Origin of the sequence: Sphingorhabdus lacus (assembly GCF_009768975.1) — a bacterium.
In the GTDB taxonomy this organism is placed as follows: Bacteria; Pseudomonadota; Alphaproteobacteria; order Sphingomonadales; family Sphingomonadaceae; genus Sphingorhabdus_B; species Sphingorhabdus_B lacus.
This window is the reverse complement of the sequence record NZ_CP035733.1, coordinates 2,853,483-2,911,153: the sequence shown is the minus strand read 5'-3', so window position 1 is coordinate 2,911,153 and position 57,671 is coordinate 2,853,483. Positions and strand designations below refer to the sequence as shown.

The 57,671-nt window shown below is 56.3% G+C and carries 55 protein-coding genes (2 of these 55 cut by a window edge); 31 read left to right on the top strand and 24 right to left on the bottom strand.

All coding sequences use genetic code 11. The features are described from left to right. On the bottom strand, positions 1–945 hold the 5' portion of the coding sequence (ispG, locus tag EUU25_RS13700) for a flavodoxin-dependent (E)-4-hydroxy-3-methylbut-2-enyl-diphosphate synthase (RefSeq protein ID WP_158901867.1). It extends 195 nt beyond the left edge of the window; 945 of the gene's 1,140 nt are visible here — the first part of the coding sequence; it begins with the start codon at positions 943–945; its stop codon lies off the left edge, out of view. Positions 946–1,053: 108 nt separating this feature from the next. Between ispG and EUU25_RS13695 the strand changes: the two genes are divergently transcribed. The 3 genes from EUU25_RS13695 to EUU25_RS13685 are packed head-to-tail and all read left to right on the top strand — an operon-like array spanning position 1,054 to position 3,547. Continuing rightward, the gene (locus EUU25_RS13695; protein WP_158901865.1) at positions 1,054–1,605 is read left to right on the top strand and encodes a phosphatase PAP2 family protein; all 552 of its coding nucleotides are present in this window, start codon (positions 1,054–1,056) and stop codon (positions 1,603–1,605) included. Positions 1,606–1,632: 27 nt separating this feature from the next. Then, positions 1,633–2,664 (top strand): isoaspartyl peptidase/L-asparaginase family protein, encoded by a 1,032-nt coding sequence (locus tag EUU25_RS13690; RefSeq protein ID WP_158903431.1) that lies wholly within the window; start codon positions 1,633–1,635, stop codon positions 2,662–2,664. A 46-nt stretch (positions 2,665–2,710) separates the two neighbouring features. Next, on the top strand, positions 2,711–3,547 hold the full coding sequence (locus EUU25_RS13685; protein ID WP_158901863.1) for a S1/P1 nuclease: 837 nt from the start codon (positions 2,711–2,713) through the stop codon (positions 3,545–3,547). A gap of 9 nt (positions 3,548–3,556) precedes the next feature. Here EUU25_RS13685 and EUU25_RS13680 read toward each other — a convergent pair whose 3' ends face one another. Beyond that, entirely contained in the window at positions 3,557–4,810 is a 1,254-nt protein-coding gene (locus tag EUU25_RS13680; protein WP_158901861.1) for a hypothetical protein, read from the bottom strand. A gap of 159 nt (positions 4,811–4,969) precedes the next feature. Between EUU25_RS13680 and EUU25_RS13675 the strand changes: the two genes are divergently transcribed. Further along, the gene (locus tag EUU25_RS13675; protein ID WP_158901859.1) at positions 4,970–6,490 is read left to right on the top strand and encodes an acyl-CoA carboxylase subunit beta; all 1,521 of its coding nucleotides are present in this window, start codon (positions 4,970–4,972) and stop codon (positions 6,488–6,490) included. A 17-nt stretch (positions 6,491–6,507) separates the two neighbouring features. On the opposite strand, the gene EUU25_RS13670 is transcribed toward EUU25_RS13675, so the two are convergent. From EUU25_RS13670 to EUU25_RS13655, 4 genes are all read right to left on the bottom strand, one after another. Next, the gene (locus tag EUU25_RS13670; protein WP_158901857.1) at positions 6,508–6,762 is read right to left on the bottom strand and encodes a hypothetical protein; all 255 of its coding nucleotides are present in this window, start codon (positions 6,760–6,762) and stop codon (positions 6,508–6,510) included. A gap of 63 nt (positions 6,763–6,825) precedes the next feature. Then, a complete protein-coding gene (locus tag EUU25_RS13665; RefSeq protein ID WP_158901855.1) occupies positions 6,826–7,035 on the bottom strand; it encodes a type II toxin-antitoxin system antitoxin in 210 nt (69 codons plus the stop codon). A 10-nt stretch (positions 7,036–7,045) separates the two neighbouring features. Then, on the bottom strand, positions 7,046–7,951 hold the full coding sequence (locus tag EUU25_RS13660; protein ID WP_158901853.1) for an SPFH domain-containing protein: 906 nt from the start codon (positions 7,949–7,951) through the stop codon (positions 7,046–7,048). Between the two features lie 76 nt (positions 7,952–8,027). Continuing rightward, positions 8,028–9,119 (bottom strand): helix-turn-helix transcriptional regulator, encoded by a 1,092-nt coding sequence (locus EUU25_RS13655; protein ID WP_187351276.1) that lies wholly within the window; start codon positions 9,117–9,119, stop codon positions 8,028–8,030. Positions 9,120–9,208: 89 nt separating this feature from the next. Here EUU25_RS13655 and cysD point away from each other — a divergent pair, with 89 nt between their 5' ends. The 13 genes from cysD (at position 9,209) to EUU25_RS13590 (ending at position 21,533) form a co-directional block, all read left to right on the top strand. Next, complete coding sequence (cysD, locus tag EUU25_RS13650; protein WP_158901851.1) at positions 9,209–10,123, top strand: sulfate adenylyltransferase subunit CysD; 915 nt, start codon at positions 9,209–9,211, stop codon at positions 10,121–10,123. Continuing rightward, the gene (gene cysN, locus EUU25_RS13645) at positions 10,123–12,039 is read left to right on the top strand and encodes a sulfate adenylyltransferase subunit CysN (protein ID WP_158901849.1); all 1,917 of its coding nucleotides are present in this window, start codon (positions 10,123–10,125) and stop codon (positions 12,037–12,039) included. Before cysD ends, cysN begins: the two co-directional genes overlap by 1 nt. Positions 12,040–12,047: 8 nt before the next feature. Next, positions 12,048–12,779, top strand: a complete 732-nt coding sequence (locus EUU25_RS13640; protein WP_158901847.1) for a 3'(2'),5'-bisphosphate nucleotidase CysQ — start codon at positions 12,048–12,050, stop codon at positions 12,777–12,779. Positions 12,780–12,820: 41 nt separating this feature from the next. Then, positions 12,821–13,522 (top strand): Crp/Fnr family transcriptional regulator, encoded by a 702-nt coding sequence (locus EUU25_RS13635; protein ID WP_158901845.1) that lies wholly within the window; start codon positions 12,821–12,823, stop codon positions 13,520–13,522. Between the two features lie 100 nt (positions 13,523–13,622). Beyond that, positions 13,623–15,281 (top strand): cytochrome-c oxidase, cbb3-type subunit I, encoded by a 1,659-nt coding sequence (gene ccoN, locus EUU25_RS13630; protein WP_158901843.1) that lies wholly within the window; start codon positions 13,623–13,625, stop codon positions 15,279–15,281. 12 nt (positions 15,282–15,293) lie between these two features. Beyond that, a complete protein-coding gene (gene ccoO, locus EUU25_RS13625) occupies positions 15,294–16,040 on the top strand; it encodes a cytochrome-c oxidase, cbb3-type subunit II (RefSeq protein WP_158901841.1) in 747 nt (248 codons plus the stop codon). Next, positions 16,037–16,195 carry a cbb3-type cytochrome oxidase subunit 3 gene (locus EUU25_RS13620; RefSeq protein ID WP_158901839.1) on the top strand — a complete coding sequence of 53 codons (159 nt, stop codon included), beginning with the start codon at positions 16,037–16,039 and terminating at the stop codon, positions 16,193–16,195. Before ccoO ends, EUU25_RS13620 begins: the two co-directional genes overlap by 4 nt. Next, entirely contained in the window at positions 16,188–17,120 is a 933-nt protein-coding gene (ccoP, locus tag EUU25_RS13615; protein ID WP_158901837.1) for a cytochrome-c oxidase, cbb3-type subunit III, read from the top strand. Before EUU25_RS13620 ends, ccoP begins: the two co-directional genes overlap by 8 nt. Next, positions 17,107–18,564 carry a cytochrome c oxidase accessory protein CcoG gene (gene ccoG, locus EUU25_RS13610; RefSeq protein WP_158901835.1) on the top strand — a complete coding sequence of 486 codons (1,458 nt, stop codon included), beginning with the start codon at positions 17,107–17,109 and terminating at the stop codon, positions 18,562–18,564. The genes ccoP and ccoG overlap by 14 nt, the downstream gene beginning before the upstream one ends. Continuing rightward, on the top strand, positions 18,561–19,028 hold the full coding sequence (locus EUU25_RS13605; RefSeq protein ID WP_158901833.1) for a FixH family protein: 468 nt from the start codon (positions 18,561–18,563) through the stop codon (positions 19,026–19,028). The genes ccoG and EUU25_RS13605 overlap by 4 nt, the downstream gene beginning before the upstream one ends. After that, complete coding sequence (locus tag EUU25_RS13600) at positions 19,019–21,154, top strand: heavy metal translocating P-type ATPase (RefSeq protein ID WP_425505219.1); 2,136 nt, start codon at positions 19,019–19,021, stop codon at positions 21,152–21,154. The genes EUU25_RS13605 and EUU25_RS13600 overlap by 10 nt, the downstream gene beginning before the upstream one ends. Then, positions 21,151–21,300 (top strand): cbb3-type cytochrome oxidase assembly protein CcoS, encoded by a 150-nt coding sequence (ccoS, locus tag EUU25_RS13595; RefSeq protein ID WP_158901829.1) that lies wholly within the window; start codon positions 21,151–21,153, stop codon positions 21,298–21,300. The genes EUU25_RS13600 and ccoS overlap by 4 nt, the downstream gene beginning before the upstream one ends. Then, complete coding sequence (locus tag EUU25_RS13590) at positions 21,297–21,533, top strand: hypothetical protein (RefSeq protein WP_158901827.1); 237 nt, start codon at positions 21,297–21,299, stop codon at positions 21,531–21,533. Before ccoS ends, EUU25_RS13590 begins: the two co-directional genes overlap by 4 nt. Before the next feature lie 82 nt (positions 21,534–21,615). Here the strand turns inward: EUU25_RS13590 and EUU25_RS13585 are convergent, their stop codons facing one another. Then, on the bottom strand, positions 21,616–22,281 hold the full coding sequence (locus EUU25_RS13585) for an OmpW/AlkL family protein (RefSeq protein WP_158901825.1): 666 nt from the start codon (positions 22,279–22,281) through the stop codon (positions 21,616–21,618). Positions 22,282–22,393: 112 nt separating this feature from the next. Here EUU25_RS13585 and hemN point away from each other — a divergent pair, with 112 nt between their 5' ends. Further along, positions 22,394–23,710: an oxygen-independent coproporphyrinogen III oxidase gene (hemN, locus tag EUU25_RS13580; protein ID WP_158901823.1), complete on the top strand. Its 1,317-nt coding sequence runs from the start codon at positions 22,394–22,396 to the stop codon at positions 23,708–23,710. Here hemN and EUU25_RS13575 read toward each other — a convergent pair. Both EUU25_RS13575 and EUU25_RS13570 read right to left on the bottom strand, forming a co-directional pair. Beyond that, entirely contained in the window at positions 23,707–25,008 is a 1,302-nt protein-coding gene (locus EUU25_RS13575) for a UDP-glucose dehydrogenase family protein (RefSeq protein ID WP_158901821.1), read from the bottom strand. The genes hemN and EUU25_RS13575 overlap by 4 nt on opposite strands. A gap of 237 nt (positions 25,009–25,245) precedes the next feature. After that, complete coding sequence (locus EUU25_RS13570; RefSeq protein WP_158901819.1) at positions 25,246–26,460, bottom strand: S8 family serine peptidase; 1,215 nt, start codon at positions 26,458–26,460, stop codon at positions 25,246–25,248. A 464-nt stretch (positions 26,461–26,924) separates the two neighbouring features. Here EUU25_RS13570 and EUU25_RS13565 point away from each other — a divergent pair, with 464 nt between their 5' ends. Genes EUU25_RS13565 through EUU25_RS13545 form a run of 5 tightly spaced genes read left to right on the top strand, consistent with a single transcriptional unit; the run spans position 26,925 to position 32,491 of the window. Next, positions 26,925–29,243 carry a GumC family protein gene (locus EUU25_RS13565; RefSeq protein WP_158901817.1) on the top strand — a complete coding sequence of 773 codons (2,319 nt, stop codon included), beginning with the start codon at positions 26,925–26,927 and terminating at the stop codon, positions 29,241–29,243. A 59-nt stretch (positions 29,244–29,302) separates the two neighbouring features. Then, entirely contained in the window at positions 29,303–30,025 is a 723-nt protein-coding gene (locus EUU25_RS13560; RefSeq protein ID WP_158901815.1) for a metallophosphoesterase family protein, read from the top strand. Beyond that, a complete protein-coding gene (locus tag EUU25_RS13555; protein WP_246162740.1) occupies positions 30,022–31,014 on the top strand; it encodes an ATP-grasp domain-containing protein in 993 nt (330 codons plus the stop codon). Before EUU25_RS13560 ends, EUU25_RS13555 begins: the two co-directional genes overlap by 4 nt. Further along, a complete protein-coding gene (locus EUU25_RS13550; protein ID WP_158901813.1) occupies positions 31,011–31,925 on the top strand; it encodes an NAD-dependent epimerase/dehydratase family protein in 915 nt (304 codons plus the stop codon). The genes EUU25_RS13555 and EUU25_RS13550 overlap by 4 nt, the downstream gene beginning before the upstream one ends. After that, on the top strand, positions 31,922–32,491 hold the full coding sequence (locus tag EUU25_RS13545) for a sugar transferase (protein ID WP_158901811.1): 570 nt from the start codon (positions 31,922–31,924) through the stop codon (positions 32,489–32,491). Before EUU25_RS13550 ends, EUU25_RS13545 begins: the two co-directional genes overlap by 4 nt. A gap of 86 nt (positions 32,492–32,577) precedes the next feature. On the opposite strand, the gene EUU25_RS13540 is transcribed toward EUU25_RS13545, so the two are convergent. After that, positions 32,578–33,303 carry a LuxR C-terminal-related transcriptional regulator gene (locus EUU25_RS13540; protein ID WP_158901809.1) on the bottom strand — a complete coding sequence of 242 codons (726 nt, stop codon included), beginning with the start codon at positions 33,301–33,303 and terminating at the stop codon, positions 32,578–32,580. Positions 33,304–34,104: 801 nt separating this feature from the next. Here EUU25_RS13540 and EUU25_RS13535 point away from each other — a divergent pair. Then, positions 34,105–35,676, top strand: a complete 1,572-nt coding sequence (locus EUU25_RS13535; protein WP_158901807.1) for a hypothetical protein — start codon at positions 34,105–34,107, stop codon at positions 35,674–35,676. 48 nt (positions 35,677–35,724) lie between these two features. Here EUU25_RS13535 and EUU25_RS13530 read toward each other — a convergent pair whose 3' ends face one another. After that, complete coding sequence (locus EUU25_RS13530) at positions 35,725–37,014, bottom strand: hypothetical protein (protein WP_158901805.1); 1,290 nt, start codon at positions 37,012–37,014, stop codon at positions 35,725–35,727. A 92-nt stretch (positions 37,015–37,106) separates the two neighbouring features. Between EUU25_RS13530 and EUU25_RS13525 the strand changes: the two genes are divergently transcribed. Beyond that, positions 37,107–37,442 carry a hypothetical protein gene (locus tag EUU25_RS13525; RefSeq protein WP_158901803.1) on the top strand — a complete coding sequence of 112 codons (336 nt, stop codon included), beginning with the start codon at positions 37,107–37,109 and terminating at the stop codon, positions 37,440–37,442. A gap of 297 nt (positions 37,443–37,739) precedes the next feature. On the opposite strand, the gene virB11 is transcribed toward EUU25_RS13525, so the two are convergent. From virB11 to EUU25_RS13485, 8 genes are read right to left on the bottom strand one after another with little or no spacing between them, the layout of a single operon-like run. Next, a complete protein-coding gene (gene virB11, locus EUU25_RS13520; RefSeq protein ID WP_158901801.1) occupies positions 37,740–38,729 on the bottom strand; it encodes a P-type DNA transfer ATPase VirB11 in 990 nt (329 codons plus the stop codon). Further along, positions 38,726–39,874, bottom strand: coding sequence for a TrbI/VirB10 family protein (locus EUU25_RS13515; RefSeq protein ID WP_246162738.1), 1,149 nt, complete (start codon positions 39,872–39,874; stop codon positions 38,726–38,728). Before EUU25_RS13515 ends, virB11 begins: the two co-directional genes overlap by 4 nt. Then, on the bottom strand, positions 39,871–40,641 hold the full coding sequence (locus EUU25_RS13510) for a TrbG/VirB9 family P-type conjugative transfer protein (protein ID WP_158901799.1): 771 nt from the start codon (positions 40,639–40,641) through the stop codon (positions 39,871–39,873). The genes EUU25_RS13515 and EUU25_RS13510 overlap by 4 nt, the downstream gene beginning before the upstream one ends. Continuing rightward, positions 40,638–41,852: a TrbL/VirB6 family protein gene (locus EUU25_RS13505; protein WP_158901797.1), complete on the bottom strand. Its 1,215-nt coding sequence runs from the start codon at positions 41,850–41,852 to the stop codon at positions 40,638–40,640. The genes EUU25_RS13510 and EUU25_RS13505 overlap by 4 nt, the downstream gene beginning before the upstream one ends. Beyond that, positions 41,849–44,266, bottom strand: coding sequence for a VirB4 family type IV secretion/conjugal transfer ATPase (locus EUU25_RS13500; protein ID WP_158901795.1), 2,418 nt, complete (start codon positions 44,264–44,266; stop codon positions 41,849–41,851). The genes EUU25_RS13505 and EUU25_RS13500 overlap by 4 nt, the downstream gene beginning before the upstream one ends. Before the next feature lie 10 nt (positions 44,267–44,276). Next, positions 44,277–44,558, bottom strand: a complete 282-nt coding sequence (locus EUU25_RS13495; RefSeq protein WP_143777037.1) for a VirB3 family type IV secretion system protein — start codon at positions 44,556–44,558, stop codon at positions 44,277–44,279. Between the two features lie 3 nt (positions 44,559–44,561). Then, positions 44,562–44,867 (bottom strand): TrbC/VirB2 family type IV secretion system protein, encoded by a 306-nt coding sequence (locus tag EUU25_RS13490; protein ID WP_158901793.1) that lies wholly within the window; start codon positions 44,865–44,867, stop codon positions 44,562–44,564. Positions 44,868–44,871: 4 nt separating this feature from the next. Continuing rightward, the gene (locus EUU25_RS13485; protein ID WP_158901791.1) at positions 44,872–45,243 is read right to left on the bottom strand and encodes a lytic transglycosylase domain-containing protein; all 372 of its coding nucleotides are present in this window, start codon (positions 45,241–45,243) and stop codon (positions 44,872–44,874) included. Positions 45,244–45,648: 405 nt separating this feature from the next. Between EUU25_RS13485 and EUU25_RS13480 the strand changes: the two genes are divergently transcribed. Both EUU25_RS13480 and EUU25_RS13475 read left to right on the top strand, forming a co-directional pair. Next, on the top strand, positions 45,649–47,004 hold the full coding sequence (locus EUU25_RS13480; RefSeq protein ID WP_158901789.1) for a pectate lyase family protein: 1,356 nt from the start codon (positions 45,649–45,651) through the stop codon (positions 47,002–47,004). 23 nt (positions 47,005–47,027) lie between these two features. Then, positions 47,028–48,173, top strand: coding sequence for a glycosyltransferase family 4 protein (locus EUU25_RS13475; protein ID WP_158901787.1), 1,146 nt, complete (start codon positions 47,028–47,030; stop codon positions 48,171–48,173). 17 nt (positions 48,174–48,190) lie between these two features. Here the strand turns inward: EUU25_RS13475 and EUU25_RS13470 are convergent, their stop codons facing one another. The 5 genes from EUU25_RS13470 to EUU25_RS13450 all read right to left on the bottom strand — a co-directional run bounded on the left by EUU25_RS13470 (position 48,191) and on the right by EUU25_RS13450 (position 54,263). Further along, complete coding sequence (locus tag EUU25_RS13470) at positions 48,191–49,417, bottom strand: outer membrane beta-barrel protein (protein ID WP_158901785.1); 1,227 nt, start codon at positions 49,415–49,417, stop codon at positions 48,191–48,193. Beyond that, complete coding sequence (locus EUU25_RS13465; RefSeq protein WP_158901783.1) at positions 49,417–49,992, bottom strand: polysaccharide biosynthesis/export family protein; 576 nt, start codon at positions 49,990–49,992, stop codon at positions 49,417–49,419. Before EUU25_RS13465 ends, EUU25_RS13470 begins: the two co-directional genes overlap by 1 nt. 62 nt (positions 49,993–50,054) lie before the next feature. Next, on the bottom strand, positions 50,055–50,957 hold the full coding sequence (locus EUU25_RS13460) for a sulfotransferase family protein (protein ID WP_158901781.1): 903 nt from the start codon (positions 50,955–50,957) through the stop codon (positions 50,055–50,057). Further along, positions 50,954–52,171 carry a DegT/DnrJ/EryC1/StrS family aminotransferase gene (locus EUU25_RS13455; protein WP_158901779.1) on the bottom strand — a complete coding sequence of 406 codons (1,218 nt, stop codon included), beginning with the start codon at positions 52,169–52,171 and terminating at the stop codon, positions 50,954–50,956. Before EUU25_RS13455 ends, EUU25_RS13460 begins: the two co-directional genes overlap by 4 nt. A gap of 22 nt (positions 52,172–52,193) precedes the next feature. Next, positions 52,194–54,263, bottom strand: coding sequence for a UDP-N-acetylglucosamine 4,6-dehydratase family protein (locus EUU25_RS13450; protein WP_158901776.1), 2,070 nt, complete (start codon positions 54,261–54,263; stop codon positions 52,194–52,196). 424 nt (positions 54,264–54,687) lie between these two features. On the opposite strand from EUU25_RS13450, the gene EUU25_RS13445 reads away from it, so the two are divergent. The 4 genes in view from EUU25_RS13445 to EUU25_RS13430 are tightly spaced (at most 46 nt apart) and all read left to right on the top strand, a layout consistent with a single transcriptional unit that may run on beyond the window. Continuing rightward, positions 54,688–55,863, top strand: coding sequence for a glycosyltransferase family 4 protein (locus EUU25_RS13445; protein WP_158901774.1), 1,176 nt, complete (start codon positions 54,688–54,690; stop codon positions 55,861–55,863). Then, a complete protein-coding gene (locus EUU25_RS13440) occupies positions 55,860–56,777 on the top strand; it encodes a methionyl-tRNA formyltransferase (protein WP_158901772.1) in 918 nt (305 codons plus the stop codon). Before EUU25_RS13445 ends, EUU25_RS13440 begins: the two co-directional genes overlap by 4 nt. Continuing rightward, positions 56,770–57,459, top strand: coding sequence for a PIG-L deacetylase family protein (locus EUU25_RS13435; protein ID WP_158901770.1), 690 nt, complete (start codon positions 56,770–56,772; stop codon positions 57,457–57,459). The genes EUU25_RS13440 and EUU25_RS13435 overlap by 8 nt, the downstream gene beginning before the upstream one ends. Positions 57,460–57,505: 46 nt before the next feature. Next, on the top strand, positions 57,506–57,671 hold the 5' portion of the coding sequence (locus EUU25_RS13430) for an O-antigen ligase family protein (protein ID WP_158901768.1). Its footprint extends 1,193 nt past the window's final position; only the first 166 of its 1,359 coding nucleotides appear in the window; the start codon lies at positions 57,506–57,508; the stop codon falls past the right edge of the window.

The following is a 57,671-nucleotide window of genomic DNA, read 5'->3' as shown; positions in this document are numbered from 1 at the left end:
TTCACCCGGACCATTAACGACACAACCCAAGACCGAAAGGCTCATCGGTGTCTTGATATGGCCGAGTGCATCTTCTAATTTCTGTACTGTGCGGATCACGTCGAAGCCCTGCCGCGCACAGCTTGGGCAGCTCACAACCCGCACGCCACGTGTCCGCAGGCCAAGTGCTTTCAAAATTTCGTAGCCGACGCGCACTTCCTCTTCGGGTTCCGCCGACAAGCTGACACGGATGGTATCCCCAATTCCGGCCCACAACAAATTGCCCAGACCAATGGAGGATTTAACCGTCCCGCCAATCAGGCCGCCGGCTTCGGTAATCCCCAGATGCAACGGACAGTCGACGGCCTCGGCAAGACCCATATAGGCGGCCACTGCCAGAAACACGTCCGATGCCTTTACAGCGACCTTATATTGGTGAAAGTCCCGGTCTTGCAGCAATTTGATATGGTCGAGCGCGCTTTCGATCAGCGCTTCAGGACAAGGCTCACCATATTTTTCCAGCAGGTCTTTTTCCAGACTGCCTGCATTTACCCCGATGCGGATGGCGCAACCATTCGCCTTGGCCGCATTTACAACCTCGTTTACCCGCTCGGCCGAGCCGATATTTCCAGGGTTGATACGCAGGCAGGCCGCACCTGCGTCCGCTGCCTCAAGGGCGCGCTTATAATGGAAATGGATATCGGCAACGATGGGAACATGCGCGGCACGCACAATCTGCTTCAGCGCCGCGGTGCTTTCGACATCCGGGCAGGACACGCGAATAATATCGGCACCTGCATCTTCGCAACGACGGATCTGGTCAATCGTCGCGGCAGCATCGCTGGTCAGCGTGTTGGTCATGGTCTGTACGGTGATGGGAGCATCCCCGCCGACGGGTACATTGCCGACCATGATCTGGCGGGACGAGCGGCGCGCAATATCGCGCCAGGGGCGTATCGAAGACATGGCTTTGCCTATACTAGCCCCATCACAGCAACGCAATCAGGCTTCTCTGGCTTATGCGGAAATGCGTCACTATAACAATCCACGGGGTCTTAATTGCGGAGCTTAAATATGAAATATTCTCGTACTGCCGCGGTGATTCTGGTTGCGACCACCATCGCTCTTCCCGCCGCTGCGCAAGCGAAGGACGAAGATGCATGGGCAACGGCCAGTGATGTTGGTGCCTATGGTCTGACGGCCGTTGCACTGGGCCTTCCGCTTATAAAGGGCGACGAACAGGGCGCTTTACAAGCCGCAGGTTCAATCGGCGCTGCCCTGCTGGTCACGACCGGACTTAAGGAAACCTTTCCGGAACTGCGTCCCGACGGCAGCGACCGCAAAAGCTTTCCATCCGGACATACCAGCCGTGCCTTTGCCGCGGCGGCGACAATCTACAACCGTGAAGGTCCCGCTGCCGGTATACCTGCAATGGCCGTCGCAAGTTTCGTAGGGGTTGCCCGTGTTCAAGCGGACAAGCATTTCTGGCACGATGTGCTGGTTGGTGCAGGGATCGGCATGGCTTCGGGATTTCTGATTACCCGGCAGCGCAGCGAAAAACAGGCGATGATTGTCCCGTGGGGCGATACCAAAAGTGCCGGTGTCAGCGTAGCTATGCGCTTTTGAATCCGTGCCCATGGAAAAGGACAAATGATGCGTGCTTTTTTCAGTTCAATATGGTTGCTGTTGATACTATCTGTCGGCGCACCGCTCGCGGCCCATCCCGGTACGCACACCCATGATCTAAAGGACAAAAAAGTGGCTGACAAAAGCTGGACCCTCGTAATTCATGGCGGCGCGGGCAGCATGACCCGCGGCAAATTAGCTCCCGAACAGGACAGTGCCGCGCGCGCGGGCCTCGCCAAAGCGTTGGAAGAAGGTTCGGCTGTCCTGGAAAAGGGTGGCAGTGCGATGGACGCCGTGAGCGCCGCGATCATGGTGCTGGAGGATGACGAGCATTTCAACGCGGGTCGCGGCGCGGTTTTCACCTATAAGGGCGTGAATGAACTCGACGCGTCCATCATGGACGGCAAGACACTGGGCGCTGGCGCCGTAACCGGTGCACGCTATACCAAAAATCCGATCCTGCTCGCACGCGCCGTGATGGAGAAAAGTCCGCATGTGATGTTGAGCAATGAGGGGGCTGATGAATTCAGCCGCGAACAAGGCTTGGAACAGGTGAACCCGGACTATTTCGCGACACCCGAACGCTGGCGCCAGTTGGAAGAGCTGAAGGCGAAGAAATTGGGCTGGTATGATGTCGATTTGAAATATGGAACGGTTGGGGCCGTTGCCGTCGATAGCGAGGGTAATGTGGCCGCCGGGACCTCGACCGGTGGCCTGACCGGCAAGCGCTGGGGACGTATCGGTGATAGTCCGGTCATCGGCGCGGGCAATTATGCCGACAACCGCGCTTGCGGCGTTTCCGCCACGGGGGCCGGCGAATTTTTTATCCGGCTGGGCGTCGCGCATGAAATCTGCGCGCGGATGCGGATGTTAGGTGAAGATGCGAAGACCGCTTCGGATCATGTCATCAAGGAACTTGGTTTATTGGGCGGAACCGGGGGCGTCATCGTCACCGCACCTGATGGAACCGCAACTTTCGCCTTTAACACGCCCGGCATGTATCGCGGGAAGGCGACGAGCAAAGGTGAAAAAGTCGTCGCGATATATGGGGATGAATGAAGGATAGCGCTTCCCTTTTCGGACGAGCACCGCTTTAGCAGCGCATATGAACCGCCTTCTCGCTGCACTATTTGCCCTGATCATTCCTCTCGCCCCAGCACAGGCCTATTGGGAATATGGGCATGAAACTGTGGCCCAAATCGCCGAAACCAATATGCCGGCAAAAACCCGTGGCGCAGTGCAGCGCCTGCTGCGTGCCGCGCCTTTATTAGGGACGCCCCAATGTCCCTTGCGCAATATGAAAGATGTGAGCGTTTGGGCAGACTGTATCAAGGGTGACCGGATGCGGTGGGGCTATACCAACAGCTGGCATTACCAGAATGTCGATATCTGCAAGCCGTTCGACCTCAAAAGTGCATGTGCGGATGGCAACTGCGTTTCGGCGCAGATCGACCGCAATGTTGCTCTTCTCAAGAAGCGGACGTTACCTGCCCATATTCGTTTGGAGGCGTTGGCTTTTCTTGTTCATTTTGTCGGCGATTTACACCAGCCGTTGCATGCCGGGGACCATGAGGATCGGGGCGGCAATGACCTGAAGGCCAGCTATGGCATCATGCCAGGCTATAATCTCCATACGGTGTGGGATGGCTTGCTCGCCGACCGCGCGCTGTCTGCCGCACCCTCCATCGTCCGGCTTTTTCCTGCCGATGAAAAGGCAGCGATGGCGGCGGGCACAACGCGGGACTGGAGCATGGAAAATTGGGCTGTATCGCGCGACATAGCTTATCGGCGGGCGGTCGATGGCGACCCTTGCGGTCCAAAGCCGCAGGGACCGGTCACAATAGACGAAGCCGATGTGACCGCATCGCGCGCCGCGTTGCGCTTGCAAGTCGAACGGGGTGGATTACGTCTGGCAAGGTTGCTTGAAGAAGCTCTGTCCTGACCCATGCGGTCACGGACGCCAGTCCTCAAAATGAGTGGCAGGTTTTGCATCACGTGTGGTGACCAGATAGTCGAACCCGTTCACGATGAATCGCGCCATCTCCGGCAAGTCGCGCTTCTGTTTTCCCGATAGGCGAAGGCGGATCGCCGTCATAGGAATGACCACATGACCCGTTGGTGGCAGGGCATCTACCGATAGCCCCGCCGCGGTCAACAGCGCACCAACGCCTTCGTCCTCATATGGCTTGACCGCTGTCACTCGGTTTTCCGACGGGGCAATGGACCGGACAGACCCTGCAATCGGAATGAAGACGATGTGGAGCGACTTTTTCCCATTTGCAGCGGCAAGACCCGGCAATAGCGATCCCAGATCGTAAATTCCGACCGGCGTGGTTCCGCGACCTAGATGATAGGCGCCCATTTTCAAAAGAACCTTGGGCGCGCGACCTGCCTTTCGATAATTTTCCAGAAAATATCCCTGCATCAAGGCGCTGCGGGACTCGTTTGATGCCGCATAGGAACCACTGTTGTTCAATTGGTATATCTTGGCACTGACCGCAAGCGCTTCGATCAGTTTGAGCGCCTCAGGGTCGTTGGCAAAGGTCTTGGACAGTTCGGCAAAATCCTCTGTGTTCGCCTTTGCCAGCCAGGCATTGTCGAATTCGAGTTTGGAAAGCGCAATCCGGTCGGCTTCCGTAATGCCCATCAATTTGCTGCGTGCGGCCTTGTCGTGCGTTCGGGTGGCAAGCCCTTCCAAGAGGATCATCGGCGCGCCCATAAATTCCTGATCAATGCCCCACAGGCGCGATGTGCCATCGGCGTCGAAAAATCCGGCGGCAAGAGTTGCGTCTTCGACATTGCTGGTAAAAGGCATGGCAAGGCCTTTGCCCCTCAACCCGGCGGCTACAATTTTGAGTCCGGCCAATGTGCTGTTGCCCGAAAAGTGGCGGTGCAGCCAGTCGGCGCTAAGAGGTCCTATTTCCGCCGCATGATATACCGGCATGCCCAAACGCTGCATGTCAGCGGCCAATGCCTTTGCCAGCATCGGCGAATCGGCAAAGCCATGGTCTTCGCCCAAAGCCACAAATTGGGCGTCGACGAGTTCGGCCTTTATCCGTTCGCCACCCGGTCCGGAAACGCCGCTTTGCGCAAAAGACAGAGGTAAGACCTCCACCGTAGGAATTGCCGCATCCGGCTCTGTCGCCGATAAAGGAGCTATCCCAAGGAGCAGCGCGCCTATCACACCTAGTGCGCTCTTTATCACATTATCTCTCCTCTCTGTATCGAGTTGTGTATTATACATATAATACAGCAGATCACAACATGGATAAAAAAGCTGTGCCGTGAAGGCGAAAGCGGTTTAACTGGCATCTGATTCATCAGGCTGGGCGGGCCGCAAATCGTCCGTTGCGAAGGACACCGCATGAGCTGGGAAAAAGAAGTCGAAGATATCCGCCGTCGGGAGGCATTGGCCGAGAATATGGGCGGCATGGAGAAGGTGGCGCGCCAGCATGGGCAGGGGAAGCTCGACGCGCGCGAACGGATCCGGCGGCTGCTCGATACCGACAGCTTTCGCGAGATCGGCAAGATTGCCGGACGGGGCAGCTATGATGATACAGGCGAACTGACCGACTTTGCCGCCTCCAACTTCATCTTCGGACGAGGGCGGATAGACGGACGGCCTGTAGTCGCAACCGCCGACGACTTCACTGTCCGCGGCGGGGCGGCGGATGCGGCATTGCACCGCAAATTCGTGCAGGCAGAAAAAATGGCGCACGAGATGCGCCTGCCCCTGATCCGTATGATCGACGGAACCGGAGGTGGAGGGTCGGTCAAAAGCCTCGAGGATATGGGTTTCACCTATGTGCCCGTCACGCCGGGGTGGGAGGATATTGTCACCAATCTGGAAACCGTTCCTGTCGTCGCGCTGGCGCTTGGTCCCACAGCCGGCATGGGCGCCGCGCGCACGGTTGCGAGCCATTATTCCATCATGGTCAAAGGCCTGTCCCAGTTGTTCGCCGCCGGACCGGTGGTCGCAGCCCAGATCGGCGAAGCGCTGTCGAAGGAGGAGTTGGGCGGCTCTGAGATCCATACCCGCAATGGGGTCGTCGACGAGGAAGTGGCGAGCGAGGATGAAGCCTTCGCTGTTGCCCGCCGATTTCTATCCTATCTGCCGCCGTCAGTCGATCGGCTAGCCGAGCGGACGGTCAGCTCCGACCCGGTAGAACGGCGCGAAGAGAAATTGCTATCTATCGTCCCGCGCGATGAAAAGCAGGTCTATTCCATGCGGGCCGTCATGACCGCAGTGTTCGATCAGCACAGCGTCTTTGAAATGGGCAAACGTTGGGGCCGCGCGGCGATTACCGCTTTTGCCCGGCTGGACGGATGGCCGGTCGCCGTGCTCGCATCCGATCCGACATATCTTGGCGGCTCTTGGGAGGCGCTGACGAGCCAGAAGGTGAAGCGCTTCGTCGAACTCGCTGAACGGTTTCGCCTGCCGGTTGTCCATCTGGTCGACAATCCCGGTTTCATGATCGGGCTGGAGGCGGAGCGGACAGGCACGATCCGCTACGGCGTTGAAGCAATGAACGCGGTCTACAAGGCGAGGATACCCTGGACATCGGTCATCATCCGCCGCGCCTATGGTATTGCAGGGAGCGCGATGTCGAACGGGGAGCGTTTCCAGTACCGCTTTGCCTGGCCATCAGGCGATTGGGGAAGCCTACCCATCGCGGGCGGACTGGAGGCGGCGTATAAGTCCGAAATAGCCGCCTCTGCGGACCCTGCCGCCAAGCTTGCGGAGATCAAGGCGCGGCTGGACGCTGTGACGTCCCCCTTCCGCACCGCGGAGAAATTCAATGTCGAGGATATCATCGATCCACGCGACACCCGGCCCCTATTGTGCGAATTTGCCGATTTGGCATGGCGACGATTAGGGGCATGATGACCTAAATCGCGAGGTCAATCCTTGCCATTACGCCATTTCCAGCCACCCTCGGTGCGGGCGGCATATATTGGCATTGGTCCAAGCGCGACCACCAGGACCAAAGGTAACATGACAAGCGGACGTTCCGCCAGAAATAGCGAAATACCCAATAAGACCGCCATATGGGAAAGCAGCAAAACCCATCCCTGCCATTTGAACGGAAGCCCCGCACCGTAACCAAAACGCTTGGCCCGGAACCATGGGCCTTCTTCCATGAAATGATGCAGCATTTTCTTCAGCCTTTCATCCAAATCTGTCTTCTTGGGTGCAAATTGCCACCCGCCAGACCCAAGCTAGCTTGAGCCCGCTTCCTTCGGCGGACGCCCGCGCTTGGGCGCTTCGCTAACCCCGACCTTGACCCCGCGCCGGGCCAGCGCCTCTCGCAGAAGCACCTCTATTTCGGCGTTGGCGCTCCGGAAATCGGCCGCCGCCGTCCGCTCGACCGCCGCGAAAAGCGCGGGGTCGATGCGAAGCGGAAAGGCCTTTTTCGGAGGAGCGCCCAAGCCGTTATCCTTAGCTGTACAGCGTGCCGGTATTTACGACCGGCTGCGTGTCGCGTTCACCGCACAGCACGACCATCAGGTTGGACACCATCGCTGCCCGCCGCTCATCATCCAGTTCGACCACATTTTTGGCCGACAGCATTTCCAGCGCCATTTCGACCATGCCGACTGCACCTTCGACCAAAGTCTTGCGCGCGGCCACGACGGCTTCGGCCTGTTGACGGCGCAACATGGCCCCGGCGATTTCTTGCGCATAAGCAAGATGTGTGAAGCCGCACTCGTCGACGGTAATACCCGCCACCGCCAGCCGCGCCATCAACTCGGCGCGCAGTTCGGCTCCGACCTGATCATGATTGCCGCGCAAGGTGACCTCCTGGTGGGTGAAATCATCATAAGGGTAACGCGCGCCTATGGTCCGCACCGCAGCTTCGATCTGCGCCAGAACGAAAGCTTTATAATCATCAACATCGAACAGCGCCTGCGCCGTGTCGGTCACACGCCAGACAACTTGCGCCGCCATCTCGATCGGGTTGCCGCGCAGATCATTGACCTTGATCTTCTCCGAAATCAGGTTGTTTGCGCGCAGCGAGATTTTCGCCTTACCCATCCATGGCCAGACCCAGCGGAGACCTTCATTACGGTCGGTCCCTTTATAGGCACCGAACAAGGTAATCGCGACGCCTTGGTTAGGCTGGATCATGTAAAAGCCAGCCGAAAGCAGGAAGAACAGGAATAGCGACCCTATGAGCCCCATGAAGTCGGTCGCTGCCGCGTTGTCACCGCCTTCAATGACCCCGACCAGGGACCAAATGCCATAACCCAGAAAGGCGAGCATCAGCAAAAGAGCGAGATAGCCGCTAAATCCGCCTGCGCGCGCTTCGCGGCTAGCGTTCAAAGTTGTAACCGGTTCCGTCATTAAAACCTCCCATTAAATATGATATCATATTTATATCATTTCACAGGAGTCGCAAGCAAAATCGGAATCCAGTTATTCAACTGATTGCGAGGACACTGGTCAGAATGATCCGCACCAATTCTGCATGGCCCCGCGCTCCAGTTTTGGCATATATTTTTTTCGAATAGTTGCGCGCCGTTTCGACCGTAAGGCCCAGCGCGTCGGCTGCCTCGGATATGCTGGTCGCTTGGGCCAGCATCCAAGCGAGCCGCGCTTCGCTTGGCAAAAGTCCGAACAGATCGACAAGCTGGTCGCATCGATCAGCCTGTGAGCGGCGGTCTCCGCTGATATAGACAATCGCAACAGGCGTCCTGCTGCCGGCAAAGTTGGGACTTTGATGTGGTGTGACCAGCATTTCGACCCATGGGTCCTTGCTGAGATTAAATGCCTGTGGCCGGGCATCACTATTGGCGGCGAAACTTTTCACCAATGCAGTCAGAGCCCGGTCTATGGCAGGAGAAGCGGGAACCAGCCGGTCATAACGGCCGCGGCGGAGAGCGCCGCCCCATTGAAACAGCTGATCCAGATTGTCGGTCGCATCTATGATATGACATCCGGCATCCAGCGACAGCCATCCCATCTTCAGCCGGTCAAAAGCCTGGCCCGTGATGGAAGAGCGGAATCGTTCACGTTCAAGTGCCGCATGGCTGCGCAGGGCAATTTGCAGATGTGGTGCCAGGGCAGTCAGCAATGCGCTGGTTGCTGAACCGATATTTTTTCCGCCCGAACACAAGAGCCACAGGTCCAGTCCACCGGGCTCCGTGACCCGGATGGCACGCAGTTGTTTGAAAGGTTCTGGGTTGTTGGCAAGCGGGGGGATATCAACCCGCCTTGTTTCAGCAAGTTCCAGCAACTCGTCCTGCGCATAGACGCGATTGGGGCGCATCGACCGAAACGCAATGACATCCCCGATTCGCCGGCCTCCTTCCGGCAACATGCTTTCTTCGAGCACTATCGCGTTACCCGCCGACAGTTCGATGATGCGCTCCTCGTCGGAAGGCTGAAAGAGCAGTTTGACAGTATCAGAGCCGGTTTTGGCAAGTAACTTGTTAAGAAATCCACGCCATAGGGGCGTTTCGAACATCCCTTCATAAAGCGATTGCAACAGGCTGTCATCGTCGGTGCGCATCGCTGCACTATATCCTCCCATATGGGAGGTTCAAGTCGCGTTTTTGACGGGCAAGTGATTCGACAACAGATTAAGGAGCTAACGTAGCGATGGCGCGCATATTGACCCATTTGGAACGACTGGAAGCCGAGAGCATTCACATCATGCGCGAGGTAGTCGCTGAGTCCGAACGGCCCGTAATGCTCTATTCGGTCGGCAAGGACAGTGCGGTCATGCTGCATCTTGCGCGCAAGGCGTTTTACCCATCGCCGCCGCCCTTTCCGCTGCTGCACGTCGATACCACCTGGAAATTTCAGGATATGTACAAGCTGCGCGACCAGATGGCCAAAGAGAGCGGCATGGAACTGCTCGTGTATCAAAATCAGGAAGCCATGGACCGGGGCATTAACCCGTTCGATCACGGCCCGCTGCACACCGATATGTGGAAGACAGAAGGCCTGAAATTGGCACTCGACCATTATGGTTTCGACGCTGCCTTTGGTGGCGCGCGGCGTGACGAGGAAAAGAGCCGCGCCAAGGAACGCATTTTCTCGTTCCGCACGGCTACCCATGGCTGGGACCCCAAGAACCAGCGGCCCGAATTGTGGAATCTCTACAATGCCCGCAAGACCAAGGGCGAAAGCATCCGGATTTTCCCGATCTCCAACTGGACCGAGCTGGACATCTGGCAATATATTCATTTGAACGACATACCCATTGTTCCGCTCTATTTCAGCGCGAAGCGGCCTACTTATGAATATCAGGGCCAGTTGTTCATGGCCGACGATATCGAGCGCCTGGAACGTGTGATGGGCAAGCGTCCCGAAATCACCGAGCGTTCGATCCGTTTCCGCACTTTGGGTTGCTTCCCTTTGACCGGTGCGGTCGAGAGTGATGCAAAGACCTTGCCCGAGGTCATTCAGGAAATGCTGTTGACCACCACGTCCGAACGTCAGGGCCGGGTCATCGACAAGGATGGCGGCGACGCCAGCATGGAAAAGAAGAAGCAGGAAGGTTATTTCTGATGTCGGAAGCAGATACCATCTACAAGACCGACGCCCTTATCGCCGAGGATATCGACGCTTATCTCGAAACGCACCAGCATAAAAGCCTACTGCGCTTCATCACCTGCGGCAGTGTCGACGACGGCAAATCAACCCTGATCGGGCGGTTGCTTTATGATTCCAAGATGATCTTTGAAGATCAGTTGGAAGCGTTGCAGGCCGACAGCAAGCGTGTCGGCACCCAGGGCCAGGAAATCGATTTTGCATTGCTGGTCGATGGCCTCGCCGCCGAGCGCGAGCAAGGCATCACCATCGACGTCGCCTATCGCTTCTTTGCCACCGAAAAGCGCAAATTCATCGTCGCCGATTGTCCGGGCCATGAACAATATACTCGGAACATGGTGACCGGTGCTTCCACCGCGGACCTCGCGATCCTTTTGGTTGATGCACGCAAGGGCGTTATCGTCCAGACGCGGCGCCATGCCTATCTGGCGCACCTGATCGGTGTGAAAAACATCGTTCTGGCGGTCAACAAGATGGACCTGATCGGCTATGATCAGGAACGCTATAATTCCATTTGCGACGACTTCCGCGCCTTTGTGCGCGAGGCCGGCATCAGCGAGAATTTCACCTGCATTCCCATTTCGGGTCTTGCCGGCGACAATATCACATCGCGCTCTGCCAACACGCCCTGGTATAGCGGCGATACATTGATGGAGCATTTGGAAACCGTCGAGCTCAACAATACCGACGACCAAAGCAAGGCCTTCCGCCTTCCCGTCCAATGGGTGAACCGTCCCAATCTCGACTTCCGTGGCTTTTCGGGCCTGATTTCGACCGGCTCGGTAAAGCCGGGCGACGCCATCCGCGTGTTGCCGTCGGGCAAAACTTCGACCGTCACCAAAATCGTGACGCTGGAAGGCGAACTGGAAGAAGCTGTCGCCGGACAGTCCGTTACCATATGCTTTGCGGACGAAGTTGACTGTTCGCGCGGCAATGTGATTGCCACGGCTGACAATCCGCCCGAAGTATCCGACCAGTTTGAAACCACCATCGTCTGGATGGATGACGATCCCCTGCATGTCGGACGTTCTTATTGGCTGAAGCTTGGAACGCAGATGGTTTCTGCAACGGTGCAGCAGCCCAAATATACTGTCAATGTGAACACGATGGAGCATCTGGCGGCAAAGACGCTCGAACTGAACGCCATCGGGGTTGCCGAGCTTGCCACCGACAAGCCCATCGTTTTTGAACCCTATACCGACAGCCGCGCTTTGGGCGGGTTCATCCTGATCGACAAGATCACCAACCGCACGGTGGGTGCAGGCATGCTGCACTTCAGCTTGCGCCGCGCGCAGAATGTGCACTGGCAAGCGACTGACATCGGCCGTGAGGAACATGCCAATCTGAAGAACCAGAAGCCCCGTGTTCTCTGGTTCACCGGTTTGTCGGGTTCAGGCAAATCGACCATTGCCAATGAAGTTGAAAAACGCCTGAACCTGATGAACCGCCACACCTTCCTGCTGGACGGTGACAATGTGCGCCACGGCCTGAACAAGGATCTGGGTTTCACCGAAGCTGACCGGATTGAAAACATCCGGCGCGTTGGCGAAGTCGCGAAGCTGATGACGGACGCGGGACTTATTGTCCTGACCGCTTTCATTTCGCCCTTCCGTGCCGAACGCGACATGGTCCGCGCCATGATGCCCGAAGGCGAGTTTGTCGAAATCTTCGTCGATACGCCGCTTGAGGTTGCCGAAGAACGTGACGTGAAAGGCCTCTACAAAAAGGCGCGAAGCGGGGCGTTGAAGAATTTCACGGGTATCGACAGCCCCTATGAGGCACCGTTCAATCCCGAAATTCGCGTCAACACGGTCGAGATGACAGCGGCAGATGCTGCTGAACATATCATCCGTCTCCTGATGCCCCTGAAGTGAGGATGGAGATGAACGACAGCGAATTAGCAGCGCATCTGGCAGATGTAGCAGGACGATTGTTACTGGAGGTGCGGGCATCTGGCCTGCTCAGCCTGAAGGCATTGGGGAAGGCTGGCGACCAGACCGCGAACCAGTTCCTGTGCCACGCGCTACGCGAACAGCGGCCCGATGACGGTTTGTTATCCGAAGAAGAAAAGGATAGTGCCGACCGCCTGTCCAAATCCCGCGTGTGGATCATCGATCCCGTCGATGGCACACGTGAATATGGGGAAGAACGAACGGATTGGGCCGTGCATGTCGCGCTTGCCATCGACGGGGTTCCAACCATCGGCGCGGTTGCGTTGCCCGGACTTGATCTTGTGCTTCGGACAGACCAGCCACAGCCTTTGCCACCCGCCGCTGAAAAGCCCCGGATGCTGGTTAGCCGTACCCGGCCTGCTGCAGAAGCCGTGGCGGTTGCCGAGAAAATCGGAGCCGAGCTTGTCCCCATGGGCAGCGCAGGCGCGAAGGCAATGGCAGTTGTCCGCGGGGAGGCGGAAATTTATCTGCACACCGGCGGCCAATATGAATGGGACAGCTGTGCGCCCGCAGCCGTTGCCGCTGCTTATGGGCTGCACATCAGCCGGGTCGACGGTAGTCCGCTGGTCTACAACCAAGCTGATGTCTATATGCCCGATCTGCTGATTTGCCGCCCCGAATGGGCCGAACCTGTGCTGGGGCTGGTCCGCGACGCCATTTAAATCGGTTTGTCACATCATCGTAAAGTTGCTACCCAGCCAATATGAGCGATTGTGCGCAATGTGTTGTACGTAACCGGGCCATTTGTTCGGGGTTGAGCCCCGATGAACTTTTGGCTCTCGGCCAAAAAGGCCGCAAGCAGACCGTAAAGCGGGGGCAGACGCTTGTTTGGGAGGGAGATGACTCGCTCGTTGTAGCAAATGTCATTTCCGGTGTTCTTAAACTCAGCGTTTCGACCGCAGACGGCCGTGAACAGATTGTCGGCATCGTTTTTCCATCCGATTTCATCGGCCGGCCATTCGGCAAGGAAAGCCCCTACAGCGTAACCGCGCTGAGCGACGCCGAAGTGTGCGTCTTCCACCGCTCGACATTCGACCAGTTCGCGCGCGAGCATCCCGAATTGCAGCATAAGCTACTCCAGCGCACGCTGATCGAATTGGACGATGCGCGGCAATGGATGATGCTGCTGGGTAAGAAAACCGCCGAAGAACGCATCGCCACATTGCTCCTCCGCATATCCGAACGGCTGAGTGCGGACGGATGCACCGGACCGTTGCTCAATCTGGACGAATTTGAGCTGCCAATGGACCGCCAGCAAATGGCCGACATACTCGGTCTTACCATCGAAACGGTCAGCCGCCAGTTGACGCGTATCAAGTCCAGCGGCGTAATAGCGCTCCCCGACCGGCGGCGAGTCGTGATCCATGACCGCCAGGCGTTGCTGGATCTCGCGGAAGCCGCATAAATCCTATCTTTGCCTTTCTTGACCTAGGTCAATGATCGGACTTCCCAAATAGACCATCGCAAACCCGAGCCGCACATAGTTCTGCGGTCGGGGAACGATTATGGATATTCTTTTAACACGCGTTGGAGTGTGGTTTTTTGTCGCGGTCATGGCCTTTGCCGCCATGGCGCTGGGGGCTGACCAGGCTTATTCGGTCCATATGGGCATTATCTGCCTTGCCGCGTTGATTGCGATGGCGGCATCGATGAACCGCTTTGATTTTCTGACGCAAAAATTTCCGACATTAAGCGGCGCCGCCGTTGCATCGCATTATGATGATGACCCGATCCGGTGGGGAGCCATTGCGACCCTGTTCTGGGGTATTGCGGGTTTTCTGGTCGGGCTGATCATCGCGCTGCAGCTCGCTTTCCCTGTCCTGAACTTCAATCTGGAGTTTACGACATTCGGCCGTTTAAGGCCGCTGCACACCTCTGCGGTGATTTTCGCATTTGGAGGCAATGCGCTGATCGCGACGAGTTTCTACGTCGTCCAGCGCACTTGCCGGGCGAGACTCGCCTTCCCCGGTCTCGCCCGTTTTGTTTTCTGGGGCTATCAGCTGTTCATCGTGCTGGCGGCCACAGGCTATCTGATGGGTGTGACCGAGGGTAAGGAATATGCCGAGCCCGAATGGTATGTTGACCTGTGGCTGACGGTCGTCTGGGTCAGCTATCTGGCGGTTTTTGTCGGCACGATCGTGAAGCGCAAAGAGCCGCACATCTATGTCGCCAACTGGTTCTATCTGAGCTTCATCATCACCGTGGCCATGCTGCATCTGGTCAACAATCTGTCCATGCCGGTCAGCATCTTCGGCTCGAAAAGCTACAGCGCCTTTGCAGGGGTGCAGGATGCTCTGACCCAATGGTGGTACGGCCACAACGCCGTCGGCTTCTTCCTGACCGCCGGCTTCCTTGCGATGATGTACTATTTTGTACCCAAGCAAGCAGAACGCCCAGTCTATTCCTATCGCCTGTCGATCGTCCATTTCTGGTCGCTGATCTTCCTCTACATCTGGGCAGGACCGCATCATCTGCATTACACCGCGCTCCCTGACTGGGCGCAGACGCTTGGCATGGTGTTCTCGGTCGTGCTCTGGATGCCCAGCTGGGGCGGGATGATCAACGGCCTGATGACGCTCAACGGTGCCTGGGACAAGATCCGCACCGACCCCATCATCCGCATGATGGTCATGGCCCTCGCCTTCTACGGCATGAGCACCTTTGAAGGACCAATGCTGTCCATCAAGGCCGTGAATAGCCTGTCGCATTATACCGACTGGACCATCGGCCATGTGCATAGCGGCGCGCTCGGCTGGAATGGTATGATCACCTTTGCCTGCCTCTACTATCTGTTCCCACGTCTGTGGAACCGTGAACGGATGTACTCGCTGCGGATGATCAACTGGCATTTCTGGCTCTCCACGCTCGGCATCGTTTTCTACGCCTCTGCCATGTGGGTATCGGGCATCATGCAAGGCCTGATGTGGCGCGAATATGGAGCCGACGGCTATCTCGTCTACTCCTTTGCCGAGACGGTCGCCGCGATGTTCCCCATGTACCTCATCCGGGCCTTTGGTGGACTGCTCTATCTCTCGGGTGCGCTCGTCATGGTCTTCAACGTGTGGATGACGGTCGCTGGCAAAATCCGTGTCGAAAAGCCGATGACCGAAACGCCCCATAATCCTGAAGCTGACCGGCCCTATGTCGCCGTTCCGGCTGAATAAGGAGCACCCCTAATGACAAGCTCATCCAAAACCGGAACCTTCAGCCACAAGAATCTGGAGCGTAACGTAAGCCTACTCGGCCTGTGCGCACTGGGCGCTGTGGCGATTGGCGGCATCGTGGAGATCGCCCCGCTTTTCTGGATCGATTCCACCGTGGAAAAGGTGGAGGGCGTGCGCCCCTATACCCCGCTCGAACTGACCGGCCGCAACATCTACATCCGCGAAGGTTGCTATGTCTGCCACAGCCAGATGGTCCGCCCATTCCGTGACGAGGTAGAACGCTATGGCCCCTATAGCTTGGCGGCAGAGAGCATGTACGACCACCCCTTCCAATGGGGATCGAAACGGACAGGGCCTGATCTGGCTCGGGTCGGTGGCCGTTATTCTGACGAATGGCACCGCGCCCATTTGAAAGACCCACGCAGTGTAGTGCCCGAATCCATCATGCCGCCCTACGCCTTTCTGGCCGAGCGGCCGGTGCGCGCAGGCCAGATGTCTGGCCATCTCACCGCCCTTTCACGGGTAGGCGTACCCTATAGCAAGGAAGCCATCAAAGAGGCCGATACCGATCTGATGGCGCAGGCAGACCCCAATGCCGACGTCGCAGCTTTTCAGGCGCGTTACCCCAAGGCGCAGGTTCGCGATTATGACGGAAACCCTGCCAAAGTGACCGAAATGGACGCTGTGGTGGCCTATTTGCAAATGCTGGGAACGCTGGTCGATCACCAAAAGGCCAAACCCTTTGAGCAACCACGATGAATTACAACGATCTTCGCCACTTTGCAGACAGTTGGGGTCTGGTGGTGATGGGGGTGATCTTCCTCATCCTTATCGCCTGGCCCTTTCGCAAAGCGAACCGGCAACGAAACGAAGACGCTGCCACCATGATTTTCAGGGACGATGACAATGGCTGAGAATAAACGCATCGATGCACCAACCGGAACGCAAACCGTCGGACATGAATGGGATGGCATTGAGGAACTCGATACCCCCATGCCGCGCTGGTGGGTCTTTACCTTCTGGGCCTGTATCCTGTGGGGGATCGGCTATATCGTCCTTTTCCCCGCCATCCCGTTGCTCAACGGATCGACGCCTGGCCTTTGGAACTGGTCAAGCCGGGGGGAATTGGAACAACAGATGAAGGCCGAAACACTGCGGCGCGCCCCCATTACCAACGCGCTTGCGGCCATTCCTGTTGAACAGCTCGCCGGAAATGAAAAACTGTATCAGGCTGCGATCGAAGGTGGCCGGGCTGCATTCAAGGTGCATTGTGTGCAGTGCCATGGCTCTGGTGCTGCCGGGTCCCAAGGCTATCCCAATCTCAACGATGATGACTGGCTGTGGGGCGGCGATTTGCCTGCTATCCATTACACCCTGACCCATGGCATCCGTCAGCCGGACCATGAAGAAACACGCTTTTCGCAAATGCCTGCCTTTGGCGGAGTCTTGAGCGGTGGCGAAATCGACGCCGTCGCGACCTATGTCCAGACATTGTCGGGCAAAGCCAAGCCCAGCGCGCAATCTGCGGCTGGTGCAACCTTGTTCGCAAATAACTGCTCATCTTGCCACGGAACCGATGGCAAAGGCATGCGCGAATTTGGCGCTCCGAACCTGACAGATGGCATCTGGCTCTATGGCGGCGACATTGCGAGCATCAAGACCACGGTTGCCAAAGCACGTTATGGCGTAATGCCGCGCTGGAACAACCGTTTGGATCCTGTAACGATCAAGATGCTGGCGGCATATGTCCATTCGCTGGGCGGTGGTGAAGCTAATGCGGCATCTGCACCGGCAGCGGTCCCCGACCCGGAAAAGGTCGCCGCCAATGTCCAGCCCTGAAGACCTGACCGGCCCCAAACAACCGCTCTACCAAGCGCGCAAAGGCGTTTATCCCAAGGCGGTCGATGGATTTTACCGTCGCCTGAAATGGGCGATCATGGCGGTTACGCTGGCGATCTACTACATCACGCCGTGGATACGCTGGGACAGGGGCGCCTACGCCCCGGATCAGGCGGTCCTCGTCGATCTGGCCAACCGGCGTTTCTACATGTTCCAGATCGAAATCTGGCCACATGAATTTTACTATGTGGTGGGCCTGCTGGTTATGGCCGGAATTGGCCTGTTTCTGGTCACGAGTGCTGTGGGGCGCGCCTGGTGCGGCTATAGCTGTCCGCAGACGGTCTGGACCGATCTGTTCCAGCATGTCGAACGGTTTATCGATGGTGATCGCAATGCCCAGTTGCGTCTGGAAAAGGCATCTTGGGGAGCCGAAAAAATTGCAAAGCGGCTGAGCAAATGGTCAGTCTGGCTCTTCATTGCTTTCTGGACCGGCGGCGCCTGGATCATGTACTTCGCCGATGCGCCGACACTCGTCCGCGACTTCTGGTCGGGTAACGCAGCACCTGTTGCCTACGCCACAGTGGGCATCCTGACCGCAACGACCTTTATCTTTGGCGGATTCATGCGGGAACAGGTCTGCATTTACATGTGCCCGTGGCCACGCATCCAGACCGCCATGATGGACGAAAAGTCCCTGCTGGTTACCTATAAGGATTGGCGCGGGGAAAAGCGCGGTAGCCTGAAAGCCGCGCAAGCCGATCCAGCCGCGTTTGGCGACTGCATCGACTGCAACCAATGTGTGGCGGTGTGCCCGACGGGTATCGATATCCGTGAAGGACCACAGATCGGGTGCATCACCTGCGCACTGTGCATCGATGCCTGTGACAAGGTGATGGCACAGGTTGGAAAACCGCGCGGCCTGATCGATTATTGCACGCTGGACGATGCCGACATCGAAAAGAAAGGGGGCACCGGAAAGCCGGTTCTCAAGACCTTGTTCCGTCCGCGCACGATCATCTATTTCGGCATCTGGTCGGCCATTGGCCTCGCTATGCTGTTTACCCTGGGGCAGCGCACACGGCTCGATCTTGCCGTGCAGCATGATCGCAATCCCGTTTATGTACAATTGTCGGACGGGACGATCCGGAACAATTACACGCTCAAAATCCGCAACATGCAGGCCCGGCCGCGTATCGTCGATATCTACATCGAAGGTCTCCCCGGTGCGCAAGTCTGGACGGACGAAGGCGATCGCGCTTCAGCCCGGCAAAATGTCAATTTCGCCGTCGACCCCGATGCGGTCCACAAAGTGCGGCTGTTCATCGCGGCGCCCGCCAAAGGTCCCGCCCGCACGGAATTCCAGATAAGCGCCCGCGCCCGCACAGGCGATGAACGGGGCGACAGCGACACCCTGATATTCGAACGCCCGAAGGATGACCAATGAGTATTGCTAAACCACGCATCTTTACCGGCTGGCACATGACAACAATATTGGTCAGCTTTTTTGCCGTTGTCATGGCCGTCAATTTCACCATGGCCCGTATGGCCATCAGCACCTTTGGCGGAACCGTCGTCGATAACAGCTATGTTGCCAGCCAGAATTACAACATATGGCTGAACGCCGCCGACCGGCAGGAACGGCTTGGCTGGCAAGTTGTGGCGCGTTTGGACAGCGAAAGGCACATCCGCGTGTCTGTCGAGAAAAATGGCGCCGCTCTGGACGGTGTCCGGGCAAGCGGGGATGCCTTGCATCCCTTGGGACGCAAGGAAGACCAAGCCCTTACTTTCGTCACCGTTGGTGACGGCGAATTGCGATCGAAAGAAGCTTTGCCGCAAGGACGATGGAATGTGCAGCTCGCGCTGCGCAAAAACGCCGACATCTTCCATGTGCGGGAGCCATTGCAGTGACCGCCACTACGCCAAACCGCGATCCTGTTCTGCTTCCCCAGACGGAGTTTGCTGTACCGGGTGTGCGCTGTGCCGGATGCATATCCAAATTGGAAAATGGTCTGGCGCTTAATCCTGGCATCGCTGCTGCCCGGGTCAACTTTACCGCTAAACGGGTGTCGATCACCCATCTGCCCGATATGACTTTGCCGCAGCTTGTCAAAATCCTGGGCGACATTGGATTTGAAGCCGTTCCCATAACAGGGGATGTTATAGACGGGACGCAGCAGGAATCGCGGCAGATGTTGCAGGCAATGGCGGTTGCCGGATTTGCCATGATGAACATCATGCTTCTGTCGGTATCGGTATGGTCAGGGGCGCAAGGGTTCACGCGGGACCTGTTCCACTGGATTTCGGCTCTGATCGCGTTGCCGACAGTGGCTTATGCCGGTCGCCCCTTTTTTCGCTCGGCCTGGGCTGCCTTGCGCAAAGGGCGCACCAATATGGATGTGCCTATATCGATAGGCGTCCTGATTACGACTGCGCTCAGCCTGTTCGAAACCTTCACCCATGGCCCGCACGCCTATTTTGACGGCGTTGTCATGCTGCTTTTCTTCCTCCTCACGGGCCGCTGGCTTGATGTGGTGATGCGCAGCCGTGCGCGCGACGGGGTCAGCGCCTTGCTAAAGCAAACGGCGTCCGGCGCGATGGTTTTGGATAAGGATGGAAAGACCCGCTGGGTAGAAGCCAGGGCGCTTTCCATCGGGATGAACATGATCGTGGCTGCGGGCGAACGCGTTGCTGCCGACGGGATCATTGTCAAAGGAAATAGCAGTTTCGATCTCTCCTTACTGACGGGAGAGTCTGCACCGCAGATGGCGCACGAGGGCGACAGCATTCATGCAGGGACGCTTAACATCGACAGTCCCGTGACCATATCCGTCACCGCCACCGGACCCGATACCGCCATCGCCGACATCGCCCGGCTGATGGAACAGGCGGGGCAGAGCAAATCACTCTATGTACGTGTCGCCGACCGGGCGGCACGCCTCTACGCTCCCGCTGTACATACATTGGCAGCGGTCAGTTTTCTGGGTTGGATGTTGGCCGGTGCTGGCTGGCATGAAAGCTTGCTAGTGGCGGTCGCTGTATTGATCATTACCTGCCCCTGCGCACTGGGGCTCGCTGTTCCGGCGGCGCAGATTGTGGTCGCCGGCGCGTTAATGCGCGCAGGCATATTGGTCAAAGACGGCAGCGCGCTCGAACGGCTTGCCGAGATAGACCGCGCCATGTTTGACAAAACGGGGACACTCACCCTGGGACGTCCCGAACCGGTCAATCTTGACGATGCGAATGGCGAACAGAGGTCCATATTACTCGCACTCGCACGCGCCAGCCGCCATCCATTGTCCGAGGCGATACGCCGCACACTGGAAGGTGCCGGGACGAGTGCCGCGTCGCTCACTAACATCCGGGAAATTGCAGGGTCAGGTGTCTACGCCATGGCGGGAACATGCGAAGTGTCCTTGGGCCGGCCCGACTTTGATATGGCGAGTGCGGGCATGGCTGCTCAATTGTTGGTTGCAGGTCAGCCCCCCTTCACCGTCCACTTCACCGATCAGGTGCGCAGCGCCGCCGCCGAGACGATCACCGAGCTTGCGCAATTGGGGATTGAATCAGCCATTTTATCGGGCGACCGCGCAAGCGCCGTTGCGCCAGTGGCGCGGATGCTGGGGCTGACGGCACAGACGGGCATGCTGCCCGAAGACAAGCTGGACGCCATTGCCCGGCAGAAAAGGGCGGGGCATCATGTCCTGATGGTCGGGGACGGCCTTAACGACGGACCGGCGCTGGCGGCAGGTCACGCCTCTATCGCACCCGCATCGGCGAGTGATGTCGGGCAAAATGCCGCGGATGTTGTTTTCCTGGGCGACGCCCTGACCCCTGTCGCGACCGCTGTGCGTGCCGCGCGCCGGACGCAGCAGATTGTGCGGCAGAACTTCGGTCTTGCCATTGGCTATAATGTCATCGCTGTGCCGCTGGCTATTTCCGGCCATGTCACGCCATTGATCGCGGCGGCAGCAATGTCCGGATCGTCGCTGATTGTCGTTGCGAACGCGCTGCGCCTGCGGGCGGTGGTCCAATGACCGGTCTTGCCTTGCTGATCCCGGTGGCGCTGGGGCTTGGCCTTCTGGGCCTTGGCTCCTTTTTCTGGTCGTTGAAAAATGGACAGTTTGACGATGCCGACGGGGCAGCTTTACGGATATTGATTGATGAGGAAGACCCGCTGTGAAGCGTATGGCTGCTCTTTTGGCGATTGCCATATTGGTCATCCCGCCCCTTCCGGCGCAAGGCAAGACGCTGACCGTCGGCGTGTGCGGACAGCCCGGCGTGCGGGTGTCGATTCCTGTAAAGCAACCTCACCCCGGTGAAGGCGATGATCATGGTTGCTGCAAAAAAGGCTGCCATGCGGCCAACGACCGGCGGAAAAAGCTGAACGACAGCGACCCGGAAGACTGCTGCTGAGCATTAAAAAAGGCGGCGCCTCCCCCCGGAAGCGCCGCCTTACGCGGGGCGGCCAATGACCCTTGGCCGCCCTGCGCGTCTCTTAAATGCGGAAGCCCACCCCTACACCGACCACGATTGGATCAAGGCTGATCTTCACGCGCTGCGTGCCGATGGCGGTTGTCGCCAAGCGCGCCGTCGTATCGATGTCGATATATTTCACGTCAAAGTTCAGGAACATCTTCTCGTTCAGATCGATATCGATCCCCGCCTGCGCGGCCCAGCCGAAGCTGTCTTTCAAATTGACGTCGGTCTGGCCCACAGCCGTTTCGAGACCGGCCGACGGCTTTTCGGAATAGAAGATCGTGTAGTTCACGCCCGCGCCAACATAGGGGCGCACTTTGGCTTCCGGGGCAAAATGATATTGCACGGTCAATGTGGGCGGCAGCACCCAGGTGGATGCAAGTTTGCCGATACCGCCTGTCGTGCCGCTTGTACCCGAAGCATTATGCTTGGTGGTCGCAGCAATGAGCTCCAGCCCCACATTGTCGCTGACCATATGGGTGATGTCGACTTCGGGCATTACGCTGTTGTTGACCTTTACCTCTTCGGTGGGAAAGGCCGGCAATATGGGGCCCGAACTTTCGGTCGGCGCAACCATGATACCGCGTATACGGATGAAGGTGTCGCCTGCCTCGGCATGGGCTGCGCTGGTCCCCAAGGCCATGGCCACCACCAGCATGCTTGTTTTCAGGGAGAGAGATTTCATGTCAATTTCCTTATGCTGACCTTGTTGTCAGTAGGGTCATATTGCTGCGTCCAAATTTAAAGTCTTTGACGCAGATCAAGGTCTTGCCGCGGACGGGAATTATGAAGGTGGCATGTGGCCATATTATCCCGAACTGCTCAGCAGACCCGTGCCCCGCTACACCAGCTACCCAACCGCTGCGGAATTCCATGAGGGCGTCGGTCCGGATGACTATGCGAGGGCATTGCGCAATGTCGCCCCGGGAACACCGCTCTCCTTATATTTGCACATCCCCTTTTGTGAGCAGATCTGCTGGTATTGCGGCTGCAACACCGGAGCAGCGTCCAAAGCGCAACGTCTTGCGGCCTATCTTGATGCGCTGGAGGCTGAGCTGGCATTGGTTGCCAAATATATCGGCGGACGGGGTTTTGTGCAGCGAATCGCCTTTGGCGGCGGAAGTCCGAATGCCCTTTCAACGGTCGAATTCGTGCGCTTGCTGGACCGCATCATCACTGTCTTTGCCGCTGGCCAGCCGGAAATCTCGGTAGAGATAGACCCGCGCGGATTTACGTCCGAATGGGCGCTGGTTATGGCCGCATCGAATGTCAGCCGCGTGAGCATGGGCGTCCAAACCTTCACCCCCCATGTTCAGGAAGCCATTGGCCGGGTGCAGCCCCTTGCGCTGATCGAAACCTGCGTTTCATCCCTGCGGTCACGCGGGATCAAGGCGATCAATTTCGACATGATGTACGGCTTGCCGCATCAGTCGCTGGAAGATGTGCGCGACAGCCTGAAGCAGGCCATCGCACTGCGTCCCACACGAATAGCGCTGTTCGGATATGCCCATCTGCCGTCGATGATCCCGCGACAACGGCGGATCGACACCGATGCCCTGCCAGACGCAAATCTAAGGTTCCAGCAATCCGCTTTAGGTTTCGATATGCTTGTTGAAGCGGGCTATGCGCCGATCGGCTTCGACCATTTCGCTCTCCCTGAAGATCCGCTGGCCATCGCCGCGAAAGCCGGGAAGGTACGGCGCAATTTTCAGGGATTTACCGAGGACAGCAACGAAACGCTGCTGGGCTTTGGGGCGAGTTCGATCAGCATGCTGCCCGGATTGCTCGTCCAGAATGAGAAGAATATTGGCGCCTATCGCGACCGGGTAAATGCTGGTGCGCTCGCCGCTTCGCGGGGTTTTGTACCCGATGCCGAGGACATGGAGCATAGCCGCTGGATCGAGCGGTTGTTATGCGACGGCCATGTCGAAGTGCGCGCCGATGCCCATCCCACAGGAGCATTGCAGCCCTTTGAAGAACGCGGCCTTGCCAAATGGCACGGGGATCAGCTTGTGATAGAAGACAGCGGCCGTCCCTACGCCCGCTGCATCGCCGCCGCCTTTGACCGATTTCGCCAATCGGACAAAATATTGGCGGCGTCGCAGGCGGTTTAGCGACCGATGCTGCTGTAACGGAAGCCGGCGGCCTCAATTTCGTTGCTGCGGTAAATATTCCGCAGATCAACCATCGCGTCACCGTTCATTGCCGAACGCAGTTTGGCAAGGTCGAGCGCGCGGTACGCATCCCATTCGGTTACCAACGCAACCGCATCTGCGCCTTCGGCAGCAGCATAGGCGCTGTCTGTCATGACGACTTCGGGGAGAATTTTCGATGCCTCTTCCATGCCTTCGGGATCATGGGCATGCACTTGCGCGCCTGCATCCAGCAAGGTCTGAACAATCGCGATCGACGGCGCATCACGCATGTCGTCGGTATTGGGTTTGAAAGTCAGGCCAAGCAGCGCGACTTTCTTGCCCCGCGCATCCCCGCCCAGGGCAGCGATAATCTTGCGACCCATGGCCCGCTTGCGAAGATCGTTTGCTTGAACGACGGCTTCAACAATGCGGACCGGACTATCGTTATCCTGAGCGGTTTTGAGCAGAGCAAGCGTATCCTTCGGGAAGCAGCTGCCGCCATAGCCCGGACCTGCGTGCAGAAATTTTGACCCGATACGATTGTCGAGTCCAATTCCGCGCGACACGTCCTGAACATTGGCGCCAAGCTTTTCGCAAAGGTCGGCCATTTCATTGATAAAGGTGATTTTGGTCGCCAAAAACGCGTTGGCGGCATATTTGATAAGCTCCGAAGAACGGCGGCTTGTAAAAAGAATAGGCGATTCATTGAGGAACAGTGGACGATAGATGGCGCGCATTGTTTCGCGGGCCCATTCAACATCGGTACCGACAACAATCCGGTCGGGACGCTTGAAGTCGCCAATGGCGGCGCCTTCGCGCAAAAATTCAGGGTTGGAAACGACGGCAAATTCCAGCGTGGGATTGGCTTCGCGGATGATCCGCTCCACTTCGTCTCCGGTGCCAACGGGCACGGTCGATTTGGTCACCACGACCGTCTTGGGATCAATCGCTGCGGCCAGTTCTTCCGAAGCTGCATAAACATAGCTGAGATCGGCATGGCCGTCGCCGCGACGCGAAGGCGTGCCTACGGCGATAAAGACCGCGTCACAGCCCTTCAGCGATGCCTTCAGATCGGTCGAGAAAGAAAGACGCTTCGCATCAACGTTGGTCTTTACCAGCATATCGAGACCCGGCTCGAAAATCGGCATGATATTGGCGTTGAGTTGGTCGATCTTGCGTGCGTCCTTGTCGACGCAGACAACGTCATGACCAAAGTCGGCGAAGCATGCGCCCGACACAAGGCCGACATAACCTGATCCTATCATCGCGATTTTCATACAAATTTCCTGGGAATAGCGTTTCGTTCGCCGCCTCAATATTTGGCGGGGACACAAACGGCAAGCCACTAAAAGGGATAATGGCCCGGTGACCAAAAGGGTATTCGGCACACCAAATGGCTTGCTTCATGGTTAAAAAAAGACCCCGAACGCAGTAACGCGCACGGAGCCCTTTCTTGAATGTATATCTGGCTGGTTCGGGGCGGACATTGTCCGGCCCCTACACCATCCAATTATTTAACGGACGCCGATGACGTCCGGATTGCCATCACGATCGCCTATCACAGTGCCGCCATTGCGGATGGGACCAACGAGCAGGAGCCCGGCAAGATGTGGTGTCGCCATCGACGTACCGCTGATGGTATTATAGCCACCGGCCAGCCATGTGGACCGGATGCCAACACCTGGTTCCGCAAAATCGACCGGCGGGTTGCCGAAGTTCGAGAATGACGCAAATACATCTCCCGTGCCAAAGGCCGACACCGTATAGATATTCGGCCCATTGGCTCGACCGGGCGAGCTGCTTGTGGCGTTGGTCGCTTCGTTTCCGGCTGCGAGTGCAAAGCGGATACCTTTGGCTGCTGCGGCAACTACGGCATTGTCCAATGCCTGACTGATCCCGCCACCCAAGCTCATATTGGCGACATCACCTGCGGCGCCATTTTGCGATACATAGTCGACACCGGCAATAACGCCCGAGGTTGAGCCGCTACCCTTTTTGTTGAGAACACGTACGGCAACAACCTTTGCACCCGGCGCGACGCCGACCACACCGATATTGTTGTTGATGGCCGCAATGGTGCCAGCAACATGGGTGCCGTGACCATTTTGGTCGTCAGGCGTCAGACCGGTAATGAAGCTGCGGCTGCGTGGGACATCGACGTTCAGATCGGGATGGTTCAGCTGGATGCCGGAATCAATGACCCAAGCCGTAGCAAAGGTGCCGTTAATACCACCGCCAACGCGTGTAATACCCCAAGGGGTCTGCTGAACGCCCGATGTAGGCGGTGGAGGGGGCGGAGGCGGAGGGGTCGGCCCTGGAGGCGGAGGAGGTGGTGGCGGCTTCACGCCGTCCTGGCCCTTGCTCGCGTTCACTTCACCCAAAGCATAAACAACCGTGCCACTTGCATCGAGCGGAGTAACCGAGACCACGCGGTCCTGTTCACAAAAGGCAATATCGCTGTTGCGCGTTTTCAAGCCATCGACACCCGTCTTGGTCATCTTGGCAGCAAACCCACGAACAGCATCGCGATATACCTGCTTCAACTGGCCACCGCCATCACGCACGGCGCGGTCGGCCTTTACGCCAACATCAGCTTTTGCAACGACATTGTTTTTGAACACGCAGATATAGCTATCTGCAATCGGATCGCCGTTCCGTTCGGCCGAAGCCGGACTGATGGCGATAACGGAAAAGGCAGCTAGTGCCGTTCCCAGATACAAACTCTTCATTACTGAAACCTCCCAGTTTGGATTTGCCGCCCGAGCGACGCACAGCAAATCTTACAGTATCTCGTCAAACCTAATGCAACACATATTAAGGTCAGGACGTTTGACGCCCCATAATTGAACACATTTGCGCGGCACTCAACGACAATATTCCATTAACCATTAGTTATTGCTGCCAGATGAATAGCGGTGACCGTCAAGTTCGAAGCACGCACTGCGTAAAAGCCGAAATTATCAAGAAAAAGGAGTCTTTTCGGCTCTGCTTTCGAACCGCCGGTTAATTGTTAACCTTGGCGTGGCAAAGCCATTGCTCAAAGGGGGTAGTCCAATAAAGACGCGCCATCCCCCCAATATCAATCGCCCCCGATAATAGAGGCACGCTATATCATCGGGGCGAACTGCTCGGTCGAGAAACGGCAATATTCTCAGGCTGCGGTACATAAAATGTTGAAAAAGAAGGTAATCTGATGTCTAATGCTATCATAAGCTCGAACCATTCCGGACAGGTCGGTTTTGCGCAAGGTCGCCCTACGACAGCCGGCCCGCAAAACTTCTCGACCGTAGATAGCTCTGGCATTGGTGAATTCACGAATGTCTTGCTCCGCCATAAGAAGCTTGTGCTCAGCATCATTGCCATCGTTACCTTGAGCGCCTTCATCTGGCAGATTACCCGCCCCACTCTCTACAGCTCTACTGTGTCAATGCAGGTCGAACTGATCGATGCCGTCGGTGTCAACCAGGCCGACGTGATGGCGAAGAACAACCAGCGTATTGCCAACGAAGTCAAACTGCACCGTTCACGCGCCGCAGCCGAAAAGGTTGTGCGCGACCTGGAGCTCTACGATCGCGCAGATTTCAAGAAAGATATGGGCAAAGATCCTGTCGGCGGAAAGAAGCAAAGAATCCGCAAGGCAGCGACCCGTTTGCTGGAAATGTCCGAAATCACCATGCAGGAAGGCTCGGACCTTGTGGAAATCACGGTAGAGTCACGGTCTGCCGAAATGGCCACATTGATTGCCAACCAATATCCGCTGTCGGTGCAGTCGATCCGCACGAAGAAGGCCGAAGAACGCAGTAAAGAGCTTTTGGCCTCACTGACCAAGAAACAGGAAGAGACAGCAAAAATTGCCGAAGAAACAGCAAAGGCAGTTTCCGATTTCCGTATTGCCAATGGCATGCTGGCCGGTGCAGCCGGGACCGAAGATCTCAGCCAGATCAACCGCATCCAAAGCGAAGCCATTTCCGCTTCGGCAATGAGCGCAGGTTCCTCGTCACGCAGCGCCGGTGTTGCAGCAGCAGCCGGGATACGCAGCATTGCCGGGGCCAGCAATGCCTCGACCCAAGCGCTGGAACGCCAAGAAGCCGATTTGACCACGCAGCTTGCAAGCAAGTCGGAAACCTATGGCAACAGCCACCCCGAAATCATCAGCTTATCGGCAACTCTGTCACGCGTCCGGCAAGATCTGGCCCGTGAACGTAGCCGCGCAGCATCGGATGCAGCGGCGGTTGCGGGTGCCGAAGGTGCCCGTATGGCGCAAATGGCCCGCAGCGATGCGTCGGGCGATGCGGCACGCGCCGGTCAATTGCGCGCGCAGCTCAATGCCCTCACCGGCAAGGCTTACAGCAACATCCGCAATGTGGTGGAACTGGAAACATTGTCGCGTCAGGCCGAACAGGCCGTGAAGGCGTATAACCAGATTACCGAGCGTGTTTCGGAAATTCGCGCCAAGAACCCGCTTGAAGGTGTGAACACCACCGTCGTGTCACCTGCATCGGTGAACGAAAAGCCCGTATCGCCGCAGCCGTTCAAGATTACCACAATGGCGCTTCTGGCATCGGCGGTTCTCGCCTTTCTTGTCGCCTTTGCCATCGACTTGTTTGACAACAAGCTGCGGAACTCAGCGCAAATCCGGAAGCTGTTCGGCTTGCCAACCTTTGGCATGCTGCCCTTTATCGAAGCGAATTTTGGCAGCAAGATCGAAGAAAGCCCGGTCCTGCGGGATCCACAATCGCTCTTTTCGGAAGTGGCACGTGCGGCCTATTTTGATGTCAACGCATTGAGCACGCCGAACCAGTGCCAAACCGTGCTGATTACCTCACCTTTGCCCGGCGACGGAAAGTCGGTGGTATCCGTTACCCTGGCGGCCGCCGCAATGGCGGTTGGCAAGCGCGTCGCGGTGATCGATCTCGATCTGCGCAAGACGGGCCTTATCCAACAAATGAAGCGGGCAGAAACGCCCGACCTGATCGAGATTTTGAAGGGTCATGTCGATTTTTCGAAAATCGCGCCGCCGATGCTGCCCAACGACAGCGACCTGGACCAGATCGACACGGAAACGGCCATCGACACCAGCCGGATTGCGCTGATCAGTGCGACCAAGCCGGTGGCGGAACCCGCCCGCCTGCTCGGGTCGCGCGCGCTGCAGGTTTTGCTCGCCGATCTCCGGAATAAATTCGACTTCATTGTCATCAACGCTCCTGCAACCCTCGCCGTCAAGGACGCGCGGACCATGTGCAGCTTTGCCGACCATACAGTTGTGGTTGCACGCTGGGGCAAGACGACCATTGACCAAATGAATGCGACGATGGAAATGCTGGGCATCAATCGCGTCGCGGGCGTTATCTTCGACCAGGTTAATTATGAAGAGCATGCGCGTGGACGCTATGGCGATGCCATCCAATATTATTGGGAATCGGCAAGCTATTATACCGACATCGGTCGGACCAAGTCCAAAATGCCCGCCTGGTTCAACCGGATGTTCGGCAAAAAATCCTATATCGACTGAATTGGGGCCAGTGCGAACTGGCCTCCCCGGCCTCAGGCAATTAGAATAAGGTTTGGTTTGTGCGCATAGCGGTTATCAGCGATATCCATTCTGCCTACGCCCCCTTTGCCACGGCCTTGTCGGATGCACGGGCCGCCGGATTTGATCAACTCATCCTGCTGGGTGATATCTTCACTTACGGGATCGACCCGAAAGCGTGTGCGGAACTCGCGGCTGAGGCGATCACCAAAGACGGGGCGCTTCTGGTGGGTGGGAACCATGACCAGCTTTATATTGATATGGAGAATGGTCGGACCGACTATTTCGACCGGATGCCCGAATGGATCAAGCAATCAGCCGATTGGACGTGGCAGCAACTGGGCAAGCATTGGCCCGACACGCTGCCCATCGTGCAGGAATGGCATAGTGGCCCGCTGTTCATGGCGCACGCCAACCCCTTTGGTTATGGCGACTGGACCTATATGTCGGGCGATGCCGAAATGGCGCGCGCCGCGGAAGTGTGTGCGCAGCGCGGCTATCGCTATGGCGTCTTCGGGCATCTGCACCGCAGCCGCCATTATGCCGATGCCAACGCTGAAATCCATGTCGTAGGCGCCGTTGGCCAACCCCGTTCGGTCGACGACCGCACACCGCATTGGGCCATGATTGAACTGGACAACGAAAAATTGACACTTGTCCGGCATAATATAGCCTTCGACGCCGCGGCCCATTGCCGCAAAATCCGTCAGCATCCTGCTTTTTCGCCCAGCACCAAAGACAAATTATGTGGATTTTTTGAATGATGAAGATTGTAGTTACAGGCGCCGGCGCGGTTCTGGGACAGGGGATCATAAAGTCGCTCAAGTCAGCGTCGTTGCCCATCCAGATCATTGCGCTTGACCCCAATGCGTTGTCGGCAGGGCTACACTGGACCGATGATGCGCGCCTGATCCCGATGGCGACCGATCCCGACTATATTCCCCGGATTGAAGCAATTCTGGACGAAGTGCGTCCCGATGCCGTGCTGGTCGGCACCGATGTTGAACTCGCCCTCTTCGCGCAGAAACGCGCGGAATGGGAGGCTCGGTTCAACACGCATATTCTCGTCAGCGCCGCCGATGTGATCGAGATTGCCGACGACAAATACCAGACCGCCCAGTTCCTCGAAGCGCACGGGCTGTCCAATCCACAATCGGTGCGCGCCGAAGATAGCGCCGCGCTGGAGCAGCTGATCGAAAGCATTGGCTTTCCCCTAATCGTCAAACCACGCCGCGGCGCACGCGCCGTAGGTGTGTCGAAGGTGCACAACCGGACCGAACTCGACGAAGCGCTGCGCGGGCGGCAGGACCTTGTTGTCCAGCAAATGGCTGGCGAGGACGATCAGGAATATACCGCTGGCGTGCTGTTCTTCGACGATAAGGTGCAGGCCTCCATCGTGCTACGACGCGATCTTCGGGACGGGAATACTTATCGCGCCTATTCCGGCGACTTCCCGGACTATGAGAAATATGTCCATGATCTCGCCCACGCACTGAAACCCTATGGCCCGACCAATTTCCAGTTCCGCGTGGATGCACATGGCGTCCCACGCCTCTTCGAAATCAACGCGCGCTTTTCAGGAACGACGCCGATGCGCGCGCTGTTCGGATTTAACGAGGTCGAACTTTGCCTGCGCAAGCTAATCCTGGGTGAAGATATCGCGCCGCCAACGATCCGGCACGGAACGGTTATCCGGTTCTTGGAAGAACAATTTCTCGACCACAGCCAAATCGCGGCAGTGGGGCAGCCGTGACCGGACAGCGGATTGCCGTCACGGGTGCAAGTGGCGCGATCGGCAGCCGCCTGATCGCTCTGTTAAAGAGCCGCGGTTTTTCGGTCGTTGCGCTGCAACGCGATGCCGGTTTTACCCATGGCGAAGACATCGACATTCGCCCGTTCACGCTTGCCGACAGCGTCGAAACCATGGCCGAACATCTGCACGACGTCGATCAACTCGTGCATTTGGCCGCAATCATTCCGGGCAAGGTCCCGGGCGACGAGGGTGATGCTGCCCTCTGGAACGTCAACGTTCTCGGCACACAAAGGCTGGTCGAAGCAATGGCGCTGGCAAAGGTCAAGCGTCTGGTGCTGACCGGCACAGCCAATGTCTACCGCTCGGACCAGGCCGAGGCTTCGGAAGAATCTCCCTTCGGACCACAGTCGCGGGTATTGTATCTGGCATCTAAAGCAGCTCAAGAATGGCTCGCTGCCAGCATGTGCAACGAACATGATATAGATCATGCTATCCTACGTATATCCTCGGTCATCGGCGATGGCCGGAGCATCATAGACAAGCTGGCGTGTGACCTTGCCAGCGGCATCCCTGTGCACATTCAAGACGGCGCCGCATTTGGTGCCGATTTTATCGATTGTGAAGATGTGTGCGCCGGCTTGCTGCTCGCCGTCGAAACCGAATTGAACGGCGTCTATAACCTGTCTTCGGGCAAGCGCACTGAATTGATCGACATTGTGATTAAATTGGCTGAAATTCTAGGCCGACCGTCAGACGCCATCCAGATGGTGCACGCCAACCGTGCTCCGGATACAGGCTTCCCCGCCATTAACAGCGACCGTCTGCAAAGTTTCGGTTTCGCACCAAAGCCCTTGTTCACGGTACTGCAGCGCATAGCCGAGTCCGCTACCAGCAGGGTGAAGACCGCATGACCGTCATAATAAGTGCCTTGCGCCGTATATTGGCAGCCGTCGCGCTCGTAGCTTTGCTTCCTGTCAATTTGATCATCGCGGCACTGTTGCGGATCATGCAGGGGAAGAATGTCCTGTTCCGGCAAACGCGTTCCGGCTTGGGCAGCAAGCCCTTCACGCTGGTTAAGTTTCGCACGATGCGCGACCTGCGCGATGCCGAAGGCCATTTGCTCCCCGATGAAGACCGGGTCACGGGCATTGGCACATTTTTGCGGAAAACCCGTCTTGATGAGCTTCCCAGTCTGTGGAATGTCGTCAACGGCGATATTGCCATTGTCGGTCCGCGCCCGTTGTTACCGGAAACGATCGCCAGTCTTGGCGAACGGGGTGTAAAACGCGGATCGGTTCCTCCCGGCTTGACCGGCTGGGCACAGGTCAACGGTAATACACTGTTGTCTCTCGACGAGAAAATTGCGCTCGACCTTTGGTATATCGACAACGGCCATTGGCGGACGGATCTGTCGATATTGATCTCCACCCTTGGGGTGATGGCTGCAGGTGAAAAGCGTCGGCGTCTGCAATCCTGACACAGAAAAGCCGGAATATCCTTTCGGATATCCCGGCTTCTATCTTTTGCTTTGACCAGCCGCGAACCGGCTAGTGCACTGACCAATTATTCTGCAGCGACCTGGACGTCGTCGTAGTTCATTTCGTCATCCATTTCCTTGACGTCGTCGGCCACAACCTGAACGCCATTGTTGAAAGCCCAAATCGCAGCTTGCGTGCGATTGCTGACCCGCAGCTTACGCAAGATCGCTTTGACATAGACCTTCACAGTCGCTTCGCTGATTTCGAGGCGACGTGCGATAACCTTGTTGGCATGGCCAACAAGCAGATAACGCAAGGTGGTGATTTCACGCTCCGACAGGATACGCGTAACATCGGGGTTACGCGCAAATTGGGGAACCTGGCTTTTTTCTTCCATGCCGGAAAGATGCTGCGCCAACTGGCTCGGCATTACCTTTTCGCCCATGGCAACGAGGCGGAGCGACTTCATCAAGGCATCCAGGCTGATTTCCTTGACGATATAGCCATCAACGCCATATTTGAAGGCGTCGACAACTTCTTCAAGGTCAAACTGGTCCGAGAGCACGACTTTGCGCGACTTCGGGAAGCTGGCGTTCAGCGCTTCCAATTCACTTTCAAGGTGATCGGTCGTGCTGTTGTCCAGAATGAACAGATTTGGAGAGTCATCCTCGGCATTCGCGAGCAGGAACGATGTCCCGCTTTCAACGGAAGCCTGTACCGAAAAATTTTCTTCGGCTAGAATGCGGCGGAGGCCTTCACGAGCAAGAGAATTCTTGCCTACTACTACGGCGGATAAAATTGCATCGGTCATCAAACGTACCTTGTCCAGAAGATTTCACGTTTGCGACCCACGTAAACTTTACTTTTTGGTAAGTTTCTTAAAGTTATATAACTTCCGCAGACCTGTCGACCCCCAAAGGGCCATTTTTGGGCCAATTTTGCATTTTTTTGCAGGTGCGAGATAACCATTTAAATGTCTGATAATTAAAAGAATATTTCAATTCTTTGTATGAATTCGTCAGTGTCGTACCATAGTGGGACACCCATCTATCCAAAGGTAAATAGCCGTAAAAGACGTCTGCCTAGCCATTTTGGATAAGTGATTCGTTTTGGTGATTCGCACGTTAACCATCTTTCTCGTCCCATTTTTCGGCCATCATTGCAACGGATTGTAACAAATGTTGCCCGTTTCGATCCCGGAAACGCGCAAAAGCGGTACTCCAACCCTCAGGCATTAGCGAATTTGTGGCCTGGATACCGATAATCTAATGCTGCCCCAGCTCGTGAGTGGGCTCAATTTTCTCAGTTTAAAGTATTTCGGGACAGAAAAAGGCACCGCATCGGAAAAAATCCAATAGATTCAATGAAGTGGAAGATTTTACCCTTCTATCCCTTTGAATCTAAATATAAATGCAGAATTGAGCCCGGATTTAAGAGATCTCTTCGAAATTTTATCCAGCTAAATTCATTCAGATAGCCAGTCCGCTCATTAATCATTGCGTTACTATCTTTACTAACATAGTGTTACTATTTTAAAGGCACTTTCAACTTCTTCCCGTTTTCGCCCTCATTTGACCTGGCGAACGGAGGATCGAGATTTGGAGCCTTTATCATGTCACGTCGCACTTGCCGTCGTTCCGCCGGCACTCAACACACATTGGTCTCGTCCGAGATGTTGCCGTCTCAACCGGTGCGCGGGCCCGGCCGTTCCGAAAAACTGTTTACGTTATTGATCACCATCACCGCGATTATTTGCACGCAAATTCCGGCCGACGTTTTCGGGCAAACATATAACCCGTCCAAACTACCATCGGGGGCGCAACGCGCCTTTCCAAGTGCCGAAGGTTTTGGCGCGGCATCTGTAGGTGGGCGGGGCGGACGGGTGATCCCTGTCACGACGCTTGCCGATTCCGGCGCGGGGTCTTTACGCGAATGCATGATGGCAACCGGACCGCGCACGTGCGTGTTTCGTGTGGCTGGCACGATTGAACTGTTGCGGCAGATCAAACCCACCTCCGGCAATCTGACCATTGCTGGCCAAACCGCCCCGGGCGGCGGTATCGCCATCAAGAACCATCCGTCCAACCTGACGGGATCGCCCTTCTACTTCAATAAGCCCCATAATATTGTCCGCCACATCCGGATCCGTCCCGGCCCCACCAGCGGTACAAAGCAGGATACCACGGACAGCATCACTATCGATGCCGGTGCACCACACACGATCATCGACCATGTCTCGCTGTCTTGGGCCACCGACGAGCCATTCAACACAACCAAGACCGCTTCCAATGTCACCATCCAATGGTCGCTGGTTTATGAAGGGCTAAGCAAATCGACCCATATTTCCGGTGAACATGCGAAAGCTATGTTCCTGGAGGGCGATAATATTACCGCACACCATGTCTTCATGGCGCATGCCACCGACCGTATGCCCAATGCAGGTGTCGGCAGCCGCGTCGACTTCGTAAATCTGATTTCATACAATATGCGCGAGAAAGCACATCAATACTTCTCCATGAAGCAGAAGCAGAGCGCAGCGACAAGCGGCTTGACCCGGCAAGTCAATGCCATCGGCAACTGGGTATCCATGGGGCCCAATTCGCTTCGGGGTTTGCGTATTTATGGCGGCAATTATGACGAACAGTTTTCGACAAACCCGGGCTTTGCAAAATTCTATCTCTACCAGAATATAGACGGACGCCGAAAAAGCCCGACACTCGACGAGAAGCTGTTTCTAGATCCCGCCGATTGGAAATATGTTCAAACAAACCCCATAGGAGCATTGAGCGCTCAGATCTTCAGTCCGGCAGATCAAGCTGTCCGCGACATTATGGCTTTTGCGGGGGCATTCCCCCGCGACAGCGCAGACAGACGTGTCCTGCAAGGCTTTACATCATGCATGGGTGCCATAATCGACCATCCGGCGCAGGTTGGCGGCTGGCCCGTTCTGGCGGGCGGGGTACCCTATGTGGATGCTGACGCGGACGGGATGGACGACAATTGGGAAAAGAGCCGCAACATCACCAATGGCACTGCAGACGCCGATGGCGACGGCTACAGCAACCTTGAAGAGTTTTTAAATGAGATGGCCGGGGATCAGGATAGCGCAGGCAATTTCATTAGCCGTGTCGGCGCAGGCACCAGTCCGATACCGCCAGTAAATTGCAACATCATACCCTTATGACGCTCGATGTGGCTGGAAGAGACATGCGTGTCCCCGCCCTGGAATTAGTCAGACAGCGATACCGCAGTTCGGAGCAGGTACAACACCTGAGCCTGCACCTACACGATTGATCAGGTTGCCCGCAGAGTCTTGGTCACCCGCCAATTCGTTCAGAAATTCTTCCAAATTGGTGTAACCATCGCCATCGGCATCCGCCGTGCCACTGCTCACGCCGCGGGAAGCTTCCCAAACATCGTCCATGCCATCGCCGTCCGCATCCGCATAGGGCGTGCCTGTAGCCAATGATGGCCAACCGCCAACTTGGCTCGGGTCATCAATAATCGAACCGCGGCAGTTGAGGAAATCAAGCAGCACGCGCTGGTCGGAAATGTCCCGTGGAAAGGCGCCTGCGAAAGAGGTGACGTCGCGCACACCTTGTGCGGCAGAGGAGAAGAGTTCGACCGACAACAACCCGATGGGGCTGCTTTGGATATAACGCCAATCGGCCGGATCGAAGAAGAGGCGATCATCCAGACTCGTCGACTGGCGACGCCCGTCAATATTGCCCGACAGGTAAAATTGGGCAAATCCCGGATTGGTCGAATATTGCTCGTCGTAATTCCCGCCGTAAATCGACGTACCGCGCATCGAATTGGGGCCCATGGATACCCAGTTGCCCACAATATTCGCCTGACGGGTCAAACCGCTGGTGGCGCTGCCCTGCTTTTGCAGCATCGAGAAATATTGGTGCGCCTTTTCCTTCATATTGTAGCTCACAATATTCACAAAATCGACGCGGCTGCCGACACCCGCATTGGGCATGCGGTCAGTCGCATGCGCGACCAGCACATGATGCACTGTAATATTGCTGCCTTCGACAAACATTCCCTTGGCATGTTCGCCCTGAATATGTGTCGATTTGCTCAGACCTTCATAGACAAGTGACCATTGCACGGTGATATTTGCCGAAGCCTTGGTCGAATTGAATGGCTCGTCGGTCGCCCAAGATAGAGAGACATGGTCGATGATGGTATAATCCGCACCTGCATCAACCGTGATACTGTCGGTAGTGTCCTGCTTTGTCCCGCTGGTTGCGCCGGGACGGATCCGGATGTGGCGGATAATGTTATTTGGCTGCGACAGATAAATGGGCGATCCGGTCAGGTTTGACGGATCATTGCGGATCGCGATCCCGCCACCCGGCGCAGTCTGACCGGCAACGGTCAAATTGCCGGACGTTGGCTTGATCTGTGAATTGAGAACAATAGTGCCCGATACGCGGAAAACGCATGTGCGTGCACCAGTCGCCATCATGCATTCGCGCAGCGAACCTGCGCCCGAATCGGCGAGTGTAGTCACGGGAATCACACGTCCGCCACGGCCACCTGTTGCGGCAGCACCAAATCCTTGCGCGGTCGGAAATGCACGCTGCCGTCCGTCCGGTAACTTGGATGGGCTATAGACGCCTGCCGTCGTTGGAGGAGGCGGAGGTGGGGGTGCCGGCGGTGGCGGTGGCGGTGGTACCGGCACCGGAGGAGGAGGTGGTGGTGGTGGTGGTGGTGGAGGAGGCGCGGGCGGCGGAGCCGGCGTCGGAGGTGGTGACGGCGGCGGCGTTGTTGTCGGCGGAGGCGACGGAGGCGGTACCTCCGCTGGTGGCGGAGAAGGCGTGGGCGGGACCACTACAACAGGAGGGGGAGGTGTCGAGCTCGATGGTGGTGCGCTACCGCTACCGCCACCAGCACCACCGCCGCCGCAACCCGACAGAGCGAGAGCGAAGACAAGTGTAGAAGAACCGACGACGATGCGTCCGCGACGTTGCATTGGTTTGCGACCTCTGGCCATATGGATTGGACCCGTGCCTTTGTTTCTTTGTAAGCATCGAGTATGCGAAGTTACCTAATTAGAAGTAGGCGATTATGGTTAACAAACTGTGAAAGAAACAGCGCGTCGGCCACACGTTGTTTATTATCGGTCAGTTGAAAATGCTCATGAATGGCAGATTAACGCCATTTTTGGAGCATAGAGAGCCGCTTACAACAAAGTCAGTATCATTCCGCCACTTAACCCAAACGGCCAAGCAGAACCTACAAATCCAGGTCTCGCGTCATCACAATGGAACTGATACCCCTTTTGCCTTCCTGACGCTCTAATTGGACCACAATATCGATCACAAAGCGGGCATATTCGATCACATCCTGACGACTCAGCCCGATTCCCGATTGCATCACCATCAACGCCAACTGCTCGATGGCACCACGTGGTGAGTTGGCGTGGATAGTAGAAAAGCTTCCGGGATGACCGGTGTTGATTGCGCGCAGAAAGCTGACGGATTCGCTGCCGCGCAACTCACCCAGCACGATACGGTCGGGCCGCAGGCGTAACGCGGCCTGCAACAGGTCATTTGTGTTGATGCGCGCGACGCCCATATCGCCCTTCATCGCAACCAAGCCAACCGAGTTGGGGTGCGACAAGCGTATTTCCGGCGTGTCTTCCACCAGAACGATACGCTCGGACATGGGCACTTCGGCGAGGAGCGCATTGAGGAAGCTTGTTTTACCCGTCGATGTACCGCCGCTGATCAGGATGGTTTTACGGGCATGGATAGCCTGCTGCAGAAAGGCGATCGGGTCGCTTTTGGCCAGCATGACCGCCGGCTCGGCGGCCGGGGCAAGCTTCGTGGAAAAGGCCGAGAGCGGCATCGCCTTGATCTTGTGGCGGCGGATGGCGATGACCCAGTCGCCGCGCGTTGCTGACGGCGCGATAACCTGCACACGGGCACCGTCTTCGAGCACGGCGGATAGCAGAGGGTTCTCCCGGTTCACGCCCTGGTTGTTCACACGGGCAATTTGTGTGGCCAGTCGTTCAATCAATCGGCTATCAATTTGCGGCACAAGTGCGCATTCCATTTTGCCGGGGCCAGCGCGCTCCACCCATATTTCGCCGGGGCGGTTGATCAGTATTTCGGTTACATCATCCTGGTTCAGCCACGGCTGAAGTGGCGCAAAATAGGCCTCGAGATAAGACTGCGCGACCTTCTCGCCGCTGTCCTCAGGTGTGACCGGCCGAACGCTCAAAGATTGGCACCCAGGGCGTCAGTAAAGTCCAAATCCCGCGCCACAAAGATCTTAACAGCCTGTCCCTGCACCACGCGGATAGTAGGTGGTATGTTGGCACTACTCTGCGCCGCCACAGACGCCGCGCTGGTGCCGGATGCGATCACCACGCCATCATTTGATCGCGAGCCAAGCGCACCCACCACTGACAACAGAATCGCAGCACCAAAACGCTGGAAGAAATGGCTGTTCACTTTACCGGGCAGCCCGGTTTGCCCGGCCCCGTCCGTTCCGGGTGAACCCAGGTCGATGGATATTCCATCGGGGCGTATCGCGCGCGTCCAAATGACATAGGCACGCTTCTGCCCGGCGGCGACGCCGCTTTTATATTGCCCGATCAAGCGCGACCCGCGCGGTAACAGGACAGTCTTGTTGTCAAAACTTCGGACATCCTGACTGACGAAAGCACGGGTATATCCAGGCAAGTCGGAGTTTATCGCTGTTTCCAGAACCGCCGGAATGAGAGTCCCTGCAACGATCGTAGCAGCCGGGTTCGCCATGGGCGTCGCACTGCTGCTTCCGCCTTCGCCAGCGCGCATTCCGAAAAGTTCGTCATTGTTCAAACCGATTGGCGTGGTTTGCACGTCGCCGGCCGATGCCTGGCGGCTGGCATTGCGTCGCTGCAAACGGTCGGCATAATCGTCCAATATAAGCGCCGGGGAGCGCGGATCGGTCGTTCTAGGTTCATAATTTGTTGAAGGGGACGGCAGAACAGTTGCCATTGGCGGCGGAGTAACTGGAGGCACACTCTGGCCACCGGGCACCGTACTTGGCTGCACACCCATGACCGAATTACCCAATGGATCAACCAGCGTCACTGCATTTTGCGGAACATTTGGCGGCTGAAGCTCGGCAATTGCCGGCATTTCTTCGTCCTGTTTTGGTTGGGGGCTTGCGGTCTGTCGCGCCTCGGACATTAAATAGAGAGTCAGCGCGCCTAACGCCACGGCACCAAACATGCCGCCCCAAATCGCAAAGCCGTCTTTGCCGCGCTTCTGGTTTGCGACTACCGGAAAACGGTTGGTCGATGCCTCTTCGAGGCTTTCATCATCAAGCGTAGTCCTTGGATCACGCTCATCATGGATGCCTTTCGTGATCGTTTTCAATTCCCGTTCTCCATTTTAGGCTGAACAGGATCGGGTAAGGTTATCCTATCCAACCGCGCTCTGGCCTTACCCAAACGAAGCATCAATGCGCTGGGTACGAAATCAATAACAAAATAATCATTCTGCGCGAGTTGATTCACAAGGCTTTCCGTGCCGTCGGCGCTAATCGAATAGATCGCTGGCGGAGAAACTGCTTTGGGCCAACGCAGATAGGTCAAAGTGCCATCATCGAATATTTCACTTGGCCATAGGCTTTCCTTCCCACTCTTGGCCCAGCTTAAATTGATCTTAGGTGACGGGTCGGTCGCCGTCTCACTGAGCGCTTCAGGTGGAATACCGGTCAGGTCCGGAACTTCCGATACAACCGGATCGGGCGGATAGATGAAGCGCATCGTGTAAATGGGCACTGCCTTCGGATTGGTCGAATTCAGCTCGAACAAATAGGTTCGACGGTCCGTGACCACGGTCAGATTGGTGACCTTCTTTGTTGCGATAGGCTTGATGAACAGAATGTTCGCACGTTTGTTCGGCGTAATCTGCCAATTGGAACCATCGCCAACGGCGATATTTTCAATCCGCTCTTCTTCCCCAAATAATATCGCGGTCTGAATGCCCATAACGCCTGCGATGGGATAGACTGTCTCTGGCGAGTAATGGCGTTCAACGACGCGACTATCAGCGCTTTGCATTGCAAAGGACGGCTGAAGGCCGAAGGCGACAAAAACGAGTAGCGCCATCAGAAAAACAGGGCGTCGCAACTTGCTCATACCGTACTTTCCCGCTTTAAACGCACAGCGCCAATAGTTGCGGGTCGGAATTTGCGACCCAGTGCTTGTGTAACATCATTCGATTCCCGTTTACCCGTGCCTACACTGCTCACCATGTCGCCGGTATTAACGGAAAAGTTTCGGGCGAAGCCCGCGCGTTCCGATGTCTCTGATGCCGGCGATGGCATAGCCGATTGATCGACCGCACGCAGGATCGATTGCGTCCGTTGATCTGGCCCGGACTCTACCGATGATGCGGGCGCCGATGCAGCCATGGAGGATGCCGCAACGGCGGCAGCGGCACTCGCAGCATTTGCGTTGTCGGAACTTGATGCGCCAGCCTCTGGTTCTGCCCAGGGAAGGCGCCAGCCGGAGACAAGTGTTGTCGATAATTTGATGGCCATCAGCATCAGCGCAACATGAACGGACGCCGCGAGAAATATGTTCACCGCGATGCGCATATCAATCTCACCGTTCAACTTAGCCAATTCCACCACCAAGGGTCGGATCAGCGCCAGCGTTCCGCCACCCAGCAGAACCGCGAACAAGGGCGTCACGGCGAGCATGACGACAGCTTTCATCCAGCCGACAAACAACCCACGTGTACCAGAAAACAAGGCCAATATGATGAAAATGGGTCCCAATGCCAGCATCAGGGCCAAGGCCATGCGCGCGACTATGAGGACACCAACCGTGCCCAGCAAAAGCATCAAAGCGCCGAGCCAGAGCAAGTCGCCTTCTGCCGACATGACGCCGGCCGCACCCTCCGGTCCAACGCCTGCGGTGCGCGATTGCAAGGCAACTTGTGCAATTGCCTGGAACATGATGTCCAACTGCCGCGAGAACATATAGGTCGCGCTGCCTTTGGTGTTCAAAAGTATCTTGGCCAGTTCTTCCGGAGCGCCCAACGCGATATTGAGGACGAAGCTTTGATATCCAATCCAACTGGTCGCAAATGTCAGGATAAGCCCGAGGCCAAGAATGCGCGGAGGCAAGGCCGAAAGACGACCACGACCGCTGAGAAGGCGGAACGCAATTAACGCCACATATATGGTCAGTATAGTTGTCAGCGCCCAACCAAGCGCGCCGCCGGGGCCGAAAAAGCGGTTGAACGCATATTCAATGATACGCTCGCTGTTGCAGTCAATATACTGCAGCCCGGCGGTTATCCCTTGCTCTTTCAAGCCAGTCGGTTGGCAGAACTGGCTCATTGGGCGAATTCCGACAAATCGAGCAAGATGTTCGGATCACCCGGCCACGGCGTCTTGGTCAGATGCTCATACCATTTTTCAGGCTTGTCGCCGTAGCTTTCGCGTAAACTGTCCAGCGCCCGCACGCTGGACTCGCGGCCGGACAGTATAGTCAGAATGTCAGGCATCTGGCCCAAATCAAGACGGACAACCACGCTGTGATTGGGTTTCCGGATCAAGAAGCACCGGCTGTGAACAGGCAGAGTTCGAACGAGCGACAACTCATGGTCGCTCAAACCAAAACCACCGCAATAATCCTCGGGCTTTGCGCGGCTGTTGGGCATGAATATCTGCGTCGCGGTTTGCTCGACAATCGCCGATGATACCTTGCTATCTAGGGCGTCCCGCGCGCTCTGCGTGCCGAAACCGACAATCGCATTGCGTTTACGCAATGTCTTCAACCAATCGCGTAGCCGTGCTGCAAAAACCGGATCGTCCAGTACTTTCCAGCCCTCATCGATCATGATCATCGCGGGACTTCCATCCAGTCGTTCATCGACACGGTGGAAGAGGTACATCATGACCGCTGTACGAATAGCAGGCTGATCAAGCAGGGCTGTCATATCAAAGCCTATGATGCGGTTCGAAAGATCAAGGCCGTCCTGATCATTGTCGAACACCCAGCCTCTGTCGCTGCGGTCCAGCCAGGGACGCAACCGGGATTGCAAATCACCCTCTTCGGGCCGTTTCGTTCCGCCAAGCAATTCGCCGAGATGGCGCAAGGTGCGCAGATGTTCGCCCTGTTCAAAACTTGCGTCGACAGCCGACGCGATGAGCGTTTCATCGGCGGGTGACATGCCCCCCTGCTCCGGGGCCAGAAGACATGCCAACCAGTCGCGCAAAAATGCACGGTTCACCGGACTGTCAGGAAGACGCAGCGGATTAAATCCGGTCGAAATGCCTGGGCGCAATTCGACATAGTTCCCGCCCAGTGACCGCAAGAAAATCTCGGCACCGCGATCCTTGTCGAACAGGATGGTCCGCGGCTCAAGCTTCTGCGCCTGCGCGGTGAGGAAATTCATCACCACCGTTTTACCGGATCCGGATGGCCCGATAATACTGAAATGGCCCAAGTCGCCTTCGTGGAAATTGAAGAAATAGGGTGTCGCGCTGGTGGTTTCGAAAATGGTAATTGCGTCGCCCCAATGGTTCCCCTTGGGTTGCCCCATCGGAAAGCCATGCATTGAGATGAAGCTTGCCGCATTGATAGTTGAGATCATCGCTCCGCGGGCAATATACATTTCGTTGCCGGGAAACTGCGCCCAAAAGGCAGGTTCCAGATTCACATCTTCGCGAACACCGATGGAACCGAAATCCGCAAGTGCCGCAACTGCCTTTGCCGCTGCCTTATCCAAGGATGTTATGTCGTCTGCACGAACCGAAAGCGACAGATGGTGCATCCCAAAACCAATCTGCCCTCCGATCAGTTGGTCCTTTGCGGCAAGCATTTCGCGTCGTTCGCCTGCCACGTCTTCATCGGTTGCCTTCAATCGGCGCAGCGACAGATCGATCCTCTCCTTGGCAACCTGACGGTCGACGGGTGCGAAGCTTTCGGTCAGTGCAAATTCGTGCGGCAGGCGCAGAACATCATCGAGGATACCGACGCGTGTTTCACCGGGATAGTCTTTGACAGAAATCATCGCCGCAAATTCGGAACCACCAGCGCCGCGATATTCGATCGTGTCCAAGCCAAAACTGACACGCTTGTAAGGAATATGATTCCCCAAATCGACATCGTCGTCAGGTTTCAAAACCGCGCGCATTTCACCATTGTACAGAGCGGCCAAAAACTCGAGCAGTTCCGAACAGGTTCCGCCGTCGCCTTCATAACAACCAAGATCGCGGACGCCATATTGTTGCAACGCTGCGCTCAGGCCAATCACTGCGCTGTCGAGGTCACGCAACTCCTCCTGAAAAACCGCGTCAAAATGGTTGCGGTTAAACCGGCGGCGCATTCTTTCGAGCAAGCCAACTTTACCACGCGGCGGACGGCGCAAAACCGTCAGGAAAAGTTCATTGGCAAACAAGGTTCGCTTAGCGAGACGTGACGACCACTTCTCTTGCAAATGCGCAGAAAAGGCGCCCGTATATTGCGAAGGCATTTCCGCCGACACGCGACGTCGTATGACGTGGTGATAGACAATGAAGCGTGCATCCAGCGTGCTTCGCAAAATTGTCTCGCGAACGGCCTGCGTATGGTTGAGATGGTCCGCATCTTCCGTTTCAAATGGCAGGCCATTTAAATGGAGCACGCGCATCAAGCTGCCATCACGCAGCTGCAGCGTCACGTCATCGACATGCCGTCGATACGGCAGGCGTTCGCCCGCGCGCTGCTCATATTTGCCCCATGCTGCGGGTCCCCGCCAAGCCATCATTTATTCCAATTCACGGTGCGTAACTGTTGCATCCCCAGCGCTTCCAATTTTTCACACGTGGTGTCCGGGACACTTTTGTGATCCACAAATCGAAAAAACGGGGCTCCCGAAGACACGCCAGATATCCAATTACGTGGACGATCAGTGCGACTCCCAATGCCCAAAAACTACGGGTTATCAGGAATGCTTCGGTTGAAATCACGCCATTGATGACAAAAAAACTATAGGTGACGCCCGCAAACATATGCGGCCGCGTAAGCGATGTAAAAACGGGCGCCTTGCTTAATGCCACAGCTTAACCTGCGCCTGCAGCAGACTGGATGCCGGACACGATTGCGACTGCGCCGAACAAAATGAAGCATCCCAGCACAACAGTCATACCATAGCGCCAGTTCATGCGGCCCGTCAGCATCATGAAGCCAACGGCAGCAACCGCAACGACGGCAGCGGCCGTCGCCACATTGCCCATCAATGTGCCCTGCAGCCATTGTGCAGCGCGGACGATAGGACCGCTACCTGCGGGGTCCTGTTGGGCAAAGGCCGGTGCGGACAGCAGAGCCATCGGCCCGGTGATTGCTATCCGTTTAATCAACTTTCTCATATATTCATTCCTCCAGTGCGCCACCCCACGCAACCCGTTGCCGGATTGCTTCGACATAATTTTGTGTTTCCGCAAAAGGCGGTACCCCTTGATATTGCGCCACGCGCGCAGGCCCTGCATTATAGGCTGCCAGCGCTAGGCGGGTATCGCCGTTAAACTGAGTCAACATAGCCTTCAGATAGCGTGCGCCGCCCTCAAGATTGGCCAGCGCGTCATAAGGGTTCACACCAAGATTGGCGGCCGTCCCAGGCATGAGTTGTGTAAGGCCGACGGCACCTTTGGGTGACCGGGCCGAAGGGTTCCAACGGCTTTCCTGCCAAATCAGGGCTTCGAACAGCAGCGGATCAATGTCATGCTGTTCCGAAATCGTCGTCACAATAATTTTCCATTGCGGCGGCATGATCTTGCGCGTCACGGACGCGGAGTATGCGATGCGATTCTCGGGGGCGATTCGCGACGCAAAATTCGCCGCGTCGGGCTGCGTTAACGTGGTTAACAACCTAGGAGTACTATCTGTCCCAATTTCATACACTTGTGCCGACAAACCGGCGTGCGCGCAGAGCGCAATGCCTGAAAACATCACGAATCTAAAGGGATACCGAAGTGTGCGAAAATGAAAAATCATCCTTGGCGGCATAAAACTTTCCACAAAATTGGCAAGCTTCATGGCTGCTAGAACGGCGATCTCTTGGGTGGTAATTAGGGGTAAGCCCTTTGGCCAATTCACATTGAAACATAAGCAGTGCAAGGTCGCTGTGTCGGATTCTACAAGGATGAAATCATGTCCCCGCTTTCACGTAATGGCGCCATTACCTTTTTTGGTCTTCTGCTCTCAACGACTGTCGCATTTTCGTCTTGCTCGCCCGTAGACGGCCAGACAAAAGGAACGACAGGACCCGCCGCCAGATCAAAGGCGTTTCCTGGTGCTGTAGGCTATGGTGCTGCCGCTCTGGGCGGATTCAAGGGCAAGATTATCCAAGTAACCACGACAGCCGATAATGTCGCCGGTTCCTTGCGCGCATGTGTTGAAGCCGTTGGGCCACGCACCTGCGTATTTCGCGTTGGCGGTATATTCCGTTTCGATGGCACGCCACCCGTTATCAAAAACCCGTACATCACAATTGCTGGCCAAACAGCACCGGGCGGAGGCGTTACGATCGCCCATGACGGTAGCGCCGAGTCCCGCACGCCTCTGCTGATCAAGAACACCAATGACGTGATCGTCCGCCATGTCCGGATCCGCAATGATCGAATTGGTGGGGAGAAGGAATCCGAAGATTCGATAACGATAGAGAACAGCAAATATGTTGTGATCGACCAGGTAAGCGCGAGCTGGGCCCGCGATGAAATCATCAACGGCTATGGGAATAATGACTTCATAACCGTCAGCAATTCGATCTTTTCATACGGCATCCCGAAGCATGACAAATGCGCGCTTTTGGGAAGTGATCCGAAAAATGCGCAGAATTTCAGTTTTATCGGAAACATCTGCGCGCATAATGGTGACCGGAATCCGGACATCAATTTCAAGCCGTCTTCTTGCGTCGAAGTCGTCAACAATGTGTTCTACAATGCCGTGTCCGAATTTGCCGAAGTGTGGGAAACCTACGGAGGCACGCCGGTATCAATTGTCGGCAACAGTTTCAAAGCCGGCATTGACACGACCGATGGCGCTGTAGGAATCATCCGACAAACTGTCGAAAGTACCGGAAACTCGGCGATCTATCTTCATGACAATCAGTTTTTCGGCGCATTTACCGATATTGATGCCTCCGTCGCGGTTGCTCGGCGGAATACGCCGCCCTGCCCCTTGACCGTCAAGCCGATGGCCGCCGGAGTAGCTTATTCATCTGTTCTGGCGAAATCGGGCGCCAAGCCACGGGACGCCATTGATGCCGAGGTCGTCAATGATGTCATCAACAGAACCGGACAGATCGTGATGCTTCCAGGATCCATACCCGCGATATTTGCAGGGACCCCTTATCCGGACGCCGACCGGGACGGCATGGATGACCGCTGGGAAGTCAAAAATGGTGCAAAGGTCGGGGCCGCCGACTCGTGGCTTGACGGCAATCGGGATGGCGTAACCAATTTGGATGCCTTTCTAGATTATCTCCATAAACAGCTTGTGCGCTGAATATCCTCGGTACATCACGCCCTATGAAATCTGGAAGCGTTACAATTGCCTACCCGATGGCGGGCGATAGCCTTGGGGGTAGCCATCATTCCTTGCTGGGATTGCTGAAGGGTCTTGATCCCGAGGTCTACCGACCAGTGATCATATTGGAAAATCCGAACGGTCGTCTGGCAGAGCATTTCGCCGGGTTCGAGCAGCGCCCAGACCCCGCACCTCCGCGCAAAAGCTTTGCCGTCGGGCGCGCGTTCAGTGTTTCGAAATTCGCATCCACATTTACAGGAATTGGGCGCCGGGCCGCATTGCTTCGGGAGATCGGCAGCACGATCGTTCATAGCAATGACGGGCGCACGCACGCCACATGGGCGTTCGCGGCGAAGCGGGCGGGTTGCCAATTGCTATGGCACCATCGCGCTGACCCCTATGCCAAGGGGTTGCGCTATTTGGCCCCGTTCGTTGCCGACCAGATTGTAGCGGTATCGGAATTCTCGCTGTCCGGAATGCGTCCATCCAAGGCGCGGCAGGGTGCGCAGGTTGTTTTTAGCCCGTTCGATGTGGATGTCAAAGCCGACCGAACCGCGATGCGTCAGCGTCTTTTGACGGAATTAGGGGCGCGTGAAGACACCATCATATGTGGCTATTTTGGTAGCTTCATTGATCGTAAGCGCCCTTTGGAATTTATGAATGCCGTCGCCGAGCTACGCGCGATGCAGGATCGACCGGTCGTGGGCGTTCTGTTTGGCGAAACAACCTATCCAGAACTCGAAACGGCTATGCGTGCCCGGATGCAGGAGCCAGACGTTGCAGGCGTGGTTCATATCATGGGCTATCGGTCACCTGGGGTTGACTGGATAGCAGCTGTAGATCTGCTCTTGGTAACGGCTGTCAGCGAGCCCTTAGGGCGAACACTGGTCGAGGCGATGCTCATAGAAACGCCCGTCATTGCAACACGATCGGGCGGCAATCCGGAAGCCATTCTTGCGGGATTGGGCGCGCTCGTCGAACCGGACAACGCCGCTGCGATGGCCCGCGCGGCATTAGACACTTTGAACAATAAAGCCGCATTGGCCGAGATGACATCGCGGGCAAAGGAAAGCGCCAAAGCGCGCTTTTCCGAAGAAACCCACATCGCCAAAATCACGCAAATCTACCGCAATCTTTCTGCGGGATAGAACTGCGCGCTTTTGTTTTAGAAGCGCAACCGGAACGAAACGCCGCCGCGCGCACGATCAAAATTTTCTTCCGCGATATTACTAGTGCGATCGGTATAGCTGACATAGCCAGCAATCGAGATCCGCTTGCTGGCAAGCCACTCAACCTCAACGCGCGGGCTGATCGCTTTTTCAAGGTCACCCGAACCTATGAATTCGGCTCTCAAATAAGACACCGCTGCAGTCGCGTAAAGATTGTGGCGGATTTCCTGCTGAACACTGAGCTGGGCCGTCGTGTCGGCACGTGCCACAGCCCCAAGCCTGAAAGTCGCAACGTCGCCCGAAAACACGTTCAAGGTGATCGCCGTGCGCTGCTGCGGGCGATATGTCATCGAAATGTCCGTCGAGACGCCGGTCCGGCTCTTCTGCAAAGGATCAGCTGGGTTCAACTTGAACAAACCGATTGAAGCGCGGCCTTCAATAATGCCGCGTTCCTTTGTCGCGATGCCCAAGCGGCCGCCAACCGTCGTTTCATCTTGGCTTAATCCCGCAGGAGTAGGCAGACGGAAATCACGATTGGTTATGAAAGCGGTTGCGGTCCCGTAAAAACGGCTCCCAATGCTGCGGCCAAGCGTGACCGAGCCGAATTGCGAGGTGAAATCACGGCGATCGTTTACCGGTCCAAGAAAGTCATATTTCCGCCAGGCGACGTCGGAAGCAATCAACATCACGCCACCTTGGTGGCTAAACTTCCCTTCGGCTTCGAAGATATTCAACAGACGTGGGCCTGTCGTCGTCAATTGCAGGGCTTCAGGATCACCACGCTCTTCAACGACGCGACGCCAACCTCCCGAAAGGCCGAATTTTTGGCTCTCTTTTGGTTGCCAGCCCAATCCAATTAAAACCTCGCCGCCTTCGGAGTTTTCTGTGGTTAGTTTATCATAGCGCCGGATGCGGGTCTTCGCCGTCGCCGTCAGATCGATGCTGCCAACACGACCTTTGGCTTCCAAACCACCCGTTATAATGAAGGCTGCGTCGGCCTGTGTGCCGGTCGGCGCAGCGTACACATTATCATCTGCATAGATGATATACTCAACGTCCGGCATGAGACGGAAGCCGCCAATGTCCAACCCCTTGGACTCGAATTCAGGAAGCTGATCCGACACCAATGGCGCGGTTTTGCTGACAGGGTCAGCGTAGGCCGCGCCTGATGAAAGTAAGCCCGCAACCGTGCAGGTCGCCCAAAGAGTATGACGCAACAACATTAAAACCACTTCTCAACAATGCGAATTTGATCGCCTGGCATGACTACCGTATTTTCCGAGGCCCGGCCGGTAACCTTACGGCCATTTACGGTACGCGTAATGACCATCGAGGTTGTGTCGGCGCGATAGGTATAGCCGCCGGCAAGCGAAATAATCGAAAACACCGTCAGCCCCTCCCGGAATTCATACTGGCCGGGCTTACCGATTTCTCCCAAGATGTAAATCGGGCGTAGCGATGCAGCCTGCAGTGTGACGTTAGGGCGGACCAATATGCGCTTATCGAGCAAAGCCTTTTCGATGGCCTTTTCTGCTTCGCGCAATGTTAGTCCGGAAATTTTCACTTCCTCCACCAAAGGCAGCGCGATTACGCCTGTCTGGTCGACGGCATATTCAGCATCCGCACCCTGCAGATCAGGAATTTGAACCTTTATCCGATCACCCGGCTCCAAGCGGAGCACGGATAAATCGCCGGCCGGAATGGCCGCAAGTCCGTTTGTCGACGATGCGCATCCAGACACGAGCGATGATCCTGCCAGAACCGCAACTACCAGCAGACTTTTGAGCATCTTCAGCATTTTCGCTTCTCCCATTTTTATTCAGCTATGAAATTCACAAGCGTCTTGTTTCGCGACCCAGATCACGCAACTTTAGAATGCTCGCGTTCTCCACGACTATTTTGCGCGTCCCGCGGCTCATCTCTCAGCCAAGCTGATAGATCACGGCCGAGCAGCTTACCCAATTGCTCCACATCTTCGGCATAAAAATCACGCAACCGCAACCGCAATTGCGGCGATAATGGCGGATATGCAATTTCACGTGCAAAAAAGCCACGCGTCGATTCGAACAGAGGATGGCCGCGCAGAGGAGCAATGGTGCTTTTCAATGGCGCAAGAACCTTCCGGACCGGCAAGGGCAAAAAGCGCTCTGACGCGTTATTTGCCTTTTTACGTGACTGACCAATATCAAAAACCGGATCGACGCCGATGTGGTGTGAAATTGCCTCTACTGTCGCCTTTGGCTGCGCTTTTACATCATCATATAAGAATGCGTGGATCTGGTCGGTCGGAAAATGATCCAGCCAACGGCGCATATGCTGCGCATAGAGACCATCGTTCAAAAATCGGGGCTGCGGGTTGTCCAAAGAGGCGAGGTAGGCTTCCGGTCCTTCCTTCACCGTCCCGCGACGATAGAGCATTTTATAATCGGAATAGGCGCGCTCCACAGGGTTGCGGAACTGCACGACAAGACGGGCATGGGGCAGCATATTGGCGATACGCTGCGGGGCATCGGGATGGGCGAGATAGTCGGCCGACTTCTCCCCCAGCATCCGCCCGGAACCCACCTGCGCTTCAAAATAAGCGCGGTAATAGTCTTCACCGCGATCAAATTCGCTGCTGAAATAATGCGGCTCGGGATCCGGCATATAGAGTGCGGGGTTAACCTGCAGCTGTTCGAGAGCCCAGGTTGTCGCCGCCTTCACAGCACCGATGATAATGAAGGACGGATGCCAGTCGGCTTGCCCTGGATACGCCTGGCTCATGCGAGAACGACCTTTTTCAAGGCGCCCGCAATGACGAGCATGTCATCTTCGCTGAAAAGATGATCAACGGGGAACATGACGGTGCTCGCACCCAGTTTGTGCGCAATCTCAAGGTTTCCGTCCCGCCGCGGCTCACGTCCCTGAAAGGCGATTTCGCGCGACATATCAGGGCAAGATCCGCTTCCGCACTGAATTCCCAAAGCAAGCAGGCCAGCAATGATATCGCTCCGCGATTTGTTACCGGGCAATGCATTTTCGTCTACGCGAATATAATATTTATACCGGGCCGACTGGATATGGTCGTCACTTTTGTCGACGATGACGCCGGGGATATCCGCGATAGCGTCGCTCAGGCATTGCGCGTTCGCACGCCGTTGCGCCAACCATTTGGGCAGCTTTTTAAGCTGCACGCGGCCAATGGCTGCCTGCATTTCGGTCATGCGGAAGTTGGTACCGAAACTTTGATGCACATAGCGGAACTCGCCGGCTGGTGCAATATTCTGGGGCATTTCTTCGGGTGGAACTTTGCCATGATCCTTGATGGCCCACGCCTTCGACCATGCTGCCTTATCCGCAAATAGGATCATGCCGCCTTCGCCGCCGGTCGACATGATCTTGTCCGTGCAAAAGGAAAAGGATGATGCGTCGCCAAAAGACCCGACCATTTTACCGTCATAAACCGCACCATGCGCCTGCGCGCAATCTTCGATCAGAAACAGGTCATGTTCTTCGCAAATCTGCGTCAACGCCCGCATGTCGCATGGAAGACCGGCCAGATGCACGCAAATGATGGCCTTTGTTTTTTCGTTGATCATACGGCGAACCGATTCAGGATCGATATTCTGCGTCTCGATTACGACATCTGCAAATACAGGGTTGGCGCCGACAGAAACAACCGCGCTGGCCGTCGCAAAAAAGCTGCGCGCCGGTATGATGACTTCATCCCCCGCACCTATTCCGAACGCCCGCAAGGCCATTTCGATTGAAACGGTACCATTGCTGACGGCAATAGCGTGCGGCATTCCGATATAGGCCGCAAATTCCTTTTCAAAGGCGCGATTCTGTTCACCGTGGACAAGGGCATTTACGCGACCACTTTGCAACACCTGGGTCACAGCCAGAATTTCGTCACGGCCATGTGTTGGCCAAGAAGACGTTATCGGCACAGGAAAATCGCGCGTTTCTGCAGTGGTCGGAGTCGATTGACTGTTCATGATCATCAACTTTCTTGTTGTTTTACACGCCCTGCACAAGCTGCAGGTGGTGCCCGCGTTTTGGCAGAGAATTGTTAAGAAACATCGTCGACAGATCGATGTCGCTGCTTGGCAGTTTAACCAATGAGTGGGTCAGGCGGCAGGCTTCTTCCTGCTTGCCCTGCTTCACTGCAAGATCGAGCTCGTCAATTGCGCGACCGATAAGCGGAAGCGGAATTGGGCGCGAGCAGGCTTCGAACAAATTGGGTATTTTGGAATCTACCCGGCGTTCGCAGGTGTCGAACAATTCTTCGTAGAGCTTTTCACCTGGACGTAATCCGACAAACTGGATCGGCACATCTACATCAGGCTCAAGCCCGTGCATTTTCGCCATGCGCTTAGCCAGATCAACAATCTTGACCGGGTCACCCATATCGAGAACGAAGATATTCCCGCGAGTCGAATTGTCTTCCAGTGACCGCGCACTGCTTTCCAGAATCAACTGGACGGCCTCGCCAACGGTCATGAAAAAGCGCTCGATATCCGGATGCGTAACCGTCAAGGGGCGGCCTTCCAGCAATTGACGCTTGAACAACGGAACGATTGAACCGCTCGAGCCCAGGACATTGCCAAAGCGCACCGTCATGAAGCGCGGAGCCGAGGTGTCGTCGACACCGCACAGATCAAGCGACTGGCAATAAAGCTCACCAACGCGCTTGGTGGCGCCCATCATGCCGACCGGATTAACGGCTTTATCGGTCGAGACCTGCACCATTGCGCGAACGGCGTATTCGGTAACGGCGTTGGCAATATTGCGAGTTCCAATGATGTTGGTGTGAATCCCGCCCAGCGGGTTCGCTTCGACCATGGGCACGTGCTTCAATGCAGCGGCATGGTAGACAACCGAAGGCAGGTGCTTTGCAAATACCCGGCGAACTTCATCTTCGTCGCGAATGTTGCAAAGTTCCGGAAAAATTTCGATATCGGGATACGCTTCGCGCATCCGCATTTCGATATTGTACAACTGGAATTCGGCATGGTCGAGCAAGACAATCCGCGAAGGCCCATAGCTTGCAAGCTGCATAACCAATTCGCCGCCGATGGTACCGCCAGCACCCGTTACCAGCACGCATTGCTGTGCCACCTGGCGCTGGATGATGCTGCGCTCGATTGTGCGTTCGCTGCGGCCCAACAGTTCCGATAACGGGAAATGGCTTGGGTCGCGCATCGGCTGCCGGTTCAACAATTGGCTAGCAGGATCGCTCAGCTTCAACACGTCGATATTGTGCTGCTTTGCCGCTTTGTTCAATGTGGACAGGTCACGCACGCTGATGCTGATCCCGTCGTCACAGACAATTGCCAAATTCGGCTTTTGATCTTGTTCCGCCAAGAAGGACACCGTTTGGTTGAAGGATTCCAGACCGCCCAGAACCGGTATACCGCCAAGCTGCGAAATCGTCCGGTCGTCCGACGGCAGCAACAGGCCGATGACGTTGATCGCGGAAGAATTGCGCGGGCCGAACATGTCCAGCACCGACAAGGCCCACTCGGGATCACCGATCAAAAGTGCGGTCTTGGCGACATTGTCGTTCGAATAGACCGAAGCCGCGTTCTGACGACGACGGCGATAGGAGCGCACAGCACGGCGGCCGGCCCGCATCAGTTGCATGGCCATGCTTGCCAAGCTGTAATGCAGAAAGGCAAAGGTGACGAAGTTGAAGAGATATTTCGAAAGCGGCGAGACATAAGCGATCGCCGCCCAGCCAATACCCATGCCGATAAAGCTGGTAATCAGCATGGAGATGCTGTCGGCAAAGGACACGAACCGCCAGCTGCGCTTGTACATGCCGGTCAGCAGGAAGAAGGTCGAAGCGACTCCGGCAATAACTGCACCATTGGTCAAGGTCAGCAAAGTAGCCGACTCGGCCCAGCCACGCGTGAGTCCCAACAGCAACACAAAGGATGTGAAAATTGCGAGGGTGTCCAATGTCCACACAGCGCCCGTCCGCAATACCCGTTTCCAATAGGGAAAGCGCCACAGCGAGTTAAGATCACGCTGGTTGCCCCGATTGTGGATGAATAGGTCTATTTTTTGCGCCAAGCTCTGTATCATTGCTTGCTTCCCCTTTCGACCTTCACAAGCCCGGATAACGCACCACAGGCCGAGAGCCTGCATTCGTTTCCACGTCTGACGTGGCTTGTGAAGAAAACTGATTTCGTCATTTCATATCCAAAGTACGACACAAACCTTCGCGCGTCGCATTCTCTTGCTGACATTAGACGAAAGGGTCAAAGATTTGCCTAATGGCAACAAAACGACCCAAATGGGGGATAGCACTCTACTAAATCGCTGCATGGGCACGACCTTGCCCCCCGCCCGGAGGGGACAAAAGGATGTATACCTAATGCTAAATTGCGTCTTACCGGCGTTTGGCCCATTTGGGTCGCGCATTAACGTCACTGATACTGTTTCGTTTTAAGGCACAACCAAGCGCGTTGGATATAACGCGGCAAATTTTTTTGGAGGCAGAGCAAGCATGAAAATCCTTGTTTTTTCTAGTCTTGCTTATTCTCTCGTGAATTTTCGCGGCGCATTGCTGTGCCTTATGAAAGAGGCAGGACACGACATCGTCGCTGTTGCGCCCGATCACGATCCGGCCGTTGAACAATGGTTAAAAGACCATGGCATCGGATTCAAAATCATCTCGATGAACCGGACCGGCATGAAACCGCTCGAAGATATACGTACCCTTTTGGGGTATATGCGGCTGATCCTGAAGGAACGGCCTGGTGTGATTTTGGCCTATACCCAAAAGCCGATCATCTATGGGGGCATCGCCGCGCGCCTTACGGGTAACACGCCTTTCTATGCTTTGATGTCGGGACTCGGCTATCTTTTCAGTCCGGATGGAGCAAAGCCGGGCCTGGTACGCACAATTTTTTTGCGGCTGTATCGCGAAGGCGTACGCAAGGCGGTGAAGATTTTCGTGTTCAACCGCGATGATCACAAAGACATGCTTGATGCAGGTATCGTCGATAGCAAACAAAATGTAATCCAAGTGCCGGGTTCCGGCGTAGATACCACCCGTTTCATCCAGCAACCGCTTCCCGCCGGCGCGCCCCATTTCCTGATGGTAGGTCGCTTGATGCGCGACAAGGGTGTGTACGAGTTTTTGGCAGCCGCCAAGGCTGTGAAAGACGAATTTCCCGAGGCTCGCTTCAGCATATTAGGGCGGGCCGAGGAATTTAACCCGACCGGTATCAGCAAGGAAGATATTCCCCAGCTTCAGTCGGATTATCCGGTGACCTTTCTCGCCGAAACCACAGACGTACGCCCCTATCTCGCCGAATCGTCGGTCTTCGTGCTTCCGTCATTCTATCGTGAAGGTCTGCCCCGCACGATATTGGAAGCCATGGCAACGGGCCGGGCCGTCATTACGACCGATACACCCGGATGCCGGGATCCGATAGTGGACGGGGAAAGCGGAATCATCGTTCCACCGCAAGATGCAGCTGCTCTTGCTACCGCCATGCGGACATTCCTGCAGAATCCGGATCAGGCCCGCCAGATGGGCGAGAAGGCCCGCGCCATTGCCGTGGATGTGTATGACGTCGCGAAAGTGAACGATATCCTAGTCGGCCATATGGGTTTGAACCAGGCGGCGACGGCATCGGTGCCGCCCGCTCCACAGATGATGGCAAAGCAAATATGACGTTGCGCGCCGTCATCGTGGGTGCCGTCGAAAGCACGGCTGTCGCCATCCGCGCCTTTGAAGGTTCGGGCTGGGATCTGGCGCTGGTGGTGACATTGCCACCGGAGAAATCGGCGCGCCATTCTGACTATGTGGATTTGCAATCCGATGCCGAGGCTGTCGGCGCTCGCATTTTCCATACAGCGCAAACAAACCATCCGGCTACAATCGCAGCGATACGCGAGGCGCGGCCCGACTATATATTCGTTGTAGGCTGGTCGCAGATATGCGGACCCGAATTTTTGAACCTGACACCGGGTAAGGTCATCGGTTACCATCCTGCGGCACTGCCGCGTCTGCGTGGACGGGCCGCCATTTCGTGGACGATCTTGCTCGACGAGAAAATCAGTGCAGGCTCCTTGTTCCAAATGGCCGACGGCGTAGATGATGGCCCATTGCTGGAGCAGGCCTATTTCCATATCGCGCCGCGCGAAACGGCGATGTCTCTTTATGCCAAGCATATGGTCGCACTCGACAAGATGACGCGTCGCGCACTTGAACGCCTCGCAAGCGGGAATACCGAGTTTCAGATGCAGGATGAAAGCTGCGCGACCTATGCGGTACGCCGTACGCCAGCCGATGGGCTAATTGATTGGAATCAGCCGGCGCGCGCTGTAGACCGTTTGGTGCGTGCGGCTGGGAAGCCGTATCCCGGTGCGTTCACGTTCGTTAAAGGTGCCCGACTGACTATTTGGGCATCGGAGCTTGTAGAGCCTGAGTTGCCCTATCATGCAATGCCCGGCCAGCTGGTTGCGGATGATGCCCAGGGCCTGTTGGTTCAAACCGGTTCGGGGCAGCTCCGCATAACGGATTGGGCGTGGGAATTGGACGGTCGGCCGCCCATGCACGGAATTTGGGGACGCGAAAATGGGTGACTTGAGCTATATGGGCAAAATATTGGTGATTGCCCCCCACCCCGATGACGAGATACTCGGATGCGGCGGGACGATTGCCCGGCTGGCAAAAGCCGGCGCCGAAGTGGTTGTCGCGATCGTGACCCGCGGCATGGCTCCGCAGTTTTCTGATGAATTTGTCGCTGCCATTCGTGCAGAGGCAAAGGCGTCCCACGACATGGTTGGCATTGCGGAAACCCGCTACCTCGACCTTCCCGCCGCCGCCCTGGAAACAGTGCCCGCAACAAAATTGAACGGCACTTTGGCGAAACTGGTGCAGGATGTCCGGCCGGATACAATCTTTGTTCCCTTTGTCGGCGACATACATACGGACCATCAACTTACATTTCTTGCCGCAATGGTTGCAGCACGTCCGCGCGACACGCATGCGCCCCAACGCATTTATGCCTATGAGACATTGTCTGAAACCAATTGGTATGCGCCGGGAATCACCCCGGCATTTGTGCCCAATGTGTTCATCGACATCAGCGAAACACTGGAACTGAAACTTGACGCCTTTCGGTGCTTCGAAAGCCAGGTGAAGCAATTCCCCGACGAGCGCTCCATTGAGGCGATCCGGGCTCTTGCCACCATGCGGGGGGCGTCCATGTATCTCGGGGCTGCGGAGGCCTTCATGCTGATCCGGCAGATCGACCGGCTATGATGTATAGAGCAAACACAGGATCGGAACCACGATCATGACACGAGGCATGGGTTTACCACAGGACGACATGTTTGGGGCCTACAACCCTTATGGCACGCCGTTCGAGCAGCCGATGGTGCGCATTGACCGCATTCGGCAACTGATGCTGGGTGCGGGTTGCTTTCTGCTTTCCTGGCATATTCTTCGGATCGGCGACATCAACTTCACCGCGT

Bases quoted from the DNA above. Each gene is read 5' to 3' on its own strand.
- EUU25_RS13695 (WP_158901865.1), top strand. From the start codon at position 1,054: ATGAAATATTCTCGTACTGCCGCGGTGATTCTGGTTGCGACCACCATC.
- EUU25_RS13690 (WP_158903431.1), top strand. From the start codon at position 1,633: ATGCGTGCTTTTTTCAGTTCAATATGGTTGCTGTTGATACTATCTGTC.
- EUU25_RS13685 (WP_158901863.1), top strand. From the start codon at position 2,711: ATGAACCGCCTTCTCGCTGCACTATTTGCCCTGATCATTCCTCTCGCC.
- EUU25_RS13675 (WP_158901859.1), top strand. From the start codon at position 4,970: ATGAGCTGGGAAAAAGAAGTCGAAGATATCCGCCGTCGGGAGGCATTG.
- EUU25_RS13670 (WP_158901857.1), bottom strand. From the start codon at position 6,762: ATGCTGCATCATTTCATGGAAGAAGGCCCATGGTTCCGGGCCAAGCGT.
- EUU25_RS13660 (WP_158901853.1), bottom strand. From the start codon at position 7,951: ATGACGGAACCGGTTACAACTTTGAACGCTAGCCGCGAAGCGCGCGCA.
- EUU25_RS13655 (WP_187351276.1), bottom strand. From the start codon at position 9,119: ATGCGCACCGACGATGACAGCCTGTTGCAATCGCTTTATGAAGGGATG.
- cysD (WP_158901851.1), top strand. From the start codon at position 9,209: ATGGCGCGCATATTGACCCATTTGGAACGACTGGAAGCCGAGAGCATT.
- cysN (WP_158901849.1), top strand. From the start codon at position 10,123: ATGTCGGAAGCAGATACCATCTACAAGACCGACGCCCTTATCGCCGAG.
- EUU25_RS13640 (WP_158901847.1), top strand. From the start codon at position 12,048: ATGAACGACAGCGAATTAGCAGCGCATCTGGCAGATGTAGCAGGACGA.
- EUU25_RS13635 (WP_158901845.1), top strand. From the start codon at position 12,821: ATGAGCGATTGTGCGCAATGTGTTGTACGTAACCGGGCCATTTGTTCG.
- ccoN (WP_158901843.1), top strand. From the start codon at position 13,623: ATGGATATTCTTTTAACACGCGTTGGAGTGTGGTTTTTTGTCGCGGTC.
- ccoO (WP_158901841.1), top strand. From the start codon at position 15,294: ATGACAAGCTCATCCAAAACCGGAACCTTCAGCCACAAGAATCTGGAG.
- EUU25_RS13620 (WP_158901839.1), top strand. From the start codon at position 16,037: ATGAATTACAACGATCTTCGCCACTTTGCAGACAGTTGGGGTCTGGTG.
- ccoP (WP_158901837.1), top strand. From the start codon at position 16,188: ATGGCTGAGAATAAACGCATCGATGCACCAACCGGAACGCAAACCGTC.
- ccoG (WP_158901835.1), top strand. From the start codon at position 17,107: ATGTCCAGCCCTGAAGACCTGACCGGCCCCAAACAACCGCTCTACCAA.
- EUU25_RS13605 (WP_158901833.1), top strand. From the start codon at position 18,561: ATGAGTATTGCTAAACCACGCATCTTTACCGGCTGGCACATGACAACA.
- ccoS (WP_158901829.1), top strand. From the start codon at position 21,151: ATGACCGGTCTTGCCTTGCTGATCCCGGTGGCGCTGGGGCTTGGCCTT.
- EUU25_RS13585 (WP_158901825.1), bottom strand. From the start codon at position 22,281: ATGAAATCTCTCTCCCTGAAAACAAGCATGCTGGTGGTGGCCATGGCC.
- hemN (WP_158901823.1), top strand. From the start codon at position 22,394: ATGTGGCCATATTATCCCGAACTGCTCAGCAGACCCGTGCCCCGCTAC.
- EUU25_RS13575 (WP_158901821.1), bottom strand. From the start codon at position 25,008: ATGAAAATCGCGATGATAGGATCAGGTTATGTCGGCCTTGTGTCGGGC.
- EUU25_RS13570 (WP_158901819.1), bottom strand. From the start codon at position 26,460: ATGAAGAGTTTGTATCTGGGAACGGCACTAGCTGCCTTTTCCGTTATC.
- EUU25_RS13565 (WP_158901817.1), top strand. From the start codon at position 26,925: ATGTCTAATGCTATCATAAGCTCGAACCATTCCGGACAGGTCGGTTTT.
- EUU25_RS13555 (WP_246162740.1), top strand. From the start codon at position 30,022: ATGATGAAGATTGTAGTTACAGGCGCCGGCGCGGTTCTGGGACAGGGG.
- EUU25_RS13545 (WP_158901811.1), top strand. From the start codon at position 31,922: ATGACCGTCATAATAAGTGCCTTGCGCCGTATATTGGCAGCCGTCGCG.
- EUU25_RS13540 (WP_158901809.1), bottom strand. From the start codon at position 33,303: ATGACCGATGCAATTTTATCCGCCGTAGTAGTAGGCAAGAATTCTCTT.
- EUU25_RS13535 (WP_158901807.1), top strand. From the start codon at position 34,105: ATGTCACGTCGCACTTGCCGTCGTTCCGCCGGCACTCAACACACATTG.
- EUU25_RS13525 (WP_158901803.1), top strand. From the start codon at position 37,107: ATGGGCTATAGACGCCTGCCGTCGTTGGAGGAGGCGGAGGTGGGGGTG.
- EUU25_RS13510 (WP_158901799.1), bottom strand. From the start codon at position 40,641: ATGAGCAAGTTGCGACGCCCTGTTTTTCTGATGGCGCTACTCGTTTTT.
- EUU25_RS13505 (WP_158901797.1), bottom strand. From the start codon at position 41,852: ATGAGCCAGTTCTGCCAACCGACTGGCTTGAAAGAGCAAGGGATAACC.
- EUU25_RS13500 (WP_158901795.1), bottom strand. From the start codon at position 44,266: ATGATGGCTTGGCGGGGACCCGCAGCATGGGGCAAATATGAGCAGCGC.
- EUU25_RS13490 (WP_158901793.1), bottom strand. From the start codon at position 44,867: ATGAGAAAGTTGATTAAACGGATAGCAATCACCGGGCCGATGGCTCTG.
- EUU25_RS13480 (WP_158901789.1), top strand. From the start codon at position 45,649: ATGTCCCCGCTTTCACGTAATGGCGCCATTACCTTTTTTGGTCTTCTG.
- EUU25_RS13475 (WP_158901787.1), top strand. From the start codon at position 47,028: ATGAAATCTGGAAGCGTTACAATTGCCTACCCGATGGCGGGCGATAGC.
- EUU25_RS13470 (WP_158901785.1), bottom strand. From the start codon at position 49,417: ATGTTGTTGCGTCATACTCTTTGGGCGACCTGCACGGTTGCGGGCTTA.
- EUU25_RS13465 (WP_158901783.1), bottom strand. From the start codon at position 49,992: ATGCTGAAGATGCTCAAAAGTCTGCTGGTAGTTGCGGTTCTGGCAGGA.
- EUU25_RS13460 (WP_158901781.1), bottom strand. From the start codon at position 50,957: ATGAGCCAGGCGTATCCAGGGCAAGCCGACTGGCATCCGTCCTTCATT.
- EUU25_RS13455 (WP_158901779.1), bottom strand. From the start codon at position 52,171: ATGAACAGTCAATCGACTCCGACCACTGCAGAAACGCGCGATTTTCCT.
- EUU25_RS13450 (WP_158901776.1), bottom strand. From the start codon at position 54,263: ATGATACAGAGCTTGGCGCAAAAAATAGACCTATTCATCCACAATCGG.
- EUU25_RS13445 (WP_158901774.1), top strand. From the start codon at position 54,688: ATGAAAATCCTTGTTTTTTCTAGTCTTGCTTATTCTCTCGTGAATTTT.
- EUU25_RS13440 (WP_158901772.1), top strand. From the start codon at position 55,860: ATGACGTTGCGCGCCGTCATCGTGGGTGCCGTCGAAAGCACGGCTGTC.
- EUU25_RS13435 (WP_158901770.1), top strand. From the start codon at position 56,770: ATGGGTGACTTGAGCTATATGGGCAAAATATTGGTGATTGCCCCCCAC.